At 71.9% G+C, this 56,541-nt stretch carries 53 protein-coding genes (1 of these 53 only partly in view); 19 read left to right on the forward strand and 34 right to left on the reverse strand.

The window, feature by feature from the left end; all coding sequences use genetic code 11:
• Positions 1–95: 95 nt before the first annotated feature.
• A complete protein-coding gene (locus VGX25_RS31285; RefSeq protein ID WP_326921556.1) occupies positions 96–674 on the reverse strand; it encodes an XRE family transcriptional regulator in 579 nt (192 codons plus the stop codon).
• A gap of 81 nt (positions 675–755) precedes the next feature.
• Here VGX25_RS31285 and VGX25_RS31290 point away from each other — a divergent pair, with 81 nt between their 5' ends.
• The gene (locus VGX25_RS31290; RefSeq protein WP_326921557.1) at positions 756–1,670 is read left to right on the forward strand and encodes an NAD(P)/FAD-dependent oxidoreductase; all 915 of its coding nucleotides are present in this window, start codon (positions 756–758) and stop codon (positions 1,668–1,670) included.
• Here VGX25_RS31290 and VGX25_RS31295 read toward each other — a convergent pair.
• Genes VGX25_RS31295 through VGX25_RS31325 form a run of 7 tightly spaced genes read right to left on the reverse strand, consistent with a single transcriptional unit; the run spans position 1,648 to position 9,768 of the window.
• The gene (locus VGX25_RS31295; RefSeq protein WP_326921558.1) at positions 1,648–2,877 is read right to left on the reverse strand and encodes an ATP-grasp domain-containing protein; all 1,230 of its coding nucleotides are present in this window, start codon (positions 2,875–2,877) and stop codon (positions 1,648–1,650) included. The two genes, VGX25_RS31290 and VGX25_RS31295, sit on opposite strands and share 23 nt — an antisense overlap.
• Complete coding sequence (locus tag VGX25_RS31300; protein ID WP_326921559.1) at positions 2,877–3,209, reverse strand: cupin domain-containing protein; 333 nt, start codon at positions 3,207–3,209, stop codon at positions 2,877–2,879. The genes VGX25_RS31295 and VGX25_RS31300 overlap by 1 nt, the downstream gene beginning before the upstream one ends.
• Positions 3,210–3,214: 5 nt before the next feature.
• Positions 3,215–4,819 carry a class I tRNA ligase family protein gene (locus VGX25_RS31305; RefSeq protein ID WP_326921560.1) on the reverse strand — a complete coding sequence of 535 codons (1,605 nt, stop codon included), beginning with the start codon at positions 4,817–4,819 and terminating at the stop codon, positions 3,215–3,217.
• Between the two features lie 21 nt (positions 4,820–4,840).
• Complete coding sequence (locus VGX25_RS31310) at positions 4,841–6,085, reverse strand: ATP-grasp domain-containing protein (protein WP_326921561.1); 1,245 nt, start codon at positions 6,083–6,085, stop codon at positions 4,841–4,843.
• Positions 6,085–7,335, reverse strand: coding sequence for an MFS transporter (locus tag VGX25_RS31315; RefSeq protein ID WP_326921562.1), 1,251 nt, complete (start codon positions 7,333–7,335; stop codon positions 6,085–6,087). Before VGX25_RS31315 ends, VGX25_RS31310 begins: the two co-directional genes overlap by 1 nt.
• Positions 7,335–8,426, reverse strand: a complete 1,092-nt coding sequence (locus tag VGX25_RS31320; protein WP_326921563.1) for an FAD-binding oxidoreductase — start codon at positions 8,424–8,426, stop codon at positions 7,335–7,337. Before VGX25_RS31320 ends, VGX25_RS31315 begins: the two co-directional genes overlap by 1 nt.
• Before the next feature lie 25 nt (positions 8,427–8,451).
• Complete coding sequence (locus VGX25_RS31325) at positions 8,452–9,768, reverse strand: SidA/IucD/PvdA family monooxygenase (protein ID WP_326921564.1); 1,317 nt, start codon at positions 9,766–9,768, stop codon at positions 8,452–8,454.
• 167 nt (positions 9,769–9,935) lie between these two features.
• Between VGX25_RS31325 and VGX25_RS31330 the strand changes: the two genes are divergently transcribed.
• The 3 genes from VGX25_RS31330 to VGX25_RS31340 all read left to right on the forward strand — a co-directional run bounded on the left by VGX25_RS31330 (position 9,936) and on the right by VGX25_RS31340 (position 11,386).
• Positions 9,936–10,553: a sulfatase/phosphatase domain-containing protein gene (locus tag VGX25_RS31330; protein WP_326921565.1), complete on the forward strand. Its 618-nt coding sequence runs from the start codon at positions 9,936–9,938 to the stop codon at positions 10,551–10,553.
• 142 nt (positions 10,554–10,695) lie between these two features.
• Positions 10,696–10,995 (forward strand): hypothetical protein, encoded by a 300-nt coding sequence (locus VGX25_RS31335; RefSeq protein ID WP_326921566.1) that lies wholly within the window; start codon positions 10,696–10,698, stop codon positions 10,993–10,995.
• 61 nt (positions 10,996–11,056) lie between these two features.
• Positions 11,057–11,386, forward strand: a complete 330-nt coding sequence (locus VGX25_RS31340) for a plasmid stabilization protein (protein WP_326921567.1) — start codon at positions 11,057–11,059, stop codon at positions 11,384–11,386.
• Between the two features lie 9 nt (positions 11,387–11,395).
• On the opposite strand, the gene VGX25_RS31345 is transcribed toward VGX25_RS31340, so the two are convergent.
• From VGX25_RS31345 to VGX25_RS31360, 4 genes are all read right to left on the reverse strand, one after another.
• Positions 11,396–11,860: a hypothetical protein gene (locus VGX25_RS31345; protein WP_326921568.1), complete on the reverse strand. Its 465-nt coding sequence runs from the start codon at positions 11,858–11,860 to the stop codon at positions 11,396–11,398.
• A gap of 110 nt (positions 11,861–11,970) precedes the next feature.
• Complete coding sequence (locus tag VGX25_RS31350) at positions 11,971–12,561, reverse strand: response regulator transcription factor (protein ID WP_326921569.1); 591 nt, start codon at positions 12,559–12,561, stop codon at positions 11,971–11,973.
• A gap of 304 nt (positions 12,562–12,865) precedes the next feature.
• On the reverse strand, positions 12,866–13,864 hold the full coding sequence (locus VGX25_RS35925) for a hypothetical protein (protein WP_326921570.1): 999 nt from the start codon (positions 13,862–13,864) through the stop codon (positions 12,866–12,868).
• Positions 13,789–14,427: a hypothetical protein gene (locus VGX25_RS31360; protein WP_326921571.1), complete on the reverse strand. Its 639-nt coding sequence runs from the start codon at positions 14,425–14,427 to the stop codon at positions 13,789–13,791. Before VGX25_RS31360 ends, VGX25_RS35925 begins: the two co-directional genes overlap by 76 nt.
• A gap of 20 nt (positions 14,428–14,447) precedes the next feature.
• Here VGX25_RS31360 and VGX25_RS31365 point away from each other — a divergent pair, with 20 nt between their 5' ends.
• Positions 14,448–16,010 (forward strand): acyl--CoA ligase family protein, encoded by a 1,563-nt coding sequence (locus VGX25_RS31365; RefSeq protein WP_326921572.1) that lies wholly within the window; start codon positions 14,448–14,450, stop codon positions 16,008–16,010.
• 7 nt (positions 16,011–16,017) lie between these two features.
• On the opposite strand, the gene VGX25_RS31370 is transcribed toward VGX25_RS31365, so the two are convergent.
• On the reverse strand, positions 16,018–17,013 hold the full coding sequence (locus VGX25_RS31370) for a nitrilase-related carbon-nitrogen hydrolase (protein WP_326921573.1): 996 nt from the start codon (positions 17,011–17,013) through the stop codon (positions 16,018–16,020).
• 573 nt (positions 17,014–17,586) lie between these two features.
• Here VGX25_RS31370 and VGX25_RS31375 point away from each other — a divergent pair.
• Positions 17,587–18,441, forward strand: coding sequence for a sugar phosphate isomerase/epimerase (locus VGX25_RS31375; RefSeq protein ID WP_326921574.1), 855 nt, complete (start codon positions 17,587–17,589; stop codon positions 18,439–18,441).
• Here the strand turns inward: VGX25_RS31375 and VGX25_RS31380 are convergent.
• From VGX25_RS31380 to VGX25_RS31405, 6 genes are all read right to left on the reverse strand, one after another.
• Positions 18,438–20,870, reverse strand: a complete 2,433-nt coding sequence (locus tag VGX25_RS31380; protein ID WP_326921575.1) for an alpha-mannosidase — start codon at positions 20,868–20,870, stop codon at positions 18,438–18,440. The two genes, VGX25_RS31375 and VGX25_RS31380, sit on opposite strands and share 4 nt — an antisense overlap.
• Positions 20,863–22,536 (reverse strand): hypothetical protein, encoded by a 1,674-nt coding sequence (locus VGX25_RS31385; RefSeq protein WP_326921576.1) that lies wholly within the window; start codon positions 22,534–22,536, stop codon positions 20,863–20,865. The genes VGX25_RS31380 and VGX25_RS31385 overlap by 8 nt, the downstream gene beginning before the upstream one ends.
• A 106-nt stretch (positions 22,537–22,642) precedes the next feature.
• Complete coding sequence (locus VGX25_RS31390) at positions 22,643–23,509, reverse strand: hypothetical protein (RefSeq protein WP_326921577.1); 867 nt, start codon at positions 23,507–23,509, stop codon at positions 22,643–22,645.
• Positions 23,506–24,879, reverse strand: a complete 1,374-nt coding sequence (locus tag VGX25_RS31395) for an FGGY-family carbohydrate kinase (RefSeq protein ID WP_326921578.1) — start codon at positions 24,877–24,879, stop codon at positions 23,506–23,508. The genes VGX25_RS31390 and VGX25_RS31395 overlap by 4 nt, the downstream gene beginning before the upstream one ends.
• Positions 24,880–24,913: 34 nt before the next feature.
• On the reverse strand, positions 24,914–26,143 hold the full coding sequence (locus tag VGX25_RS31400; RefSeq protein ID WP_326921579.1) for an MFS transporter: 1,230 nt from the start codon (positions 26,141–26,143) through the stop codon (positions 24,914–24,916).
• Positions 26,144–26,152: 9 nt separating this feature from the next.
• Positions 26,153–26,755, reverse strand: a complete 603-nt coding sequence (locus VGX25_RS31405; RefSeq protein WP_326921580.1) for a DsbA family protein — start codon at positions 26,753–26,755, stop codon at positions 26,153–26,155.
• Between the two features lie 81 nt (positions 26,756–26,836).
• Here VGX25_RS31405 and VGX25_RS31410 point away from each other — a divergent pair, with 81 nt between their 5' ends.
• The 3 genes from VGX25_RS31410 to VGX25_RS31420 are packed head-to-tail and all read left to right on the forward strand — an operon-like array spanning position 26,837 to position 29,138.
• A complete protein-coding gene (locus VGX25_RS31410; RefSeq protein ID WP_326921581.1) occupies positions 26,837–28,255 on the forward strand; it encodes a PLP-dependent aminotransferase family protein in 1,419 nt (472 codons plus the stop codon).
• The gene (locus VGX25_RS31415) at positions 28,252–28,554 is read left to right on the forward strand and encodes a hypothetical protein (RefSeq protein ID WP_326921582.1); all 303 of its coding nucleotides are present in this window, start codon (positions 28,252–28,254) and stop codon (positions 28,552–28,554) included. Before VGX25_RS31410 ends, VGX25_RS31415 begins: the two co-directional genes overlap by 4 nt.
• Entirely contained in the window at positions 28,551–29,138 is a 588-nt protein-coding gene (locus VGX25_RS31420) for a hypothetical protein (RefSeq protein ID WP_326921583.1), read from the forward strand. Before VGX25_RS31415 ends, VGX25_RS31420 begins: the two co-directional genes overlap by 4 nt.
• A gap of 1 nt (position 29,139) precedes the next feature.
• On the opposite strand, the gene VGX25_RS31425 is transcribed toward VGX25_RS31420, so the two are convergent.
• On the reverse strand, positions 29,140–29,850 hold the full coding sequence (locus tag VGX25_RS31425; RefSeq protein ID WP_326921584.1) for a maleylpyruvate isomerase N-terminal domain-containing protein: 711 nt from the start codon (positions 29,848–29,850) through the stop codon (positions 29,140–29,142).
• A 100-nt stretch (positions 29,851–29,950) separates the two neighbouring features.
• On the opposite strand from VGX25_RS31425, the gene VGX25_RS31430 reads away from it, so the two are divergent.
• Complete coding sequence (locus VGX25_RS31430; protein WP_326921585.1) at positions 29,951–30,271, forward strand: type VII secretion target; 321 nt, start codon at positions 29,951–29,953, stop codon at positions 30,269–30,271.
• Positions 30,268–32,169, forward strand: coding sequence for an alpha/beta hydrolase (locus tag VGX25_RS31435; RefSeq protein WP_326921586.1), 1,902 nt, complete (start codon positions 30,268–30,270; stop codon positions 32,167–32,169). Before VGX25_RS31430 ends, VGX25_RS31435 begins: the two co-directional genes overlap by 4 nt.
• 37 nt (positions 32,170–32,206) lie before the next feature.
• Here VGX25_RS31435 and VGX25_RS31440 read toward each other — a convergent pair whose 3' ends face one another.
• From VGX25_RS31440 to VGX25_RS31460, 5 genes are all read right to left on the reverse strand, one after another.
• Positions 32,207–36,064, reverse strand: a complete 3,858-nt coding sequence (locus VGX25_RS31440; protein WP_326921587.1) for a ThuA domain-containing protein — start codon at positions 36,062–36,064, stop codon at positions 32,207–32,209.
• A gap of 92 nt (positions 36,065–36,156) precedes the next feature.
• Positions 36,157–36,282, reverse strand: coding sequence for a hypothetical protein (locus tag VGX25_RS31445; protein ID WP_326921588.1), 126 nt, complete (start codon positions 36,280–36,282; stop codon positions 36,157–36,159).
• 68 nt (positions 36,283–36,350) lie between these two features.
• On the reverse strand, positions 36,351–37,034 hold the full coding sequence (locus VGX25_RS31450) for a DUF2461 domain-containing protein (protein WP_326921589.1): 684 nt from the start codon (positions 37,032–37,034) through the stop codon (positions 36,351–36,353).
• A 36-nt stretch (positions 37,035–37,070) separates the two neighbouring features.
• Complete coding sequence (locus VGX25_RS31455; RefSeq protein WP_326921590.1) at positions 37,071–38,003, reverse strand: superoxide dismutase; 933 nt, start codon at positions 38,001–38,003, stop codon at positions 37,071–37,073.
• A 240-nt stretch (positions 38,004–38,243) separates the two neighbouring features.
• Complete coding sequence (locus VGX25_RS31460; RefSeq protein WP_326921591.1) at positions 38,244–41,051, reverse strand: helix-turn-helix transcriptional regulator; 2,808 nt, start codon at positions 41,049–41,051, stop codon at positions 38,244–38,246.
• 296 nt (positions 41,052–41,347) lie between these two features.
• Here VGX25_RS31460 and VGX25_RS31465 point away from each other — a divergent pair, with 296 nt between their 5' ends.
• A complete protein-coding gene (locus VGX25_RS31465) occupies positions 41,348–41,473 on the forward strand; it encodes a hypothetical protein (protein WP_326921592.1) in 126 nt (41 codons plus the stop codon).
• A gap of 74 nt (positions 41,474–41,547) precedes the next feature.
• Here VGX25_RS31465 and VGX25_RS31470 read toward each other — a convergent pair whose 3' ends face one another.
• The 6 genes from VGX25_RS31470 to VGX25_RS31495 form a co-directional block, all read right to left on the reverse strand.
• Positions 41,548–41,889, reverse strand: coding sequence for a hypothetical protein (locus VGX25_RS31470; RefSeq protein ID WP_326921593.1), 342 nt, complete (start codon positions 41,887–41,889; stop codon positions 41,548–41,550).
• A gap of 94 nt (positions 41,890–41,983) precedes the next feature.
• Positions 41,984–42,667: a DUF899 domain-containing protein gene (locus tag VGX25_RS31475; RefSeq protein WP_326921594.1), complete on the reverse strand. Its 684-nt coding sequence runs from the start codon at positions 42,665–42,667 to the stop codon at positions 41,984–41,986.
• Positions 42,664–43,005, reverse strand: coding sequence for a metalloregulator ArsR/SmtB family transcription factor (locus VGX25_RS31480; protein WP_326921595.1), 342 nt, complete (start codon positions 43,003–43,005; stop codon positions 42,664–42,666). The genes VGX25_RS31475 and VGX25_RS31480 overlap by 4 nt, the downstream gene beginning before the upstream one ends.
• Positions 42,995–43,426 (reverse strand): SRPBCC domain-containing protein, encoded by a 432-nt coding sequence (locus tag VGX25_RS31485; RefSeq protein ID WP_326921596.1) that lies wholly within the window; start codon positions 43,424–43,426, stop codon positions 42,995–42,997. The genes VGX25_RS31480 and VGX25_RS31485 overlap by 11 nt, the downstream gene beginning before the upstream one ends.
• Positions 43,427–43,492: 66 nt before the next feature.
• Positions 43,493–45,991 (reverse strand): glycoside hydrolase family 31 protein, encoded by a 2,499-nt coding sequence (locus tag VGX25_RS31490; protein ID WP_326921597.1) that lies wholly within the window; start codon positions 45,989–45,991, stop codon positions 43,493–43,495.
• Positions 45,992–46,078: 87 nt separating this feature from the next.
• Entirely contained in the window at positions 46,079–46,456 is a 378-nt protein-coding gene (locus VGX25_RS31495; protein WP_326921598.1) for a YciI family protein, read from the reverse strand.
• A gap of 103 nt (positions 46,457–46,559) precedes the next feature.
• On the opposite strand from VGX25_RS31495, the gene VGX25_RS31500 reads away from it, so the two are divergent.
• Together VGX25_RS31500 and VGX25_RS31505 are read left to right on the forward strand one after the other, a co-directional pair.
• Positions 46,560–47,009 carry a YybH family protein gene (locus VGX25_RS31500; RefSeq protein ID WP_326921599.1) on the forward strand — a complete coding sequence of 150 codons (450 nt, stop codon included), beginning with the start codon at positions 46,560–46,562 and terminating at the stop codon, positions 47,007–47,009.
• A 17-nt stretch (positions 47,010–47,026) separates the two neighbouring features.
• On the forward strand, positions 47,027–47,392 hold the full coding sequence (locus tag VGX25_RS31505; protein ID WP_326921600.1) for a VOC family protein: 366 nt from the start codon (positions 47,027–47,029) through the stop codon (positions 47,390–47,392).
• Between the two features lie 7 nt (positions 47,393–47,399).
• Here VGX25_RS31505 and VGX25_RS31510 read toward each other — a convergent pair whose 3' ends face one another.
• From VGX25_RS31510 to VGX25_RS31520, 3 genes are all read right to left on the reverse strand, one after another.
• Positions 47,400–48,440 carry a polyprenyl synthetase family protein gene (locus VGX25_RS31510; RefSeq protein WP_326921601.1) on the reverse strand — a complete coding sequence of 347 codons (1,041 nt, stop codon included), beginning with the start codon at positions 48,438–48,440 and terminating at the stop codon, positions 47,400–47,402.
• A 91-nt stretch (positions 48,441–48,531) separates the two neighbouring features.
• Positions 48,532–49,542: a terpene synthase family protein gene (locus tag VGX25_RS31515; RefSeq protein ID WP_326921602.1), complete on the reverse strand. Its 1,011-nt coding sequence runs from the start codon at positions 49,540–49,542 to the stop codon at positions 48,532–48,534.
• On the reverse strand, positions 49,539–50,831 hold the full coding sequence (locus tag VGX25_RS31520) for a cytochrome P450 (RefSeq protein ID WP_326921603.1): 1,293 nt from the start codon (positions 50,829–50,831) through the stop codon (positions 49,539–49,541). Before VGX25_RS31520 ends, VGX25_RS31515 begins: the two co-directional genes overlap by 4 nt.
• Positions 50,832–51,121: 290 nt before the next feature.
• Between VGX25_RS31520 and VGX25_RS31525 the strand changes: the two genes are divergently transcribed.
• The 5 genes in view from VGX25_RS31525 to VGX25_RS31545 are tightly spaced (at most 40 nt apart) and all read left to right on the forward strand, a layout consistent with a single transcriptional unit that may run on beyond the window.
• Complete coding sequence (locus VGX25_RS31525) at positions 51,122–51,568, forward strand: ester cyclase (protein ID WP_326921604.1); 447 nt, start codon at positions 51,122–51,124, stop codon at positions 51,566–51,568.
• Positions 51,569–51,586: 18 nt separating this feature from the next.
• On the forward strand, positions 51,587–52,564 hold the full coding sequence (gene ispH / locus VGX25_RS31530; RefSeq protein ID WP_326921605.1) for a 4-hydroxy-3-methylbut-2-enyl diphosphate reductase: 978 nt from the start codon (positions 51,587–51,589) through the stop codon (positions 52,562–52,564).
• Entirely contained in the window at positions 52,561–54,345 is a 1,785-nt protein-coding gene (locus VGX25_RS31535; protein ID WP_326921606.1) for a 1-deoxy-D-xylulose-5-phosphate synthase, read from the forward strand. The genes ispH and VGX25_RS31535 overlap by 4 nt, the downstream gene beginning before the upstream one ends.
• Positions 54,346–54,385: 40 nt before the next feature.
• The gene (gene ispG / locus VGX25_RS31540) at positions 54,386–55,504 is read left to right on the forward strand and encodes a flavodoxin-dependent (E)-4-hydroxy-3-methylbut-2-enyl-diphosphate synthase (RefSeq protein WP_326921607.1); all 1,119 of its coding nucleotides are present in this window, start codon (positions 54,386–54,388) and stop codon (positions 55,502–55,504) included.
• A protein-coding gene (locus VGX25_RS31545) for a cytochrome P450 (RefSeq protein ID WP_326921608.1) crosses the window boundary here: on the forward strand, positions 55,504–56,541 show its 5' portion. 198 nt of this gene lie beyond the right edge of the window; 1,038 of the gene's 1,236 nt are visible here — the first part of the coding sequence; the start codon lies at positions 55,504–55,506; its stop codon lies off the right edge, out of view. The genes ispG and VGX25_RS31545 overlap by 1 nt, the downstream gene beginning before the upstream one ends.

The raw sequence follows: 56,541 nt of genomic DNA on the forward strand, positions 1-56,541 counted from the left end.
CTGGGCGCGCAGCGCGGCGCCGCCGGCGGTTCTCCCGTGGCGATCGTGGCGGCTGTGCCGGGCCTGCCGCGGCCAGGGTCGGCGTTCTTCCCGGGTCAGCGGCCGCGGGGCTTGGCGCGTAGGTGGATGCGTTCGCCCTGCTTGCCGAACAGGCTGAGGATCTCGACGGGGCCCTTGCCGGCGCTGCCGAACCAGTGGGGCAGGCGGGTGTCGAACTCGGCCGCCTCGCCGGGGCGCAGGGTGAGATCGTGGTCGGCCAGCAGCAGGCGCAGGCGTCCGGACAGGACGTACAGCCACTCGTAGCCCTCGTGCGTGCGCAGGTCGGGCTCGCTCCGGCCGGCCGGGATGGTGATCTTGAAGGCCTGCGGGGCGCCGGGCTGGCGGGTGAGCGGGACGATGGTGCGCCCGTCGACCTGGCGCGGCGGGATGTGCACGCGCGGGTCGACGACCCGGGGCGCGGCGACCAGCTCGTCGAGCGGAACCTGATGGGCAAGGGCGATCGGGAGCAGCAGCTCGAGGCTGGGCCGGCGCTGCCCGGATTCCAACCGGGACAGTGTGCTCTTGGAGATGCCGGTGGCCTCGGCCAGCGCGGCCAGTGTGACCCCGCGCTGCGTGCGCACGCGTTTGAGCCGGGGGCCGATCTGATCGAGGGTGCTGGCAATGAGCGGGTCCACGGCTCCCATCGTCCCAGATTCGGCAACAAATGTTGCCGAGCGTTCGCCAGCCGGGGCAGGCTCGACGGCGGAGGTGATCGTATGGACTACGACGTGGTGGTGATCGGGGGTGGCGCGGCCGGTCTGTCCGCGGCGCTGGTGCTGGCCAGGGCCCGCCGCAGGGTGGCGGTGATCGACGCCGGGGAGCCGCGCAACGCCCCGGCCGCGCAGATGCACGGTTTCCTGTCCCGGGACGGAATGCGGCCGGCCCACCTGCTCGCGGTGGGCCGCGGTGAGGTGATCGGCTACGGCGGCGACATCGTCCGCGGCCGGGTGCGCCGCATCGAGCCCGGTTTCGTCGTCCACTCCGGCGGCGCCCCGACGCTGACCGCACGCGCGGTGCTCGTCACCACCGGCCTGCGTGACGAGCTCCCCGACATCCCGGGGGTGCGCGAACGCTGGGGCACCGATGTCGTGCATTGCCCGTACTGCCACGGCTACGAGGTGCGCGACGCCCCGATCGGCGTGCTGGGCGGCGAGGAACGCGACGCGTCCATGCACCAGGTCCTGCTGGTACGGCAGTGGTCGGCCGACGTGATCTTCTTTCCCGGCCGGCTCACCCCGACCGCCGAGGACCGCGAACGCCTGACCGCACGCGGAATCCGGATCGTCGACGGCGACGTGGCCCGGCTCGTGGTCACCGACGACCGCCTGTCCGCGGTCGAGCTTTCCGACGGCCGGCTGGTGCCCCGCACGGCGGTGTTCGTCGCCCCCCGCTTCGTCCCCCACGACGACCTGCTGACCGACCTCGGCTGCGCGGTCGACGAGAACGGCTGGGTGTCAACCGACCCCGCCGGGGCCACCAGCGTCCCCGGCGTGTGGGCCGCCGGCAACGTCGTCAACCCGCGCGCCCAGGTGATCACCGCGGCCGGCGCCGGCTCCACCGCCGCCGCCGCGATCAACGGCTACCTGGTTGAGGACGACATCGCCCGGTCTAGGCGACTGGTTCGCACCTGAACTCCACGGCGGCGGCGAGGTCGGTGGCGAGCCGTTCGGCTTCGGGGACGGTGTCGGCGCCGACGACGAGGACGCCGGCGCGGTCGAAGGAGTCGCGGAGCGGGCCGATGTGGTGGCCGACGGCGACGTCGCAGGAGGCGCGCAGGACGGCGGGGTGGGCGGCTGCCTCGCCGAAGCCGGTGATCGAGGTGATCCGGCCGGGCGGCGGGGTGAGGAAGCGGACGGCGGCGGCGCGGGTGCAGGCGAGCGGGCCGGGCGGCGCGCCGAGCAGGTCGTCGTAGATCAGGCCGTAGAGCTCCAGCCCGGGAATGGCGTGGCCGAGCAGCAGGTGGATCCAGTCGCCGCCGGGGCGGCCGTGCACCTCGCCGAGCACCGGCCCGTCCGCGGTCCACCACAGCTCCACATGGAACAGACCGAACCGCAAACCCAACGCCCGCAGGGCAACGCGGACCTCGCGTTCGATCCGGGCGCGCCGCGGCTCGGGCAGCGGCGCCGGCAGGACGTGGCCGACCTCGACGAAGGCGCCGGGCCCGAGCACCTTCTTCTCCGTGATGGCCAGCACCACCGGCTGTCCACTGAGGAACACCCCCTCGACGCTGTACTCGGGTCCGTCCACATATTCCTCGATGAGGAACGGGCCCGGCCGCGGGAGAGCGGCGACCGCCGCGTCGAGCTCGGCGGGATCGCGCACCAGGCTCACCCCGAGGCTGCCCATGGCGTCGCGGGGCTTGACGATCCACGGGCCGCCGCCGCAGCCGTGGCCGATGAGCTCGGCGGCCTCGGCGGCGCTGCCGCACACGGCGAGGCGCGGTTGGGCGAATCCCGCCTCGCGCAGCCATTCGCGGCACGCGTCCTTGCTCCGGATCCGCCGGACAACCTCGCCGGAGTTGCCGGGCAGGCCGAGCTCGTCTACGACGTCGGCCACGGCGATCTGCGCGTATTCCCGGGGCGACACGACGATGTCCGGAACGTCGCCGGTGTCGCGCAGCTGCTTGGCCCACACCGCGCACCCCGCCGGGTCGGTGAAGTCCACGGCGCTCACCGTGTCGGCGAGGGCCACCATGCCGGGCGACGCGTCCAACGCCTCCTGCTGGTCGGTGAGGTGGACCCGCAGCCCCCTGGCGTGCGCCTGCCGGATCGCCTTGCGCGTCAGGTCGACGCCGTGCGGGACCGTTGGCGCGCCACCGAGAATCAGCACCGTGGCCATCACGGCCACCAGACCGAGAACACGGTCAGGTCGGTGGTGCCGTCGTTGATTGCCTCGTGGGAGGTGTGCGGGACGATGTAGACGGCCTGGCCGCCACGGATGTCCATGGCGCCCGAGCCGAGGTTCAGCCGCGCCTGCCCGCCGGCGACGAACCAGATCTCGTGCACGGCATGGCTCTCCTCTGGCGAGCGGCCGCCCGGCGGGACGCTCCAGTAGGACGCCTTGAACGGCACGCCCGGCAGCGGGTACTCGCGCAGCGTGCCACCCTCCGGGCCGAGCGCGCCGACGTCGCCGCCAAGCAATCCCCCGCGGGGCAACGGGTTCTCCGGCATGATGCTCAATCCTCCGTCTCCGGGATCAGATCCGACACGCGCGCGGTCGGCACGTCGGGAATCGGCTCGTACACGGTGGAATCGGGGACGCTGCCGTGCTCGAAGCCGTCCAGCACGGGATCGAAGCCGGCGCCGAGGCACTGCCACAGGTGCCGCGCCCAGCGCGGCATGAACGGGCAGGCCAGCAGGGCCATGGTCTTCAGCCACCAGAACGGATGGCTGCGCGCCAGCCCGGCCTCGCCTGCGGCCAGCCAGGTCTCGACGACGCGCTGGGCGAGGCCGAGATCGGTGTGCGGCGGCCGGAACGCGCTCGTCTGTCCGATGAGGACCTCGCTGATCCGCCGCGTCATCGTCGGCTCGAGCGAACCCGGCAGCCTGCCGTGGGCCCTTGCGAGGGCATCCCGGACGAGCGGGCACAGCCGGCCCCGCAGGGTCTCGGCGACGTACCGGGCGAACCGCTCGGGACGGAAGTCGGTCTCCCGGCGCGCCGGCGCGATCTTCGCCAGGTACATCCGCAGCGGATCGACGGGCAGGCCGGCGTCGAGGTAGTCGCCGCCCCAGATGACATGCCGCCGGCTCGTCGAGAACTTCGAGCCGTTGAGCCGAAGAAACTCGTTCACCACGTAGTAGTCGTACGGCCGCCAGTCGAGCTCGTCGTCGCAGTAGGCGAACTGGACACCCCAGGCGAGCACGTTGTCCAGCCCGCACGTCGCGACCGTCCTAACGGAACTGTCCCGGCCGAACGGACTGCCGATGCCGGCAGTGGTGCCGTAGACCTCGGCGACCAACGTCATGGCGGCGTACCAGACCGGGCCGTACGTGTTGTACACCACCTCCGGCTCGAGCCGGCGGACCCGGTACGGGATGCCCCAACCGTTCGGCTGGGTGAGCCGCACCTCCCGGCCGTTGAGCTCGCAGAAGCGGTCGAAGAGCTCCTGATACGGCGCGGGATAGCGGCGGGCGGCCTCGGCGCCGCCGAACTGCGGGGCGGCGCTGAGGAACGCGGTGGTGACCGGGGCCAGCTCGACGTCGTCGTCGGCGTCCAGCCGGGGCCGGATGCCCACGAGGTCGGCTGGGCCGAACCACACTCCGCAGGCCTCGCACGAGGATCCGCCCGCCGGAGCGTCGCAGGCGGGGCAGTGGCCGAGGCTGAACGGGCCGACGAGGAACCGGCCGGACCGGCGGGAGCGCGGCAGCTTCTCCTGCTCGTAGCGAACCCGGCCGGCCGCCTCAAGATGCGCGACGAGCTCGTGCGTGCGGCGGTGCACCTCGTCGCGCCACGGCTGCTCGTGCAGATCCAGCAGGATCTCCTGCCGGATGTCGAAGCCGGCCAGCGTGCGCACCGCGTCCCGGTGGAAGTGCTGGGCCAGCTCGACCGGATCGCGGCCGTCCCGGTCGGCGGCGAGCAGGACGTACGGTTCGTACGAGTCCACCGCCGACACCTGGCGCACGTCGTGGCCGGTGGCGGTGAGATGCCGGGCGAGCGCGTCGGCGCCGAGGAACGGGCCGGCCAGATGCCCGAGGTGCAGCGGGCCGTTGGGTGTCGGGTATCCGGCGGTGATCATCCACCGGTGTGCGGGGCCGGGCCGGACGATCTCTCGCAACGACATCGACTGTCCTTTCGCGATTGGTCAGCGAATGACCGGCGCCAGGGTCTTGGTGAGCGTGTCCAGCCGGTGCACCAGCTCGGCCCTGGTGGCGGCGCGGGCGATGACCGAACCGAGCACGCAGCCGGTGTAGTCCTCGGGCGGCGGGGCGACGTGCTCGCCGATGGCCCGCTCGAGGACGATGTGCTCGACGCCGGGTGTGGCGTTGGCCTCGGCCAGCCCGGCGAACCCCTCGAACACGCCCGCGTCCGGGGTGACGATCTTCTTGACGCCGGCGTGGAACACCGGCTCGCCGGCCGCGACCGGCGCCGCTCCGGTGGCCACCCGGATCGCGTTCTCGTGGAAGCTCTGGCCGGTCGCGAGCGGCACGAGGTGCGAGGTGATGTAGTCGCCGCCGCCGCGGGCCGCCGCCTCGATGAGCTTGGCCCGCCCTTTGTCCACTTTGCACTCGAGGTGGAAGACGCAGTCGTCGAGCCCGAAGACCTTGATCACCTGACTGGTCAGCGCGAGCACGGCTTCCCGCTCGGGTTCGCCGAGCGCCGTCGGGAAGACGTGGCCGACCTCGGTGTGGAACGGCGGCAGGGTCTCCTTGTCGGTGATGCCGGCGACGGTGACCTCCTCGTTCCGGACGTAACCCTCCACGCTGTGCTCGGTGCCGGTCAGGAACTCCTCGTAGATGAGCTGGCTGACGCCGCGGCCGAAGATCGGGTTGACGGTCGGCCGGATGTGCTGGGTCAGCGTGTCGAACGCGCGCAGCAGGTCGTCGGCGTTGTGCAGCTCGAAGATCGCGATGCTGCCGGCGGCCACGGTCGGCTTGAGGATGGCCGGATAGCCGATGTCCGCGGCCGCGGCCTCCGCCTCCACCCAGGTGCCCACGTGCCGGAAGCGCGGGACGAGCTCGGGGTGCGCGCTCATCGCCTGCCGCATGCGGTACTTGTTGCGGGCGATGCGCGCCGCTTCCGGCGGCGGTCCCGGCAGGCCGAGCTCCTCGGCGAGCAGCGCGACGGTGTTCACGTCGCGGTCGCTCCAGGTCAGCACGCCGTCGACGCGGTGGGCGCGGGCCAGCCGACGGCCGGCGGCCAGCGCCGCGCCGACGTCGTAGGTGTCCACGACCACCTGCTCGCGCACCACGTCCCTCGGCACGTCCAGCGCCGGCTGGTCGGTCACCAGCAGTACCCGGTAGCCGAGGCGGTGGGCCGCGAACAGCGTGGGTTGGTGCTCGACCCGGCTCGGCCGCAGGTTGTAGTAGATCAGGCTGGGCTGGGACATCAGGCCTCGTTTCTGACGGATGCGCGCAACGGCAAGGCAAGGAGGGCGACCGCGGCGAGACCGCACGCGGCCAGCGACAGCCAGTAGAGCCGGGCGCCGCCGTGGTTGAGCAGGACGAGGAAGATGCTGCCGCCGCAGAAGGATCCGGCCGCCTCCCCCACCGTCCAGCAGGCCTGCCGAAGGTTGAACGCCTCGATCGGTGAGCCGGTTGGCAGCTCGGCGAACGCCGTGCTGACCATCGGGGTGAAGATGGTCTCGGCCACCGAGAAGATTGCCACGGCCAGGAATGCGGCGCCCACCAAGGGAATGCCGGCGCCGAGCAGCACCATCGAGACCGAGAACAGGGCGATGCCGGCGTACAGCAGGCTCGCCGGTGTCACGCCCCGGTCCAGCAACCGCGCCACCACCGCGGAGACCGGGACCTGCAGCAGGACGATGATCACCGCGTTGGCGACGAAGTAGCTGCCCCGCAGCGGGGCCGACGACACCTCGTGGGAGATCAGCAGCGCGAACGCCGAGAAGAACTGGGCGTACAGCCCGCTGCCGGCCGCGCTGGCGATGAGCACGCGCCGGTGGTCGCGGTCCCGGAGGAGCCGGGCCACCGTCGAGCGGCCCACCGGCCACCGGCCCGGTCCGGGGGCCGGCCTGATCCGGCCGGGAAGCACCAGCCGGACGATCACCGCGGCGGCCGTGTAGAACGCGGCGACGATGCCGAACAGCAGGCGGCTGTGCCCGCCGGCGACCAGGGTGAGCGCGGCGAACGGGGCCAGCGCCGCCGCGATGTTGACCGCGATCTGCTGCGCGGAGAAGACCCGGTTGCGGTCCGCGCTGCTGGGGATCAGGTGCGCGGTGATGGCCCGGCACAGCAGCACGTTGACGCTCGTGCCGAGGCCGGCGAGCAGCAGCAGCGCGATCAGCAGCGGCGCCGAGGCGACGTACGGCAGCACCGCGAACATCGCGGCGGCCAGCAGCAGCCCGGTCACCATCGCGTGCACGTAGCTGATCCGGGACAGCCAGCGGGAGACCAACAGGCAGGAGACGCCCACCGCGCCGACGTAGCCGAACAGGGCCGTCCCGACCACGGCCGGCGACGCCCCGGGCACCTGGGCGACCAGCACCACCGCGAGCACCGGCAGGACACCGAAGTGACCGAGGTGCTGCAGCAGGTATCCGGCCGCCACCCGAGCCGGGAAGGTGCGCAGGGTCGCCCGCGGCACCGCCGGTTCGCCGCGCTCGGAGACGGTGACCATCAGGCCGCGACCTCCGCATCGGTCAGCAGCCGCACCGCCTCGGTGGCCAGCGCCGGCCCTAGCCGCAGGCCGCTGCCGGAGCCGCCGGCGACGACGACCAGCGGGCCGCCCCGCTCGCGGCGCACGATCGGCACCCGGTTCGGCGCGTACCCGTCATAGGCCACCCGCCCGCCGACCACGTGCTCGGCGAGCCCCCGGCAGCGCCGCTCGAGCGACTCCCGGCCGAGGTCGATGTCCTTCTGGCTCGGGATGACCGGCGCCGGGCCGGCGCCGGGTGACAGCCACTCGTCGCGGTAGAAGCTGACGAAGATCGAGTTGTTCGCCGGGTCGGGCGTCATGAACAGGTCGTCGTCGACGAACTCGACCATCGGTGAGCCGGGCGGGGCCGGCACCGAGCAGTGCAGCCCGACCACCCGCTTGGCCCGGATGTCCAGCTCCGGCGACACCACGCCGAGCGGCGCCGCCGCGTCGGCGAACCAGGCGCCGATCGCCAGCACGACCCGCGCCGCGGTGGTCACCACGCCCGCCGCGGTCAGCAGCTCGTACCCGTCGCGGACCCGGCGCACCGAGACCACCTCCGTGCCGATCCAGGCGCGCACCGCGGGCTGGGCCATCAGGCACCCCCACATCGCGCTGACGAACGGCTCGGCGTGGATCCGGTAGGTGCCCGTGCAGCGCAGCACGACCTCGCCCGGCTGGACCCGGATGTCCGGGCACACCCGCTCGAGCTCGGAGACGTCCACCCGGGTCAGGGATCCGGGCAGCGCGCGGTCGCCGAGGCGGCCGACGCTCTCCTCGCCGGCGACGACGAACGAGGACATCTTCTCGATCACCCGACCCGATTCCGCCTGCACGAGGCCGAACCATCGCCGCAGCACCGCGGTCGCCTGCCTGATCATGGCCGGGTGCCCGGGGGTCGGGCCGAACGGAACGGCCATGCCGGCCGACCACCGGGTGGCGCCGCCACCCGGAAGATCCCGGTCAACGACCAGGATCGACCAGTCCGGCCGGGATTCCACGGCGGCGAGCGCGGTGCACAGTCCCAGCGCGCCGGCGCCGACCACGACCAAGTCGAATTCTGACGTCCTCATCTGGCCTTCTTCGTCCGATCGGGAACTATGACGCGCGTGATCGGGTGCCGACGGCGCCGATCATGGTGCAGTACTCCGCCAGCACGCGATCGCTCAACGCACCGAGGCAGGACAGATTGGCAAAGCCCGGCCCCTGCGCCAGCGCGGACAATGCGGGCACGTGAAGGTTCGGCCGCACGCGGGGTAGGGAAAGGCTGGAATCTATCAACCTGGCGATTGCGGTCTGGTCATCGAGAAGCGCACCCACTTGTTTCTCCACATATCGCACGGAGCGTGCGGAAAGTAGGGACCGAATCTGTGTCAGCGGGCAGAATCCGGTACAGTTGACGATCAGGTCGAACTCGTCTTTCGTGATCCGGCCGTGCTGCTCGATGTCGATGCGCAGCCGGTTGCCGGCAGCGTTGACCGAAACGACCCGGCCGAGCCGGAACGACACGTTCTGATACTCGACGAGCCGGCTGACCGCCGCGGGTGACATGACCCCACGGTCCGTCCGCCGAATGAACTCGTACCTGATCTCCTCGGGAAGCTCGGCCCAACTGGCGGCCTGCGGCTGAGAATAGACCACGTTCTCCAGGTACGATTCCAGCCGCGAATAGGGCAGTGACGAGGAGACGAACGTCACCGATATCGACTCACCGTGCCTGGCGAGCAGGAACAGGGCCATGGCGACGGCGCTCTCGCCGGCCCCGACGATGCAGACACGCGCGCAGGGCGGAAGGGGAATCGATCCGAGGCGCGCCCGGCTGATGTCGGCGCTGACCAACCGGCCGTCGCCGTTGGCGGATCCGGGCAGGCGCCTCGGCAACCCCGGTCCGGTGACGATGAGACCGAGCCGGGCGCACACGGTGTCCGGCTCGCCGCTGTCGGCCGCGCACCGCACCATCCAGCCCGCGCCGCCGTGGTCGACGCTGATCACCTTGGCCCGCTTGAGCCGGATGCTCGCCCCGGCCTTGGCGAAGACCCACTTCAGGTAATAGGCGAACTCCGTGTGCGTCGTGCCCGGCAGGCCGGAGTCGATCCACCGCGAATAGGCGCCCGTGCTCACCAGATAGCTCTGCCAGGAAAACCGGGTCATGGCGGCGTCCACCAGTCCCCCGGCCCGACCGAACGACTCCGCGCTCTGATAAGGGAATCCGATATCCTTTTCCGGCCGCGTTCCGAGCAGCTCCGCCCCGGCCGAGAACCCGAACTTCCCGGTCCACGTCGACGCCGGCTCATGATGCTCCACGATGAGAACGTCCAACGACGCCAGCCCGAGCTCATTGAGCACATGCGCCTTGGCGGCAATCGCGGCCGCCTTCGCCCCAGCGCCGACAACGACGATATCGTGATCGCTCAAAGGCCGATCCCCTCGCACCTATTGGGCGGTGTCGTGCAGCGGCACCCGTTTGCCGACGCCTGAAAACAAGGCTAACGACCCTGAGCTGATCTTGATCTTACTTGCCCTATAGGCAGGCGGGCGTCGCACCGGTTCGGGTGGGGCGTGCAACCTTCCGGGGGTGTCGGGTGGCTGCCCGACTGGATCGTCGGGGTCGGGTACGAGGTGGGGCTCAACGGGCCGCACGGGGACCACGCAAGGGCGCGGGGAGCGGGCCCGCAGGCTCCGATCATCGTGCTCGCCGCGTCCGAGACCGCGCCGCCAGTCGTGGCTCCCGCGACCCGGCGGGTCACCGTGAGGAGTCGATCCGGGTACCGCTGATCATCCGCGGCCCCGGCGTCCCGGCCGGCAAGCGGGTCACCACGATCGCGGCCAACATCGACCTCGCCCCGACGATCCTGGACGTCGCCGGCGCCACCGCCGGAGTGACCCTCGACGGCCGCTCGCTGATCCCGATCGCCAACGACCCCGCGCCGTTCGCCCGCGGCATCGTGGTCGAGACCGGGCCACGGCAGAGCGACGCCTGGTACGCCGGCATCCGCTCACCCAGGTGGAGCTACATCGAGCACTCGACCGGCGAGCTCGAGCTGTGCGACCTGCGGGTCGATCCCTTCCAGCTCACCAGCGTGCACGACGACCCCCGCTACGCGGCCACCCGGGCGGCCCTCGCCAGCCGGCTCACCACCCTGCGCACCTGCGCCGGCGACGTCTGTCGACAGTGGACACCCGTGCCCGGTCCGGAATGACGGTCGCGCCGGCGCCGCTTCCATTTCCGTTTCGGTTCGGCTCGGTTCCGCCGAATACATGTATCTGGCGTGCCGGTGCCGACACCGAGTAATGGAAGCGGCCCGCGGGACCGGCCGCACGGTATGCGAGTGGAGGCCACCCATGGCCGAGACGGCGCAGGCTGCGCCCATTTCCAGAGCCACGATCATCGCCAGGGCGCCGGGGCGGGGCGCCGACAACGTCCGCCTGGCGGCGTTGCGCGCCCTGCGAACCCTCCTCCAGGGGATCGGCGGCGCCGTTCCGTCCGCCGGCGTCGGCACGGTCATGCTCACCACCGACTACTGGACCGCGCTCGGCTACTCCTGCCTGGCCGCGATCATCGCCGCCGCGGTCTCCTTCGTGCACAACATGGCGAGCTTCCTGCCGGAGGACCCCACCCGCGGACCTCACCGGGACGGGTGACCGGCGATCGGGCATGGACGGCCACCGGGTGGGTACCCGACGCATCGGGAGGTGTCTTGTCATGCCGCAGCAGGCGTGGAGCAACAAACGCGAACGTCAGTACCAGCACATCAAGTCCTCGGCCAAGAAGCGCGGGGAGTCCACCGACCGGGCCGAGGAGATCGCGGCCCGAACCGTCAACAAGAACCGGGCCCAGTCCGGCGAGTCCAAACGGGCCAGCCGAACCTCCACACGGGACAAGTCCCCGCAGAGCCGGGGCGGGCAGCGCTCCGGCACCAAGGGACCCAAGGGCCCGACCCGCGACCAGCTCTACAACGAGGCCAAGAAGCGCAACATCAAGGGCCGGTCCAAGATGACCAAGAACGAGCTGGCCAAGGCCCTCGGCCGCTGACGTGGCGGGTCAGCCGGTGTAGATCCCCCAGAGGTAGTACCAGCCGGGCGAGCCGGTTCCCGTTTCCGGATTGCGCTCGGCGAAGGCACAGTCCCAGGCGATGAACATCTGCCCGGCGTTGACCTCCTGCTCGATGTGGGCCTGCCGTTCGGCCTCGCACCCGGACCCGGAGTCGAACGGGCCGGCGTAGTGGTCGATCCAGCTCGCCGGCCCTGGCAGGCTAGCGGTCGTCGCCGTCGCACCGCGGGCGGCGAGCGCGTAGGAGCCCACGATCTGGTTGCGGTCTTTGCCGCCGAGGAGCACGGCGTTCGTCGTGCCGGGCGCGTCGATGGTGGTCACGGTTCCGCCGCTGAGCAGGAACCCGTGCGGGGTCGGGTCGGCCGCGGTGGCGCCCGCGGTAGCCGGTGTCAGCACGCCGGCCGCCAGCATGGCCAACGCCATGCCGACCGCCCGGAACAGACGTCTCGATCTCATCGGCCGATGCTGTCAGCGGCCCGCGGCCGATGTCTTCGTCATTCTCCGCAAGGTCCGCCCCGGAAGCGGGGCCGGGTTTGTCCCGGCCGGTGACCGGATGGCGCCAGGTTCTAGATCCAGTCCGCCTCGCTGGCGATGCGCACGGCCTCGAACCGGGTCCGGGCCCGGGTCTTGTCGATCGCCCGGGACAGGTAGTTGCGCACGGTCCCCGGTGACAGGTGGAGCCGGGAGGCGATCTCGGACCCGGAGGCGCCGTCGGCCACCAGCCGCAGCACGTCCTTCTCCCGCGGGGTGAGCGGGTTGGTCCCGACCGCGAGCGCGGTGACGGCCAGGTTGACGTCGATCACCGGCTCCCCCCGCGCCGCGCCCCGGATCGCCTCGAGCAGCCGCGCGGCCGGCGCGGAGATCTCCACCGCGCCGAGCACATCGGTCAGCAGCAGCCGCCGGACCATGCCCGCGGGCTGCGCCGGGACCAGCGCCACGATCCGGCTGCCGGCGGAGTTGGCCAGCAGCTCCTCGATCATCGCCAGCCCACGCTCGCCGGACGCCCCCACGTCCACCACGATCACATCCGGCCGTAGCCGGGTCGCGGTCGGCACGACCTGCTCGTCGCCGCATCTCAGCGCCGCGACCACCGCCAGGTCGTCTTCATCCGATAACAGGCTGACCAGAGCGGTGCGCAACAGATCCAGATCCTCCACCACCAGTACCCTGATCGGCCGAACGCCGACGGCCGCCCCACTCACTGCTCCATAAGGACCAAGGGCCGTCATCTGATTCATGGTCAACCTCCCGACATCCCGATAAGCGCCTGGCGCGCAGTACCCCGATCCAAAAGTGCCTAAACCTCAACGGTTTCGAGAACACGGAGCGTTGCGCCCTAAAGGGAGCCAGGTGTGCGTTTGTCACAGATATCGCGTACTTCTCCGGTAAATCGGCTGTCGGAACGCATCACACGGCCGCACCAATACGGAACACGGCTGCCGGAAGGCGAGACACGCCGGGCTACTCGCCGCGGGCGGCGGCGAGGCTGGCCCGGCAGGTGCGGACGATCTGCCGGGTGGCGGCGGAGTCGGGGGGCCGGCGGCAGCGGGGGCAGGTGACGGTGACGGCCCAGGTGAGCTCGTCGACCGAGACCGTGGCGGCGCACTCGCAGGTTCGGCACCAGCGGTGGCCGGTGACCACGAAGACGTGGGACGCGGAGGAGATGCACTGGTGGACCCAGCGGCGGTGGGTTCGGCACGTGAGGCGCTCGAGGGGGTCGGCGCCGGCGTGCTCGGCGTGATCCTCGGCGGTGAGCGCGGCCGCGAGCCGGGGGTCGCGCAGCGTGGCGTAGCGGGGGTCGACGGCCGCGGCGGCGTCGTGCGGCGCGGGAGCGAACGGCTCGGTGGTTGCCGGTGCGGACATCGTCGTCACCCTTCGCGGCCCGGCGCCCCCGGTAGGCGCCTTCTGCTTGGACGTCGAAGCCGCCGGCGCCATATCGACACCGGAGTGGACATTCCGGCGGTATGTTCCCGGACGACACGACGTCAGAGCAGCTGGGCGGCCAGCTCGGCGCGGGAGCGGATACCGAGCTTGGGATAGACCTTGCGCAGGTGGTACTCGACGGTCTTGGGGCTGGAGGAACAGGGCGGCGGCGACCTCGCGCGTGGTCCGGCCCTCGGCGAGCAGAAGGGACACCTGAAGCTCTTGCGGGGTCAGGGTTTGCACGCTGTTCGGCGCGCTTCGCCTGATCGCCTCGCCGGTCGCCGCCAGCTCGCTCGCGGCGCGGTCGGCCCACGGCGCGGCGCGCAGCCGTTCGAACGTGGTGAGCGCGGCGCGCAGCTGCGGCCGGGCCGCCACCCGCCGCCGGGCGCGGCGGAGCCGGGCGCCGTAGGCCAGCTGGGTGCGGGCGGTCTCGAAGCCGTCCAGGGTGTGCGCGTGGAACCCTAGGGCGGCCTCGAAATGCGCGTCGAACTCGGCCTCGGCGCCGAGGACGCCGAGCGTCCGCTCGGCGCTCGCCATGGCCCACGGTTGCCCCTTCGTCGTCGCCGCGGACCGGTAACGGCGCGCGACGTGCCAGGCGTCGTCGCGCCGGCCGAGGCGGGCGAGGGCGTCGGCGAGCTCGGCAGCGGGCGACAGGTCCGGATCGGACAGTCCGAGGGTGTCGAGCAGGCCGACTCCCCGGCGGCCACGGACATCCTGGCCTGCGCCTCGACGTCCGGGCTCAGCCGCGCGGCCCGCTCGAACGCCGCCGCCGCGACGTCGTGCGCGCCGCGGTCGTGGGCCCCCGCCGCCGCCTCGGCCAGCAGCTCGGCGATCCTGGCGTCGGGACCGAGGGTGGCCTGGGCCAGGTGCCACGCCCGCCGGTCCGGCTCGTGCGGACCGAGCGCGTCGGCCACGGCACGGTGCACCGACCGGCGGTGCTCCGGCGCGGCGTCACCGTAGACGGCCGCACGGACCACCGGGTGGCGGAACTCGACGCGGCCGTCGGCGACCCGGATCAGCCCGGCGGCCTCGGCCTCGGCCAGCGCGTCGACACCGACGCCGAGGCCGCGCTCACGACCGCCCGGGTTGTGTCCTGGCAACGACGTGCGACGCTGACCGTATGGCCGATACCTGGTACACCCCGCTGACGCCGCTGGCCTTTCTGGAACGGTCGGCGGCGGTGTTTCCGGACAAGGTGGCGATCGCCTACGGGGACCGCCGGATCTCCTACCGGGAGTTCGCGGCACAGGCCAACCGGCTGGCGAACGCGTTGCGGGCCAGCGGGATCGGGCCCGGCGACCGGGTGGCGTACCTGATGCCGAACATTCCCGAGCTGCTCGTCGCACACTTCGGGGTGCCGCTGGCCGGGGCCGTGCTGGTGGCGATCAACACCCGGCTGGCGCCGGCCGAGGTGCGGTACATCTGCGCGCACTCGGGCGCGAAGCTGCTCGTGGTCGACGCCGCCCTGCAGCCGAGCGCGGCGCAGGTGGACTCGGTCGGCGAGATCGTCACCGTCGTCGACCCGGCCTCCGGCGCGACGCCCACGGCTGCCGGGCCGGGCTACGCCGAGCTGCTCGACCGGGGGTCCGACGATCCGCTGCCGTGGACCGTGGCCGACGAGCGCGCCACCATCTCGATCAACTACACCTCCGGCACCACCGGCAAGCCCAAGGGGGTCATGTACCACCACCGCGGTGCCTACCTCAACGCGCTGGCCGAGGTCGTGCACTCGCGGCACACCCCGGACTCGGTGTACCTGTGGACGCTGCCGATGTTCCACTGCAACGGCTGGTGCACCACGTGGGGCGTCACCGCGATCGGCGGCACCCACGTGTGCCTGCGCGCCGTGGATCCCGCCGAGATCTGGCGCCTGCTCGACGCCGAGGGCATCACCCACCTCAACGGCGCCCCCACCGTGCTGGTCAGCATCGCCAACGCGGAGGCGGCGCACGCGCTCGACCGCGAGCTGGTGATCACCACCGCCGGCGCGCCGCCCAGCCCCACGGTCATCGCCACCATGGAGAAGCTCGGCGCGACGATCATCCACGTCTACGGCCTCACCGAGACCTACGGCCCGTACACCGTCTGCGAATGGCAACCCGGATGGTCCACTATGGACGGTGAGCGGCGGACCCGGCTGCTGGCCCGGCAGGGCGTCGGCAACATCGTCACCGACGGCGTCCGGGTCGTCGACGAGTCGCTGCGTGACGTGCCCCGCGACGGCGCCACCCTCGGCGAGGTCGTCATGCGCGGCAACAACGTGATGTCCGGCTACTTCGACGATCCCGAGGCCACCGCGCGGGCCTTCCGCGGCGGCTGGTTCCACTCCGGCGACCTCGCGGTGTGGCACCCCGACGGCTACATCGAGCTGCGCGACCGGGCCAAGGACATCGTCATCTCCGGCGGCGAGAACATCTCCACGATCGAGGTGGAGGCCGCCCTCGACTCCCACCCGGCCGTCCTCGAGGTGGCCGTGGTCGGCGTGCCCGACGAGAAGTGGGGCGAGCGCCCCAAGGCCTACGTCGTCCTCCGCCCCGGCGCCGAGGCCACCCCCGACGAGCTGCGCGACCACGCCCGCGCCCATATCGCCCGGTACAAGGTCCCCGACCAGGTCGAGTTCCTCCCCGAGCTACCCAAGACCTCCACCGGCAAGATCCAGAAGTTCCAGCTCCGCAACCGCTGAGCCGGCGTCAGCGGTCGGGCTTGGCCCAGATGCCGCGGTCGTGCATGAGCTTGATCTGGGGCTCGATCACCTTCTCGCGGTACTCGGCGTGCTTCATCGGGGCGCGGTCCAGGTAGAGGTTCTTCGGGTAGATCGGCTGCTCGTACAGCATCTGGTACAGCTCGGTGCGCACGTCCTTGAGCCAGTTGTCCCACTGCGCCCGCGCCCGGTGGTCGCGCAGCGCCTCGATGTCGATCACACCGGCGACGTAGGTGGAGCCGGCGCCGTAGTCCTGGCGCCCGACGATAGCGCCCTTGTAGTTGATGACGTAGGACCGGCCGCCGAACGTGTCGATCGGGGTGTCGTCCTCGGCGTGCAGGTAGTAGGTGCCCATGTTCGGGGCGATCAGGTACATGTTGTTGTCCAGCGCGCGGGCCCGGCTCTGGATCTCGAACATGTCGTTGCCGGTGGCCGGGTGCGGGTAGGAGGCCCGGTACACCACCTCGGCGCCGTTGAGCGCCAGCGCCCGTGCGTTCTCCGGATAGGAGCCCTCGTTGGCCATCATGATGCCGAGCCGGCCGATCTCGGTGTCGACGACCGGCCAGAACGCGTCGAGGGTGCGGCCGTACTTCTCCACCCACCAGTCGTAGATGTCATGTGGACAGACCGAGTGCTCAACCGGGAACAGCGGGGACACCTTGTAGTGCTGCAGGATCACCTCGCCGGCCGGGCTGATGATGAAGCCGACGTTGAAGAACCGGTCGGGCCAGTCCGGATGCCTGGCCTTGGCCTGCGCCATCACGAACGCGTTGTTGTCCTGGGCCAGCTTGCCCAGCTCGTCGGTCTCCTCCCCCGGAATGTCGATCGCACACTCGCGGGCGAACGTGGCATGGTCGACGTCGAGCACCTCGTCGTTGAACCCCTGCAACCCACCCTCCGGGATCGCGATCAGCCGCACCGGCAGGTCCAGGCTCGACAGCCAGGACGCCGCCTTCGTCAGGCTCCGCAAATGCTCCAGGTTCACCCGAATATCCGCCCGCGCCCGAATCCCCCGCACCGTCGGAATCAAGCCGACCGCCGTGTACGCCTTGACCAACGCCCTCGCCCCACTTTCCCGTGTCGACTTCGCCGCGCCTACTACCCAGTCAGCCCCCACCCATCAAAAGGGTGGGGGGTGGGTTCGTGGGCAGTTTACCCACACCCGCCAACGGATGATCTTGACCGGCGCGAGCTGTCCACAGCTCTTCAGTGGCGGGGTCGTGCGAGGGTGGCAGGGCTTCGCCTTCGGGTAGGCGTGTTCGGCATTGGCGCAGCCGTGTGTCGTGTTGCGGTAGCCCGGCTGTGCCGCGGCCCTGCGTCTGCCCGGCAGGGCCCGCGGCACAGTGCCGGGAGACCGGGCGTGATCATCGAGCGGCCCGGTCGGGTCGCCCGAGTCGGGTGTGGAAAACGACGGCTGCGCGTGCGGCGCGCGGCGCAGCTTTCGTTTCACAGGGCGATCTTGGCGACCTTTGCCGGAGCCCTGCCCACCAAGGAGGGCGAGTTGTCCACAGGCCCCCGGGCTAGCCGGCAAGCGCTTTCCTGAGTAGGTTCGGATGGTATGGACCACGTGGGGCAGCTGGGGCGCAGGGCGGTTCTGGGGATGCTGGGCGCGGTGGCTGCCGCCGGGGTGGGTGGCGGGGCGGCCGCCGAGGCGGACGCGCGCCGGCGCAGGATACCGCCGAACGGCATCGGGATGCACCTGTACACGGTGCGCGACATGCTGGCGGCCGACCCGCAGGCCACATTGAACGCGATGGCCGGCATCGGCTACGCCTGCGTGGGGGTGAGCGCGTTCCCCAGGCCCGCCACGGAGATCCGCGACATGTGCGCGGCGGCCGGGGTGCGGCCGGTCATCCTGCACGTGGGCCACGGCGACCTGGTCGGCAACTGGGCGGCCAAGCTCGAGGACGCGCGGACGATCGGCGTGCGGTGGGTGGTGCTGTCGTCGTTCCCCGGGTCGATGTACACCCTCGAGGGGATGCGGCTGGGCGCGCGGCAGCTCAACGAGGCCGGCGCCGCGGCCCGCGAGCTGGGCATGGGCCTGCTGCACCACAACCATGACACCGAGTTCCGGGTGATCGACGGCCAGCGGCTGTACGAGATCCTGCTCAGCGAGACCGATCCGCACCTGGTCGACTTCGAGCTGGACATCGGCTGGGCCGACAGCGCCGGCGCCGACTGCCGGGCGTTGTTCGCCGACAACCCGCGCCGATTCCCGGTGCTGCACGTCAAGGACCATGACGGCCAGGGGCACTGGACCGACGTCGGCGCCGGGGTCGTCGACTGGGCGCGCATCTTCGGGCTGGCCAGCCACGCCGGCGTCCGGTTCTGGCTGGTCGAGCGCGACGACCAGCCGGCGCCGCTGGACACCGCCCGCAACAGCTACGACTACCTGCGCGCGCTGCGGTTCTAGCCGGGCCACTCCAGCAGGTTCACCTCGGTCACCGGCGCGTCGGCATCGGACGGCACGAGGAACGTCCGCACCTCGTGCGGTGCGAACCGGACCGGGATCGTGCGCCCGCACATCGGCAGGGCGATCTCGCAGTCGACGTGCCGGCCGGTGATCTCCACCGCCCGCACGACGAGCGCGCCGCCGTCCTCCGCGCCCTTGAGCACGCCGACCAGCACCGCGTCCGACGAAACGTCCGCATAGGACGACAGCAGAGGCAGCGGGCCGGGGTGGTAGGTCTCCAGCAGGGTGGTCGGGGGCGCGTTCAGCTCGGCGGCCAGCTGCGGCACCCGGGCGGCGCGCCAGTCCCCGGCGTGCGGCACCAGCCGGTAGGCGAACCGTTGCACACCCTGGTCGAGGTAGGTGTAGACGCCGTCGTCGGTCAGCACCTCCGGGTCGTGCCAGGCGTACACCGGGCTGCGCGCCACGGTCATGCCGATCTCCCCGCCGAGCACATCGAACCCGCTCTTGGCGTCGTTGAGCAGCGCAAGGCCCGCGGGGCCGCCGCCGAGCAGCCCGGACACGTCCACCCAGGTGTGCCCGGGCTCCTCGGCGCCGTCGGTCGGCCGGACCAGGTAGCCGTACGGGATCTCGTAGCTGGCCGACGGATCCCGCAACGCCGTGGGGAAGCGGAGCTTGAGCAGCTTCAACCGCTCCTGCCAGTCAAGCCACACCCGCACCTCGAGGTGCCGGGCGCCGGCCATGAGTACCAGCTCCTCGGCCAGAACCGAGCCACCGTAACGGGATTCGACGCGCAGCACCGCCCGCACCGGCCCGTGCTCGGCCAGCCGCACGGACTCGCAGCGGAACTCCCCCACCGGGCGGTCGTACCGCTCGACGCCGTGGCTCCAGGTGTCGGACAGGTCCTCGAGCACCACCGCGTGCGGGCCGGGTGACTCCGGCACGAGATCGGCGCCGGTCGCCTTGTCCACCAGGCTGGACAGCCAGCCGGTGGCCGGGTCCACCACCACCCGCAGGTGCTCGTTCTCCAGGCCTGCGCCGTCGGCGACCAGCTCCGGCGCGTCGGCGGCGGCGCCCTCGAGCACGTGGTAGGTGCGGTAACCCAGCGGCGGCAGCTGCGCCCGGAACGCCAGCCGGCGGCGCCCGGCGACCACGGCCTGCGAGCGGATCCGTTGCACCGCAACCGGTTGACCCCGCTCGTCGGTGAGCCGCTCGCCCAGCGGGGCCGGGTGCCCGCCGAACTCCAGCTCGACCACGGAGTCCACCGGCCAGGCGTGCGGGTTGAACACCACCACCGGCGTGCTGCCCGGGGCGTGCGGGATGTCGATCTGCCGGCTGAGCACCTGGCGGGACCGGTTGGCCACCCGGTCGGCCCGCGCGCACGCCTCGCCGAGCTGGTCGCGCGCGTCGTCGTAGGCCGCGTCGATCGAGGTACCGGCCAGGATGTCGTGGAACTGGTTGAACAGCACCAGCTTCCACGCCGCGGTCAGCTCGGCCAGCGGGTAGGCCAGCCCGGTGACCGCCTGCGCCACCGCGGCCCACCGCTCGGCCACCTGCAGGGCGTTCTCCGCCCGCCGGTTCCAGCGCTTGATTCCGGAGTGCGCCGAGTAGCAGCCGACCGCGTGGTGCTGCAGCTCGCCGGCGTGCACCGGGTACGCCGCGGCGCCGTTGCCGAGCACCGCGTCGAAGTAGCCGCGGGGGCTGCCGCACCGCGCCCGGATGCCCGGCCGGGTGGCGTCCAGCTCCCGGATACTGTCCAGGTTCGCCCTCGTCGGCCCGCCGCCGTGGTTGCCCACGCCGTAGAACACCATGGCCTGGGTGTCCTCTTCGGACAGCACGGCCACCGCGCGGTCCACGTGCGCGCCGAGGTCCTGGCCGGGGCTGCAGTACTCGTGCGGGATCCGGTAGGCCAGCACCCGCGACCCGTCCGGCGACTGCCACCAGAACGTCTGCCGGTGCAGGGCCAGCTCGTGCGGCTGCGGGCGCAGGAACACGTAGCTGTCCATGCCGCTGCGGCGCAGCAGTTGCGGCAGCATCGCGTTGTGCCCGAACGGGTCGACGTTGCAGCCGACGGTGGACGTGACGCCGAACCGGTCGTGCAGGTAGCGCTGGGCGTAGAGCGCCTGGCGGACGAAGGACTCGCCGGCCGGCAGGTTGCAGTCGGGCTCGACCCACCAGCCGCCGACCACGTGCCAGCGCCCCTCGGCGATGTGCCGCCGGATCCGCTCGAACAGCTCGGGATCGCTCTCCTCGACCCACTCCAGGTAACCCACCGAGGTGGCGGTGAAGACGAACTCCGGGTACTCGGCGAGCCGGTGCACCGCCGACCAGAACGTCGCCCTGATCTCCTGGTAGCCCTCCTGCCACTGCCACAACCACACCGGGTCGATGTGCGCGTTGCCGATCAGGTGCAGCACCCGGCCGTCACTCATCCCTGTCCTCCCGCGGGCCACGGTAACCCGGGCCGGCCCGGTACTCGGCCCAGATCCGGCCAACCTCGACCAGGTCTTCATCGCTGATCGACTCGCCGGTGTAATCAAGGTGCGTGGTGTAGTAGAGGGCCGGGACGCCGAGGGTGGGCTTGACGTCGCGGTATGCCCGCCAACCGGCCAGGTCGGGGGCGCACCAGTCGTCGGTGTCGATGAGCACCTCGGGGCAGGCGGCACGGACGATGGCCGCGCGGTGGGTCATCGCCTCGACGACCGGCGACCGCGGATGCGGGTCGTCGAGGCGCAGGATGTCGTTGAGCCGCACCATGTCCGTGACGTCCAGGAACGCCGGGTGCGGGGTCTGGGTGACGACGAGCGCGTCGGGCTTGGCCGCCTTGGCCGCGCGGTAGATCACCGCCAGCAGCTCGTGCAGCAGGGCGAGGCCCCAGCGCGGGCCGCGGTGGGACAGGGCGGTCCCGGTCGGGGTGGCGGCCGTGAAGTCGATCTTCAGGCCGTCGGCGTCGAGACCGTCTGCGGACAGCATTGCCCGGATGGAGCCGGTCAGCAGCTCGACCGCGCCGGGGTGGTCGGGGTCGAGCGCGACCGGATTGCCGGCGGGGTCGCGCACGCACACCTCCGGTGGGGCGCCGGTGGGATCCCACGCCTTCCACCACAGCAGCACCCTCTGGCCGGCCCGGTGCCGGTCGGCGATCCAGCCGCGCAGGTCCGGCCAGCGCGCGGGGTCCGGGTCCGGACGGCAATACCATCGCTGCCAGTTGTCGTCCACCACAACGGTTCCCGGCCGCACCCCGTGGCGGGCCAGGTGGTCGAGGAAGGCGTCGTAGTTGCGCCGGGTGCTCTGCTCGGCGGCCCGTCCGCCGTGGACGGTGGCCAGGTGGCACTGGGCGCCCCAGCCGCAGAACATCGGCTCACGCCACCAGTCCGGACCCGGACGCGGAACGCCATGGCGGCGCAACCCCGCGTACGGATCCGCAAGACCCGGCCTGAGCACCAGCGTCGGGCTGCGCCACTGACCGTCCACTTCGGTCTGGCCCTCGTAGTCGAGGCGGAAGGCGAACCCGCCGTCGGCGGCCAGGTAGTGCCAGCCGGTGAACGTGGCCTCCTCGACCGGAACGGTCAGCCCGAGACCGAGCCACGGTCCGCCGGCCGGGCGGCGCACCGCGTAGTACAGCGGGGCCGGGGTGAAGAACCAGTGCCCGCGGCCGGGCTGCCCGTCGCCGCACACCCCGATCACGGCGGACTCCGTGGCCGGTATGAGGATCCGTGCGGGATCGGCCGGGTTGGCCGAGAACAGCGTGGTGAAGTGCGCGGCGCTGGGCAGCCAGCCGAGCGGGTGGCCGGCGGCGACCCCGCGGCCGGACAGCAGAAACACGTCGGTGATCCGCCCCCGCCCGGACACCTCCACCCAGGTCTCCACCCGGTCGTCGTACCGGTCCAGCACGACCGTGCAGGTGCCCCACCGGGAGCTGCCGTGGGTCAGCCGGATCCGGCGTCCGTCCACTTCGGGCGCACCGATCCAGGTGGTCTCGTCCCGGCCGGCCACCGTGTCCACCGCGGCAAGCAGCCGGAGCCCGGCCCACGTCCCGTGCCGGTCGGCCAGCCGGGCCACCGTGGAGCCCGGCGACACGTCGAGGGTGTAGCCGGTCACGCCGGCGGGCTCAGATCCGCCACCTCGCAAGCTCGGTGACGGCGACCCTGCCACCTCGTTGCTCGGTGGCAGGGCAGCGTTGGATCGTTCGCTCCGCAAGCTCCGCTCACCGGACGTCGCGCCATGGCCGGGCGTACCGGTCGACCAGCTCGGCCAGCGACCGCAGCCGGTCGACCGAGCGCTCGCGCAGCAGCGGCACCGGGTCGGGTGCCGAGACCGTGTCGCTCCAGATCGCCCGCCCGGCAAGGAAACCGGATGCGCCGCCGCGGCAGGCCGCCTCGACGGCCCGCGGGAATTCCGGAATGGACACTCCCTGGGAAAGCACCACCCACGGCACCGGCAGCACCTCGGTCAGGCGCGCGCACACCCGGGTGATCTCGGCCGGCTCGCCCTGCCCGGCCCGGGGAACCTGGGCCTTGTACAGCTCGGGCCGCAACGCGCCCAGCTCCCGCGCGGCCTCCACCTGCAACCGGTCCTGGTCCTCGCCGGGCGCCGGCCGGGCGACGCCCTCGAGCACCGAGACAAGACCGGCCTCGGCGCAGGTGCGCACGAACTCGGCGGCCATGGCCAGCCGCCGGTCGGCGTTGCCGTCGCTGCGCCACACCACGAGCAGCTTCAGCGCGTCGGCCCCGCGCCGGCGGACGTCGGCGGGATCGATCGCGGAATCGACGACGGTGTCGGACACCCGACCGTCGTCCTGATAGGACAGTGCGTCGGCGGCGAGGATCAGCCCGGTGTCCGGCGGCAGCAGGTGCTGCTCGGTCACGGTGTGGAAGCCGTACTCCCGGTCGATGAGGAACCCCGACGCGTGCGGTCCCAGCTCGCGGGCGACGGCGAGCTTGAACGCCGTCAGCTCGTTGTCACCCACCGGACCGGTGCGATGCTTGGCGAGCATGGCCCGCAGGCTCTCCCGCTGATCCATCGCAACCATCGCCAGGCCCCCGGACTTGCGGGCGAGGGCGTCCAAGCTCATCGTGTGGCCTCCCGCAGGAACTCATCGGTGTAGATCTTCTGATAGCGCGCCGCCCGCGCGCCGTCGCGCGGCAGCCGCTCCGACGGCAGCACCGGCGGCTCGAACCCGATCGCCCGCCCGGCCAGCAGGGCCGCCCCGACCCCGGCCGCGTCCACGGCCGCGCACCGCCGGACCGGCCATGGCATGACCTCGGCCTTGATCGCCATCCAGGTCTGGTTGCGCGCCGGCCCGCCGAGCACCACGCACTCCCCGAGCGGCCCGTGCGCCTCGGCCATCCAGCGCACGTGCAGGCAGGCGCCCTCCAGCACCGCGACCGCCAGCTCGGCCGCCCCGTGCGCCGCCGTCACCCCGCGCATCGTCAGGCGCCGCCCGGGATCCGGCGCCGGCGCGCCCCGCCCGGACAGGTACGGCTCGACGACGATCCCGGTCGGCCGCCGCACGTCGCGCACCAGCTCCCGGAACGCCTCCGGCCGGGCCGCCCCGAGCAGCCGCTCGGCCGCCCACTCCAGCAGCCGGCCGCTGCCAGGAAACCCCGACACCAGCGCCCAGTGCCGCCCGTCCGCATGCCGGTTCCAGGACAGCCCGCCGTCGACCGTCCCGGCGTCCGGCGGCCGCGCGCTGACCGTCACCACGGCCTCGGCCGTCCCCAGCGAGTCCACCGTGGCGCCCGGCGCCCGCGCCCCCGCCGCGTAGGCCGCCACCAGATGGTCGTGCCCCGCGATCACCACCGGCGTGCCGCCGCGCAGCCCGCCATGCGCACCCGACACCCGCCCGGCGATCCCGTCGGCGATCCGCGGCAGCTGCCCTGGCCGCACCCCGCTCGCCGCCAGCAGCTCGGGGTCGTACTCCCCCGCGCGCTGATCCAGCGCGCCGGTCCGCCCGGCCAGCGTCCGATCGGTGACCGGCGCCCCGAGAAGCGCGGTCGCGACCAGATCCGCCGCATTCACCCACACCCGCATGGACCCCAGAACCTCCGGCCGATGACGCCGGAGCCACGACCAACGCGCCAGCGGCGTCTTCGCGCCCAGATGCACCCCGGTCCTGGCGAACAGCGCGGCCCGCCCGACCTCCGCCTCGATCAGCCGCGCCTCCTCCGCGCCGCGCGGATCGTCCCAGCGCAGCAACGGATGCATCGGCCGCAGCCGGTCGTCGAGCGCCACCCCGCTCTCGGCCATGCTGGTGATCCCGACCGCGGCCGGCGCCGCCCCGGCCCGCTCGACGCACTCCTCCAGATCCGCCAGCACCCCCGCGACGAGCGCGTCGCAGTCATCGCCCGTCGGCCGCCGCGCCTGCGCCACCGGGTTGCCGGCCGCCGTGTAGATCCCGACTTTGCAGCTGGTGCTCCCCACGTCGATGCCGGCAACGATCACCAAGCCAATCTAGATCGTCTCCATCGAACCGCGGTCAGGTCGCGGCCGTCACGGGCTGGGCGGTGGCACGTGTGCGCTCGGCGTAACGGGTGACGGGGCCGACGGCCAGGCCGGCGCCGAGGAACAGGCCGCCGAGGACGAACCAGCCGGGGGTGCCCCAGCTGATCAACAGCGTGGTCAGCACGGCCGGGCCGAGCATGCGGGCGATCTGCGGGGCCATGCCGAAGAACCCCTGATACTGGCCCTGCTTGTCGGCCGGGGCCAGGGTGAAGCCGAGCTCCCAGGCGGCGGCGCCCTGCATCATCTCGCCGGCGACCTGGATCGCGGCGGCGAGCAGCAGCACCGCGACGGCGGCCCACGGACCGAGGTGGCCGCTCGACCCGGCGTAGACCGCGCACGCGGCGAGCATCAGGGCGCCGGCGCGGGCGGACACCCGCGCGGCGGTGCGCAGGTCGGTGACCCGGCGCGCCAGCCGGACCTGGAAGAGCACCACGGACAGCATGTTGACCAGCAGCAGCGCGGCGGCCATCGGCTTGGGCGCGTCGGTGTGCGTCACGATCCACAGCGGCAGGACCAGGCTGAGCAGCGGCATGTTCAGGTACATGATCGCGTTGAGCAGCGTGAGCAGCGCGAACGGGCGGTCGCGCAGCACGGCCAGCCGGGGCTCGCCGGCGCGCCCGACCGGCGCGGGCGGCACCTCGGGCAGCCGGCGCAGCACGGCGGCGGCGACCAGGAAGCTGGCCGCGTCCATGGCGAACACCGCGAGGTAGGCCGGCGGGCTGTCGACGTACAGCGCCAGCCCGCCCAGCCCGGCGCCGACCGCCAGGCCGGCGTTGAGCGTCGACTGCAGGTACGCCCGGACCCGGGTCCGCTCCCCCGGCGCCACCAGCCCGGCCAGCAGCGCCTGCCGGGCCGAGGTCAGCCCGCCCTGGCAGCCGGCGTACCCGCACACGACGAGCAGGAACAGCGGAAACGACCGCACCACGAGGAAAGCGCCGAGCGTCGCGGCGGTCGTGCCGGCCAGCAGGACCGCGACACGCCGCGGGCCGAACCGGTCGGCGAGGTGGCCGAGCGGCACCCCGGCGAGCATGCCGATCGCCCAACCCACGGTCAGCGCGATCCCGACCCGGGTCGCCGAAAGCCCGACGATCCGAGTGAAGAACAACGCCGAGCACGCGTAGAACGCACCATCACCCAGCGAGTTGATCAGCTGGGCCAGCGCCAGCGCCCGCGGCGGCCCGGCGGGCGGAGCAAAGCGAGACACGGCCGCTCCTCAGTCGACTCGGGGGGACTCGGTGCGGCCGCGCTTGAGCTCGAAGAACCCCGGCGTGCCGGAGACCAGCAGCACGCCGTCCCAGAGCCGGCCGGCCGCCTCGCCGCGCGGCACGGGCGTCACCACAGGTCCGAAGAAGGCGTTGCGTCCGACGTGGATGGTCGGCGTGCCGAGGTCCTCGCTGACCGGGTCGAGCCCGGCGTGGTGACTGCGGCGCAGGGCCTCGTCATGGGCGGGGTCGTCGGCGGCATCGGCCAGGTCGGTGGACAGGCCCAGCTCGGCCAGCGCAGCAACGTACAGCTCCCGGCCGATCCGCGCCTTGTCGTGGTGGATCCGGTTGCCGAGCGCGGTGTAGAGGTCCCGCAGGATCGGGGTGCCGTACTTGTGCTCGGCGGCGATCAGCACGCGGACCGGGCCCAGCGTGTCGGCCAACCAGTTCCGGTACCACTCCGCCAGCCCGTCCCGGCCCTTGTTGAGCAGCCACAGGCTCATCACGTGGAAGCGCACCTCCACGTCGCGGACCCGCTCCACCTCCAGCAGCCAGCGGGAGGCGTTCCAGGCCCAGGGGCACTTCGGGTCGAACCACATGTCAGCGACGGTCACGGAGATCATTCAAGGGGTCCGTATTGGCTCATGGAAGTGCCAATCCTGGGCATTTCGATTGAGCCAATGTAGGGTCCGGGCGTGGAGCTCCACGTGAGCCTGACCGGCCCCGGCGACCGGGCCGCCCGGATCTACCGGCAGCTGCTCGACGCGATCCTGGACGGCCGGCTGCGCCCAGGCGAACGGCTGCCGCCCACCCGGGAGCTGGCCCGGCGCCTGAACGTCGCCCGCAACACCGTGTCGGTCGCCTACGACCGGCTGACCGCCGAGGGGTTCCTCACCGCCAGGGTCGGCGCCGGGACGTTCGTCGGCAGCCAGCCGGTCGCCATGGCCCGGCGCCGGACCGCGCCGGCGGGCAGCGGCCTGCGGCCCCGGCCGGTCTGGAGCACCATCGCTCCCCTTGCGCCCCCCGGCCCGCCGCCCGCGTACGACTTCCGGGTCGGCACGCCCGACGGCTCGCTGTTCCCGCTCACCGCGTGGCGCCGGCTGGTCTCCGCCGAACTGCGCACCGCGACGGTCCGCGACGCCGGCTACCGCGACCCGGCCGGGCACGCCGGCCTGCGTGAGGCGATCGCCCGGTACGCCGGCATCTCCCGCTCGGTACGCGCCCACCCGGAGGACGTGTTGATCACGCAGGGCGCTCAGCAGGCCATCGACCTCGTCGGCCGGGTGCTGATCGAGCCGGGCGATCGGGTGGCGGTCGAGGAGCCCGGCTACCCGCCGGTGCGGCACCTGTTCCGCAGCCTCGGCGCCCGTGTCGCCGGGGTGCCGGTGGACGGCGAGGGGCTCGACGTGCGCGCGCTGCCGGCCGACGCCCGGCTGGTCTACGTCACGCCGTCGCATCAGTTCCCGCTGGGCACGCCGATGTCGCTGGCCCGGCGGACCGCGCTGCTCGAGTGGGCGCAGCGGCGCGGCGCGGTGATCGTCGAGGACGACTACGACACCGAGTTCCGCTTCTCCGACCGCCCGCTCGAGCCGCTGCAGAGCCTGGACCGCACCGGCAGGGTGGTCTACGTCGGCACGTTCTCCAAGACGCTGCTTCCCTTGCTGCGCCTGGGTTTCCTGGTCGCCCCGGCCGCCCTGCGCCCGGCGCTGCGGGCGGCCAGGCAGCTCACCGACTGGCACGGCGACCACGCCGGTCAGGCGGCCCTCGCCCGGCTCATCGACTCCGGCGAGCTGGCCCGGCACATCCGCAAGGCCAGCCGGGTCTACGCCGCCCGGCACGAACGCATCCGGTCCGCGCTGCACGCCGACTTCGCCGCCTGGCTCGACCCGGTCCCGTCCGCCGCCGGCCTGCACCTGTGCGCCCGCCTGCGGCCCGGCGCCCCCGACATCGGCGAGCGGGCCCTGGACCACGGCGTCGCGGTCGAGAGCCTGGCCAAGTACTGCGCCACCGACCGCGTCCAACCGGGCCTCGTGCTCGGCTACGGCAGCATCCCCACCGAGCACATCGCCGACGGCCTGCGCCTGCTCGCCCGGTGCTTCATACTCCACCGGTGAGTCCACTTGACAGACACGCCGAGCGGCTGGACGCCATCCGCCGGGCGGTGCTCGACGGAGACGGCGTGACCGACCGGAAGCTGCGTGCCGCGGCGGCGGGCGGCGGCCCGGCGCCCGAACCGCTGAGCACCTACGTCACCAAGGTCCGCGACGCGTCGTACCGGATCGGCGACGGGGACATCGCATTGCTCAAGGCGGCCGGCCTTGGCGATGAGGAGATCTTCGAGCTCACCGTCGCCGCGGCCCTCGGCGCCGCGCTGCACCGGTTCGAGGCCGGCCTGCGGGCGGTGGCGCCGTGAGGCTGGACGTGTTGGAGCACGGCCACAAGTGGCCCGCGCGGATGTTCCGGCGGATCGTCGCCCTCGTGCTGCGCGACGAGCTGGACGACGTCGCCAAGACCGCCATGCACCGCCCGGAGTTCTTCGGCCGGTGGTTCTTCGACTACGGCCACGAGGTCCTTCGTGGACAGTCGTTCTGGACGGCCGGCGAGCGCGAGTACCTGGCCATGGCCACCTCCCGGCTCAACGAGTGCACGTTCTGCGCCCGGGTGCACACCGAGACCACCCGCCTTGAGTCGCGCGGTGAGGTCGCCGTGGACGACCCGTCGGTGCTGCGCCCCGAGCTGGCCGCGACCCTGGTCCTGCTCGAGAAGCTGACCACCGACCCGGACGGGGTCACCACCGCGGACGTCGACGCCGTGCGCGCGGCGGGCGTGCCCGATGTCGCGATCGTCGACGCGCTGCACGTCAACCTGATCTTCAACCTGGTCAACCGACTGGCCAACGCGTTCGGCTGGTCCTGGGACTCCGAGGCGCACACCCGCAAGGGCGCCAAGGTGATTCACTTCGTCCGGTACAAGCTCCCCGGCTTCGTGCTGCGATAGCTCACGGCAGGCGGATCCCCCGCAGCACCTCTGGGTCGCCAGAGCCGGTGAGGCGCATCCGGCCGCGCAGCTGGTACACCAGGTTGGTCGCCGTGCCGCGCAGGGTGGCGTCGGCCTCCTCGCCGTCGGCGGCCGGGCGGACCAGCGGCGCCTCACCCGGGGTGAGCGCGACGAACCACGACTCCGGGCCGTCGGTGCAGGACACCACGGCGGTGCCCTTCACCTCGGGCGGGGAGTCGACGGCGAGCTGTGCGGCCAGCAGCGTGCCGAGCTGCTCGTCGATGGCGTCCACCGCCTGCTCGCGGTCCGTCGGCTCGAGGGCGCGCAGCGCGGCCTGGGCGTCCCACCGGCGCAGGTTCAGCTCGTGCGCCGCCCGGCGGCGCCACACCCAGGCCAGGGCCGGCGCGGCGGGCGAGAATGTCCACACGGGACGGTTGGCCGGCGTGCCGGACAGCGCGGCGGCGGCAGGGCCGAGCCGATCGTCCAGGTAGGCCAGCGGATCGGTGACCTCGTCGGCAGGGCGCGGCGGCAGCCGCGTCATGCTGCCGCTGGTCAGGTATCTGGTGACCTGGTCGAGGAAGCGCCCGACGTGCACCACCAGGTCGGTGAACGTCCAATGAGGACAGGACGGCACGGCCGCGCCGAGCTCCGCGCGGCCGACCGCGGCGCGGAACTTCGCGGCCTGCTCGCCGAACACCTCCAGCCAGTCCATGGCACACATAGTGCAGCACGAGCTGACGCCGCGTCGGCGGAACCACACACATCGTCATCGCGTCGGACCGGCCGGGGGGATCGACACCAGGGAGCCACCGTTGAGCAACGGATACGACGTCGACCCGGACGCCCTGCAGTCCGCATCCAGCCGGTTCTACAACTCCTCGGACGCGGTCGGCGACGCCGCCGCGCTGCTGGCGCTGACCCAGCTCGTTCCGCAGGCGCTCGGCGAGGTGCCCGCCGCCGACGAGCTCAGCGCCGCGGTGTCGCGTTTCGTCGGCGCGCACGGCGACGACCTGCGGCACGGCTCGATCTGGATCAACGACGCCGCCGACGGGTTGGTGCAGAGCGCCGACTCCTACCGCCGGCACGACGACGGCGCGGCCGAGCGCCTGCGGACCCTGCGGGAGCCCCGATGACCTACACCGACCCGGAGATCCTGTACGGCAAGCTGACCGCAGGCGACGTCGGCCGGATCAACGCCGCCGCCGACCCGATCACCGCCGCGATCAGCGCGCTGGAGCGGGCGAAGACCGACCTCACCAGGGGCACCTCGACGGCCACCGCGTCGTGGCGGGGAACCGCGGCCGACGCGTTCGGCGCTCGGGCGGAGCTCAGCGGCACCGCGGCCGACCGCTCGCGGGGCCGGCTGGAGGCGGCCGTCGGCGTCGTGCGGGCCGCCGCCAACGCGTACGGCGCCATGCGCACCGCGGCCGACGAGGCCATCCGGCCGTGGCGTGCGCGGCCGGCGAACCTGGACGAGGCCGGCCTGCGCGACCTGGCCGAGCGGGTCAACACCGCGCTGGGCGGGGTGCGCGACGGCTACGAGAGCACGCTGCGCGGGCATGCCAGGTCGCTCGGCGAGCTGGCCCCGGGGTTCGCCGAGGCCGCTGGCGACACCGCGGCCTGGGGACAGACGGCGCCGCAGGCCGGGTTGACCGTGCCGCCGCCGGGATCGGATCCGCGGGCGGTGGCGCAGTGGTGGGCCGGGCTCACCGAGACCCAGCGCGATCAGCTGCTGGCCACCGAGTTCGACCGGCTCGGCCAGCTGCGCGGGCTGCCGGCCGAGGTCCTTGACGACGCCAACCGCCGCCGCATCGAGGTCGACCGGACCCGGTTCGAGGCCGAGCGGGCCGACCTGGACGCGCGGATCGCGGCCAGGGCCGAGGAGCTGGGCATCGACCCGGACGACGAGGGCGTGCTGCGGGTGGCCGACGACGAGCTGGCCGACCTGCTCGACCAGCGCCAGGACGTCGACCGCCGGCTGGAGAACGCAAACGGCGCGCAGTCCGTCCTCGACCGGGCCTCGCGCGAGGACATTCCCGGCGGCGTGTACGTGCTGTCCTACGACCCGGTCGGCCCCAACTCCGACGGCGCGCTGGCCGTGGCGTTCGGCAACCCGGACACCGCCGACCACCTCGGCGTCGTGGTTCCCGGCACGGGAACCTCGGTCACCAGCGGCTTCCCCGTCTCCGACGCCGCCAACCTGCGCCGGCAGATGGACGAGCTCGGCGGCGGGCAGAACGCCACCATCGCCTGGCTCGGCTACGACGCTCCGGACAGCCTGCTCGACCTGGACGTGGCCCGCGCGGACAACGCGCGGGACGGCGGCGAGACCCTGGTGTCCGATGTGGACGGTTATCGGGCGGCGGCCGAGGCGGCCGGGAACCACCAGCACGTCACGGTGATCGGGCACAGCTACGGCAGCACCACGGTCGGCTACGCGGGCCTGAACGGCCTGGCCGCCGACGACGTCGCGTTCATCGGCTCCCCCGGCGTCGGCGCCTCCGAGGCGGGACAACTGTCGCCCGGCGAGGACCACGTGTGGGCCGGCGCGGCCGAGCACGACCCGGTGGTCCAGGCCACCCAGGGCGACCACTTCACCGCCGGCCCGTCGTCCACCGGGGTCTACGACGACGGCTTCGGCGCAAGGATCTTCGGCACCCCGGACGGCGGCGGCCACCTCGGCGCGCACTCCAACTACTACGACTCCGGCTCGGAGTCGCTGCGCAACCTCGGCAACATCGCCACCGGCCACTACGACGACGTGACCGACCAGCGCTGGCAGGACGACCCGCTGCCGGCCCACCCGGTGCTCGAGGGCGCCGACGCCGTCACCGAGGTGCTCGGCGGCGTCTGGGACGCCGGCGGCGAGATCCTGCACGGTGACTTCGGCGACGCCTGGGACACCGCTCGGGACACCGCGGGCGAGGTCGCCAGCGACGGCGTCGACGTGGTCGTCGGCACCCTCGGCGACGTCGGCGAGGCCGGCCGCGACGCATACGACAACACGATCGGCCGCATCCCCGGCCTGTGACCACAGTGTCGTGAATCTTTTGCGGCGCTATAACCACTCACGACAGCTGCTGCACGACGATCGCGTTGACCCGCCACCACTCCACGATGTCGATCGAGAGCTGGAGGTCGATCACGCGGCCGGCGGCGCCTCCGTCCACTGTGAGCTGATCCCAGCCCCACTGGTTGGGCGCCAGGGGCAGGCCGCCGTCGATCACCCGCTGGCCGTCCAGGGTGACGATCAGGCGGCGGGCGTCGAACTGCGCGTCGCCGCGGAGGAACGAGACCGCGTGCCGGCCCGGTGGGATGCGCAGGCGCAGGGTGGCGGGTTGCTGCGAGGTGACCATGTCGCGGCGCAGGACGTCCGGGCCGCCGCGGTCGCGGGACTGCAGGCCGGTGTTGGCCACCCAGCCGAAGCCGCGGGCGTCGGAGTAGGTCGTGGCGGGCTCGAGCTGCCGGTACGCGGCCAGCACCCCGCTGGTCGCGGACCCGGCGTCCAGCGCGTAGACCGAGCGCTCGCCGCCCGGCACCAGCAGGGTGCGGGCGTGCGGCACGCCGCCGGCCTGCTGCCCCGGCACGGTGGCCCGCGCGGATATGTCTACTTCGGACACCCGGCCGGTGGTGGGCGCCTGGGCGGGCGGGGTGAGCGGAACCTGCACGGTGGCGGTGGCGCCCGCGCCGACCGGGGCGGTGACCGGGGAGGTCTGCCAGCCGGTGGGCACGGTCAGGGCGACCGTGGCGTTCACCGCGGCGCCGGTCCGGTTGGTCACGGTGACCGCGGCGACCGACGACCGGCCGGCCGGCACCGGGGACGGCACCGACAGGGTGGCCACCTCGATCAGCGGCACGAACTCCAACCAGTCCACATTGAACAGATCGGCCGTGCTGGACGTGTTGCGGGCGACCAGGAACAGCTCATAGCTGCCACCGGGGTCGGTGATGTCCGCGGTGACCGTGGTCCAGGTGCGCCAGCCGCCGGTCACCGGCACGGCCACGCTGCCGAGCACCGGACCGGTCGGGCCGCCCCGGCGGACGTCGATGAAGCCGCCTGCGCCGGCGCTGGCCACGCGGAACCGTAGAGCGTCCACTCCGGACAGGTTGACCGGCTCGAAGCTGACCCAGTCGCCGTGGGAGATGTTCCCAACGAGCTTGCCGGCCGTGCCGTCCTGCAGGTCGAACAGGTTGGTGCCGCTCTGCCGGGTGTAGTGGTCGGACTCCTTGTGCCGCGGCTGCAGGATCGCCGAGTCGCCGCCGGTGAGCCGGGAGACGCCGGTGGCGCCCCGGTCGGTGTACTTGGTGTCGACGACGTAGAAGATGTTGTCGTTGGACGTATGTCCGTCGTCGACGATGGTCTGGATCGTGCCGGCGCAGCCCCGGTACTGGTCGAGCGGGTGCGCGTGCTGGGCGTGGCCGAGCGCCGGCTGGGTGATCACCTGCTGGCAGTCGATGGCGCCGTCCTCCGGGTCGGTCACCGTGGCCGAGAAGCTCACCTGGCTGCCGAAGTCGAAGATCTGGCCGTCGGCCGGGGCCGTGAGGGTGACGGTCGGCGCGGTGTTGCCGACCGTGATCGGCACATTGGCCACGGTGGACCGGTTGGTCGGGTCGGTGACGGTCAGCCGCGCGGTGTAGTCACCGTTAGCGGTATAGGTGTGGCCGGGGTTGGCCGCGGTGGAGTCGGTCGTGCCGTTGCCGTCGAAGTCCCAGGCGAACCGGATCGTCTGGCCGGCGTCCGGGTCGGACGAGCCGGCGCTGGAGAACGCCACGGCCAGCGGGGCCCGGCCGGAGGTCGGGGTGGCGGTCGCGCGGGCCAGCGGCGAGCGCTCCCCCGGGCGGACATAGTTGATCTTGTAGACACCCGAGTCGAAGTTCGGGTCGCCGCGCCCGGAGCCGCCGTAGTTGCTGCCCCACTCGATGACGTACAGCGAGCCGTCCGGACCGAACTCCAGGTCGATCGGGCGCAGGAACGTCATGTTCGGCAGGAACCGGTTGATCGAGAACGCCTGGCCCGCGGCGTCCTGCTTCACCTCGAAGATGGCGTTGCGGGTCCAGTCGGCGATCAGCATCGCGTCGTCGTAGTAGGCCGGGAACTTGCTCTCCGAGGCCAGGTTCGCGTCGAAGTGGTAGACCGGGCCGCCGATCGCCAGCCGCCCGCCGGTGCCCAGCTCCGGCCAGGTCGGTGACACCGCGTAGGGATACGACATCCATGCCCCGCGGGCGGGCGGCAGGACCTGCCGTCCGGTGTTGTTCGGCGAGTTGTTGACCGGCCCGTTGGCACAGTCGAACGGGGCGCCGGACACGCCGGTGGCGAAGTCGAAGTCCACATAGGGCAGATTCGGGCCGATGCAGTGCGGCCAGCCGTAGTTGCCGGCCGAGCGGGCCTGGTTGAACTCGTCGTAGCCACGCGGACCGCGGGTGGCCGAGTCGGTCTGCGCGTCCGGGCCGACCTCGCCCCAGTAGAGCCAGTTGGTCTCGGAGTCGATGTGGATCCGGTACGGGTTGCGCAGGCCCATCACGTAGATCTCCGGCCGGGTCTGCGCGGTGCCGGGCGGGAACAGGTTGCCGGCCGGGATCGTGTACGTCCCGTTGGCCTCGGGGTGGATGCGCAGGATCTTGCCGCGCAGGTCGTTGGTGTTGGCCGAGGACCGCTGCGCGTCGTTGTTCTCCTGGCCGGCCCGCTCGTCGAACGGACCGAACCCGCCGCAGCACGGGGCGGAGTTGTCGCCGGTGGCCACGTAGAGGTTGCCGGCGGCGTCGAACGTCATGCCGCCGCCCTCGTGCGCGTTGACCTGGCGCTGCGAGTTGATCGTGAGCAGCACCTTCTCGCTTGCCAGGTCCACGGTGTCGGTGGCCTCGTCGAAGGTGAACCGGGAGACCCGGCTCACCGTGCCGGTGAGCGGCGTGTAGTAGAGGTACAGGAAGTGGTTGGTGGCGAAGTCGGGGTCCAGCGTGATGCCGTGCATGCCGTGCGTGTGCACCACGAGCACCTCGAGCCGGGCGGCCAGCTTGGTGAGCCGCAGCGCGGGGTCGTACACCTTGACCGCGCCGCCGCGCTCGACGAAGAACACCCGCCCGGTCGAGTCGATCTCCATGTCCAGCGGGTCGTCGGTGTTGCCGTCGAGCTGGATCTTCTCGTACCGCTCGTTCTCGGTCGGCCCGCAGTCCCCCGCCACCGCGCCGGCCGCCCACTCGATGCCGCCGAGCAGGTGCGCGCGGAACAGCGGCTCGGAGTAGGCCTCGATGGCGTGGCCGAGGCCGGTGTACCAGGAGCGGCCGCCCTCGAAGTCCTGGCACCAGGCGATCGGATGGTCGGCGCCCATGCCGTGGCCGGTGTAGCTGCGCGTGTCGAAGCTGGCCAGCACGTGCACGCCGCCGCGCGGGTTGACGTTGAAGTCGTACGGCTCCTCGGTGCGCACCCAGTTCTGCGGCAGGTTCCTCGTCGACGGGTGCACGCGGTCGTCGACCTGGATGCTCACCTGCTGGATCGCCGGGTGGGTGGTGAACTTCGCGCCGAGCATGGCGTCGTACCACGGCCAGTCGCGGTCGCTGCCGCTGGCCGAGTGGATCCCGACGAACCCGTTGCCGGCCCGGACGTACCGTTGCAGCGCCGCCCGCTGGTTGGCGTCCAGCACGGCCCCGTCCCGACCGTTGGTGTTGTTGAAGATCACCGCGTCGAACGGCGCCAGCCCGGCGTCGGTGAACAGCCCGGCGTCGTCGGACACGGTCACCGCGAAGTTGTGCTGCGCGCCCAGCTCGGTGATCGCGGCCTTCCCGGCCGGGATCGAGTCGTGGAAGAACCCGTTCACCCTGGAGAAGACCAGCACGCTGAACCGCGGCGCCGCCTGCGCCGCCGGCGGCGCGGCCACCACCCCCGCCAGCACCAGCAAGGAGACGACCAGCACCCACACCGATCTCGACATCGCACGCCTCCGCAGGTCAGGCAAGCGCTTTCCTGACACCTTAGGGGCCTGATCCCGCCAAGGGAAGGGCTTTCCTTTGGCTATGAGGTGAACTAATTGCCCTGCAGATGGGTGACCAGCCACCGGTGCAGCGGCGCGATCACCGTCCAGTGCTTGCCCAGCATGCCAACGAGGTTGCCGGCGTCGGTGGCGAGCGCGGGCGGCTCGTCATGGTGCACGAACAGGGCGCTGTGCCGCAGCAGCCGGCCGGTGCCGGGCGAGACGTCGAAGCCGCGCGGGGGGTGAACTAATTGCCCTGCAGATGGGTGACCAGCCACCGGTGCAGCGGCACGATCGTCGTCCAGTGCTTGCCCAGCACGCCAACGAGGTTACCGGCGTCGGTGGCGAGCGCGGGCGGCTCGTCATGGTGCACGAACAGGGCGCTGTGCCGCAGCAGCCGGGCGGTGTCGGGCGAGACGTCGAAGCCGCGCGGGGTCCGCGCGTAGGTCTCGCCGCCGAGGTCGTAGCCGGCGGCGTCGAGCGTCTTGACGATGTCGAGCAGCTCGGGACCGGCGTCCGGATCGGCCACCTTCTCCCGGTACCGCGCGAGGGTGGGCTTGTCGAAGCCGTGCGCGCCGGCGCCGATGCCGACCAGATCCGGTGAGACCCGCACGAACAGCCCGGACACCGCGCCCTTGCGGTCACCCTCCCAGAACCAGAGGTCGAGATGATCCTTGTACGGCCGCTTGTCCGCGCTGAACCGGGTGTCCCGGTTGATCCGGAAGATCGAGCCGAGCACCCGCGGCTCGGCTCGGATGCCGGGCACGATGGCGCGCAGCAGCGGGCTCACCGCCTCGACGAACGCCTTGCCGGCGGCCACGTAGGCCGACTGGTAGCGGTCCCGGTTGGCCTCGAACCAGGCGCGGTCGTTGTGCTCGCGCAGGTCGGCGAGGAAGGCCTGGGTGTCGGCCGGGAACGCGAAGCCGGGCATGGGCGCACAGCGTACGCCCATGCCCGGACGGACGGGCTACCTCGGGATGGCCACGACGTTGTACGGGGTGTCCGGGGTCGGCGTCGTGGTGAACCGGGCGTTGGGCAGGTAGAGCCGGTCGCCGAAGGCCGCGACCGTGGTCGGGACGTCGAACCGCGGGTCGGTGCGGGTCTCCACGAGCCGGCCGCGCGTGCCGGAGGAGTTGAGGCGCAGCACGGCCACCTGGTTGAGCCGGTTCTGCACGACGAACAGCGTGCGGCCGTCGAGCAGCAGGCCGTCGCCGTTGGTCAGCACGACGTCGCCGAGGTCGACCCGGCTGGTCACTCCGGTTCCGGTGTCGACCCGGTGCAGCAGGCCCACGTTGGACTGCACGACGAGCAGCGCGCGCCCGTCCGGGGTCCGGGCGATCCCGTTGGCGTTGTTGCCCTCCCCCTGCATCCAGTCGCCGGACAGCGGCAGCGCGGTGAAGTCGTCCGGGAGCCGTCCGTGCCGCAGCGACACCTTGTACAGCGCGGGGTTGCGCGAGTCGGTGAACCAGGCGGCGTCCGGGGTGAGCACCACGTCGTTGACGAACGTGGTGCCGGTGGCGAACGGGTAGGTGACGAGCACGGCGCCGGTCCGCGTGTCGATCACGCGGCCGTTGCCGCCGGTGCCGCCGGCGGCGAACAGCCGGTTGTGCCGGTCGGTCTTGAGGCCCAGCGTCGGGTGGCCGACCGCGGGGCTGAAGTCGGCGCCCTCCCCGGTGCGCAGGTCGACGCGGAACACCCGCCCGTCGACCCGGGAGCCGAAGTACGCCACGGCGCCCGGCCCGGTGGCGATCCCCTCCGGCTGGAAACCGTTGGGCAGTGGGAACTCGGTCGGGAACCGGCCCGCGGCGCCGGCCGGTGCGGCGGCGGCTCGCGTCCCGGTCACCAGCGCGGCGGTCGGCACCGCGACGGCGGCGGTCAGGAGGGTACGGCGACGAAACATGGTCGAGAATCCTCCACTTCCGAGCGGGGACAATGTCCACCCAGACCTTACGTCGCCGGCGCTGAAACGGTTCACTTGTCCACTATGGACGAAAGTCCGACGGACGTCTTGGCCGCCTCCCGGGCGATGTCGGTGCGGGAGCGCACGCCCAGCTTGCCCAGGATGTCAGCGACGCAGCCAAACTCGCCATGCAGCGTCAAAGTGGTCGCAGGTCACGGCCCGGCAGAGCCTGCCTCAAGCTCAGTCGGACGCCCGAGCGGCCTCGCGGGCGATGTCGATGCGGGAGCGCACACCCAGCTTGGCCAGGATGTGCGAGACGTGCGTGCCGACCGTCCGCGGCGAGAGCACCAGCTGCTCGGCGATCTCCCGGTTGGGCAGGCCCTCGGCGACCATCGCGGCGATCTTCGTCTCGGTCGGGGTCAGGCTGTTCCACCCGGCCCGCTCCTGCCGGTGCTTGGCCCGCGGCCCGCGCCGGATCCCCAGCGGGCGCAGCCGGGCACGCAGCAGGGCGAGGTCCCAGTTCGCGCCGAGCTCGTCGTACAGGTCGTCGGCGCGGGTGAACGCGGTCCGCGCGGAGCCGCGGTCGCCGCGGTTGGCGAACCCGACGGCCGCCGCCTCAAGGGCCTTGGCCCGCAGCAGCGGCCGGTCTGCCTCGTCGTACCGGTCAGCCGCGTGCAGCAGCAGCGACGGATCGTCGTTCAGCAGCCCGCGGCAGTACGCCGCGGCGGCCAACCGGTGCGGCACCTGCGATCGCTGCGCCAGGCTCGCGGCCTGCTCGGCGATCTCCGTCGCGGCGTGGACGGTGTCGGTGTGCACCGCCAGCCGCGCGGCCTCGGGTAAGAGATCCTCGATCTCCTCGAGCTCCTCGGCGTCGTTGGCGACCCCCTCGGTGAGCACGGCCAGCGCCTCCTCCGGATCGCCGGAGATCTCATGATCCAGGCTTCTGGCCAGGGCCAGCGAGGCCACCACCCGGTTGCCCAGCTTCTCGGCGCTCGGCTCGGCCGCGCTCAGGTGCTGCCGGGCCGTCGCCGGATCGCCGCGGTGGAAGGCGATCACGGCCGCGACCCCGCGGTCGCAGCACGTCGCGCCGGGATCCTTGAACTCGTCGGGGAGGATCTCGACCTCGGCCTGCGCGTCGTCCCAGCGGCCGACCTCGAACAGCAGCTCACCGAGCGTGGTCTGCGCCTGAGCCAGGCGGACCAGGCTGCCGGCATGGTCGGCGAGCTGGCGCACCCGCTCGGCCGCGGCGATGGCCTCCGCATACCGGTCCATGTCCCCCAGCGCCACCGCCTTGTTGATCTGCAGCAGCAGACCGAGATCGGTCAGACCGGGATTGTCGCCGACCACCCGAAGGCCGCGCTCGAACATCGGCAGCGCGGCCGCGACGTCGCCGCGCATGATCGACACGATTGTCAGCACGTGCAACGACCAACCGATCGCCCACTGGTCGCCGGCCTCCTCGGCGGTACGCAACGCGTCGGCTGCGACCTGCCCCGCGACGGTGACCTCACCGAGGTCGCGATGCGCCCGCGCGGTCAGGACGAGCAACCGGGCCCGCTGCCGGGTGGAGATCGTCGGCACGGCCAGGGCCCGGTTCAGCGTCTTGAGCGACTCGTCCGACTTGCCAAGCATCGTCCGGCACTGCGTGACCGTCCAATGTAGATCGACGAGCAGGTCGGGATCCGTGATCACGGTCATGGCTTGGGACGCGGCCCGTTCGGCGCCCACACAATCACCGCTGCGGTACAGCGCATCGGCCAACCGGCAGGCGAGCACCGCGCCGCGCTTCGTCGTCGCCGGTGACCGGCGCGACGCCTGCCGCAGCAGGTCGATCGCGGCCCGCGGCGCCTGCGCCACGAGCGTCGGAGAGGCGTCGACCAACCAGTTCAGCAGCGGGTCGTCCAGCGGTCCGGCGCTCGGCGAGCTGATCGCGCGCAGCAACTGCCGGGCGACCCGGGGAACCGGCACGCCGGCCGACGCGAGCGCCTTGGCCGCGTCGCGATGCCAGGCCGCACGGACGGAGGCGGCGATGTCGTCGTAGAGCGCGTCGCGGATGAGCGGGTGGCGGAAGGCGAGCTTGTCTTCGGTTTCCTTGAGCACGCCGGCGGCGCGGGCCTCGTCGATGGCGGGGACCAGCTCGGCGATCCGCCGGTCGAGCACGATCGCCAGGTCGGAGACGAGGAACTCCACTCCGAGCAGGGCGGCGCCCTGCAGCACCGCGCGGACCTCCCGGGGCAGAAAGTCCAGGCGGTGCGTGATGGCGGCGACGAGGGAGCCGGGTACGGAACCACCGGTGGTCTCCACGACACCCTTGTCCGTGACGGTCACGCGGGTGGCGCGGACCAGGGCGCCCATCAACTCGGTCAGGTACAGCGGGTTTCCCGCGGCCCCCTCGGCCAGCTTGCGCAGCTTCCGGCCGGGCTTGCCGTCGACGATGCTGGTGATCAGCTCGACGACCGCCGCGTCCGGCAGCCGGCCGAGGCGAATGATTCCGTCCTCGCCGACCACGCGGCGCACGGGCAGCAGCTCGTCGCGCTGAGGCACCGGGCGCATGGTGCCGATCAACAGCAGCGGCGCGCGGTCGGCCGACCGGGCCAACCATTTCCACACGGTGATCGTCGCCAGGTCGGCCCATTGCAGATCATCAATGATCAGGACGGTGGGCGCCGCGGAGCACAACTCGGTCATCAGGGTGAGCATTTGCTCCGACGCCGCGACGGTCGGATCGGCGGCGCCGCCGAGCTCGCCGTGCAGCAACCGCAGAATGGTCGCCAGCCGCGGCTCGTCGGCGGATTCCCGGACTCGCAACGCATCCAGCAACGGCTGAAGAGGCAGTGCCTGACCGAGCTCGTCGGCCGCGGCCCGGTACACCCGGCAGCCATGCCGCTCTGCGGCCGCGGCGGTTTCCCGCGCAAGGGAGGACTTGCCGATCCCGGGTTCACCTTCGATCAGGACGGCCCGCCCGGTCCCCGAGACGAGATCCTCAACCCAATCCACGAGTCGCGCCAGCTCGACATCCCTGCCGACAAGCGCGGTCGCACTCGGCATCCCTCGACAGTACGACTTGGCGCGGTACCGTACATCGGCCATATGGGCGGTTCCCAGGGGAGCGGTCACCCCCGGGAACCGTCCCGTCGCGGGAGGCGAACTCGTTACCATCCGTTCAACTGCTGTTTACCGTGCGTTATTCTTCTATTAAATAAGGCATGCGACATTAATTGACGATCAGAGTAATTTACGTCACATGTATGCCAAGCGCGGGTAGAAATGGGTTTGCGGGGCGCGCGGCAATTCGATTCCAGTCCCTTTTGGCCCACATTGTGGCCTACGTCGGGGAGGCCGACATGCGCATAGAGAAGGTGATTATTGCTGTCGTAGTATCGGTGTTGGCAATGTTTGCGGTGCAAGGTACCGCGGTCGCCGACGACCCCGGTATGACTCACAACGGCACGGAGATGACTCACAATTGACGAATTGGCCTGACACCCAATCCGTCTCGATGGCCGGTGGCGCACCGGAACAGCTCTCCTGCCCCGAGAGTCACTCATGGTTTGTCACCGGCCGTCGTGAATTGTCGGCCTGGCCCGAGCTGGCGCGGCACTGAGCCGTGCACCTCGCCGGCCGCATTCCCGTCGAGCACCCGCGCCCGATGAACGGCGCGGTCCTGCAGCGCGTAGCCGAGATCGACGAGCCGCACGCCCAGGTTGCCCTCCTCGGCCACGCTCACCTGCTCCCGGCGCCCAGCATCCGCGTCGAGCAACCTGAGCACGAACCGCGCGATCTGGTTGTTGACCCTCGATAGCTCGGCCATGAGCACCAGCTCGTCGTGCCAGTCCGGCGCAGTCACCACGTTCACCCCACGGATCTCCTCAGGCGCCCTGAGCATGGAGCAAACCTTCTCCCCTCCCCACCGCGAGACATCGGTCAAGTGACGGATATCTACCCGGCGCCGCCCCTGACCTCCCCGGTGACCGGGGCGGTTACCCCCGCGCCGGCTTGGTGGTGGGGTACTCGTCGTGCCAGTTCCACCATTCGTAGGGTGGGGTTTGGGGGTAGCCGTCGGGGGAGTCTTCCCACTGCTCTTGGCGGCCGAGGGCGGTGATGTCGAGGTAGCTCCAGGTGCCGCCCATGGTCTCGTCGCCGCGGTTGTTGATGAAGTAGGTGCGGTACACGCGGTTGCCGTCCCGGAAGTATGCGTTGGTGCCGTGCCATTCGTCCACGCCGAAGTCGGCGTCGAACTCGTCGAGCATGGTGTACCAGGGCATGGTCCAGCCCATCCGCGCCTTCATGCGCTCGATGTCGGGCTGCGGCGCGCGGGAGGCGAAGGCGAGGGTGGTGTCGCGGGCGTTGAGGTGGGCGACGTGGGCGACCTGATCGGCCACCAGGGAGCAGCCGACGCAGGCGTGGTCGGGCCAGCCGGACACGCCGGGCTCGAAGAAGGCGCGGTAGACGATCAGCTGGCGGCGGCCCTCGAACAGGTCGAGCAGGCTGGCCCGACCCCGAGGGCCGTCGAACGCGTACTCCTTTTCCACCGCCAGCCACGGCATCCGCCGGCGCTCCGCGGCCAACGCGTCGCGGGCGCGGGTCAGCTCCTTCTCCTTGACGAGCAGCCGCTGGCGCGCCGCCTCCCACTCCTGCGGGCCGACGATCGGGGGTGTCTTCATCGTGAGGTCCTTCGGTCGAGGTGATCCTTCAACTTGTCGAGCGAGCCGTCCCAGTCGCGGGCCAGCGCGGCCAGGAACTGCTGGGCCACCCGCATCGGCGCGGAGCGCAGCCGGTACCGCACCCGGCGCCGCTCCCCCGGTTCGGCCGTCACCAGGCCGGCCTCGGCCAGCAGCGCCAGGTGTTTGGCGATCGCCTGCCGGGTGATCGGCAGCCGCCCGGCGAGGTCCGTGGCCGTGGCCGGACCCCGTGCCGCCAGCGCCGCCAGGATCGCGCGCCGGGTGGGGTCGGCCAGGGCGACGAAGACCTGCTCGGCGATCGCCTCGGTGTCAGGCGGCATCGAGGTAGGCGACCAGCTCGCCCAGCTCGCGCGCCCAACCCTCGGTGTTGCCGCCGTACGCCTTGCCGTGGGCGTCCTCGGGCAGCTGGGCGAAGCCGGATTCGACCACGGTCAGCCGGGTGCCGGTGCCGACCGGTTCGAGCGTGAACTCGACGTAGGTGCGGCGCGGATCGTCCTCGGGCAACCCGTAGATGTGCCAGGTGAAGCCGAACACTCTCGGCTCCTCGACCCGTTCCACCCGCAGGTCGGCGGTCGACCCGTCGGTCCACGTCATGCGCGCGGACCCTCCCGGCCGCAGGTCGATCGTCGCCTCGTTGCCGAACCAGGCGCCCAGCCCCTCGGCGGTGGTCAGCGCCGCCCACACCGTGCCCGGCGGGTGCGCGACCTCCACGGTCCGCTCGATGCGATCGGGAAAACCCATGACAGCCTCCCAAGTGTGGCAACCCATCGGTTGCAACTATATAGCAACCGATGGGTTGCGTCAACGTCAGCCAAGGGTGAGGGTGACCGTGCTGAGGCCGGAGCGGGGGGCGAGCTTGACGAGGATGCCGCCGAACGGGGCGGGGCGGGTGGTCCAGCCGGTGCGGGCATTCGTGAGCGGACCGGTGGTTTCGGGGGTGGGATGGCCGTCGATGAGGACATGGCGGGGGCGGGTGGGGGTGGCGATGGTGAGCTGGGTTTCGGTGGGGGCGTTGGCGACGAGCAGGGTGGTGGTGCCGTTCGCCGTATGGGCAAAGAAAGTGCCGCCGGTGGGGCTGGTGGCGGTGGTGAGGCCGGGGGCCGGGGCGTAGAGCCAGCCGGAGCGGTCGCGGCGGTCGAGGTCGTTGAGGTTCCACGGGGTGGGCCAGACGCCGTCGATGCGGTGGTTGAAGCCGATGGCGGCGCCGCCGCGGAGGTACAGCGGGAAGTCGTCCAGTGTGGACGGTCGGACGAGGTGGCGGGGGCCGGACAGCACCTCGCCGGTGTAGAGGTCGGTCCAGGTGCCGGCGGGGAGGTAGACGTCGACCGGGGTGGGTTGGCCGGCAGCGGCGTCGGACTCGTTGCGATCTGCGGTGGCGGGGACGGCCAGCAGGTCGGAGCCGATGAGCATGTGCTGGTCCGCGGTCCAGGCGGACTCGTCGGCGGGGTGGTCGAAGGCGAGCGGACGGACGATGGGGTCGCCGAGCCGGGCGGCGCGCTGGGCGAGGCCGTACAGGTAGGGGAACAACGCGTAGTGCAGCAGGACGTTGGCGCGGAAACGGGCGACGGTGGCCTCGTCGTAGAGCCATGGCGTGGCGTTGCGGCCGGCGCCGCCGACCTCGAAGACCGGTGACACGACGGAGAACTGGGACCAGCGGGTGAGCAGGGCGGCGCTTGGGGCGCCGGGGCCGCCGCCGTTGAAGCCGCCGGTGTCGGTGCCCCACACGGGATGGCCGGACAGCCAGGAGTTGAGGCCGCGGCGGACGGACAGCCGCAGGCCCTCGAACGTCGCGCGCGGGTCGCCGCCCCAGACGCCGTTGACGATCGCGGGCTGGCCGGTGTAACCGCCGCGCCACAGGGTGGTGTACGAGTCGCCGTACAGCTTGCGCAGCACCTCGACGGTGGCCTGGGCGTAGCGGACCGGGTTGGTGTTCATCAGGTCGACCCCGGTGCCGCCGAAGAACGTGGCGTCCTCGAGCTCGAACTCCTCACCCCGGTCCCCCTTGACCATCGTGATGCCCAAGGAGAACAGACGCTCCAGTTTGGACTGGAAGTGCGCGCGGGCAGCCGGGTTGGTGAGGTCGAGCTGCAGCGGGTCGGTCCGGCTGGTCCGGATGAACGAGCCGGGCGGGTAGTCGTGGGCCGGGCAGGGCCGCTCGGCGGCGATCGTGCGGACGTGCGGGGAGATCCAGATTCCCAACGCCACCCCGCGGGCGCGCAGATCGGCCACCAGCTTGGCCGGATCCGGGAACTGGACCGGGTCGAACGTCAGCGTGCCGTTGCAGGCGAACCGGCTGTTCTGGCTCTCCTCGGGCAGCTTGGTGGACGTCTCCCACGGGTTGTCGATCCACTCGGTGGCCAGCGGGATCCCCCGGCGCAGCAACTGGTCCACGTCGTCGACGACGGTGGCCTGCCCGTCGACGGTGTCGCGCCAGTGGGTGAGCGCGAACTGGCGCACCGGGGGCAGCGTCGGCAGCCCGGCGCGGGTGCTGTAGGCGCGGACCACCGTGGCCGGCGAGCCGGCGTAGATCTCGTAGTCGAGCCGGGAGGCCTTGAAGCACAGCTGGGTGCGGTCGGGCCGGCCGAGCAGCACCGGGCACGGCGGCGGCTCGGTCGAGCAGTGCGGCGGGTCGTCCACGGCGTTCGGGAACGCGATCCGGCCGATCACCGCGGTGTCCGGGAAGACCGCGTAGCCGTGCGAGCTGAGGAAGAACGGGCTGGGCATGCCGCTCTTGTTGCACGACGGCAGCGGCCCGGCGCCGGTGAAGTGCGCCTTGTTGAGCAGCACCCGGTGCCGCAGGTCGGTGTAGATGAAGTTGGCGCCGCCGCCGAGGAAGTGCTCGGTGTCGTCGCCGGTGAGCGCCTCGTACACCTGGGTCACGCCGGCGGCCGGCGCCAACCGCCACTCCACCCGCAACCCGCGGGCGGTCCGGGCCACCCGCACGAGCGCGGTTCGGTCCGGCTCGGAGGTGGCCACGACGTAGGTGGTGCCGTCCCGGCCGGGCTCGGTGCGCCGCAGGTCGGTCAGCCGGTGGGTGGTGCCGTCGGCCAGCGCGTACGCCATCCGGCCGCCCGGCCCGGCGAAGTCCCCGGCGGCCTGGCCGACCAGCGGGCGGTCGCCGGCGTGGAAGGTGAGCCGGAACGGAGCGGGTTCGGCGGTCCAGCGCAGTGCCCCGGGCCGGGCCGGCGCGACGTCCTGCCCCGCCGCCGCGGGCGGCACGCCGGCGACCAGCACGGCGACCACGGCCGCGATCACCTGCCAGCGCCGGACTCGACGGGCCAGGGCGGGACGCGGGGCAGGACTCATGGCCGCAGCCTACTCATCGGATGTATCCGCCGTGAAGTCCCTGAAACCGCCCGAGCGGACCCGTGCGACCGTTAATTCATCCCATGACTAGGCGCGGTGGGCCACCTCGTCGAGGTTCAGGACGGGGCGCACCTCGACCAGGCCCAGCTCGGCCTCCGGGACCCGGGCGGCGATCTCGACGGCCCGCTCGAGGCTCTCGCAGTCGAGCAGGAAGAAGCCGGCGAGGTGCTCCTTGACCTCGGCGAACGGCCCGTCGGTCGTGATCGTGCGGCCCTCGGTGACCGCCACCCGCTTGGCCTTGGACACGTCGTCGAGCGCCTCGGAGAACAGCCGCTCCCCCGACGCGTCGAGATCGGCGTCGAGCGCGGCGTACGCCTTCAGGCCCTCGGTGCGCTGCTCGACGGTCAGCCGCCCCCAGATCTCCCGGGACTCCGGGTTGCTGTAGATCAAGATCACGTACTTCACGCCCCACCTCCGTCAAGATTTTCTGCTCGCGATGTCGAGATCGGCCGGTCGGCATCTACGTCCCCCACGAAGGCACCCATTCGACCAGGAAGGACGATCCGGAATGACCAGCACCGTACCGGCGACCATCGACGAGGCGCACATCCGTGAGCTCGTGACCGGGCAGGAGGCCGCGATGCGCGCCCGGGACGCGGAGTGGCTCGCGTCCCGCTACGCTCCCGAGGCAGTGACGTTCACGCTCGCACCGCCGCTGCGCAACGCCGACGTGCTCGACGCCGACTGGCTGCGCACGTGGTTCTCCGGTTTCGCCGGGCCGATCGACTTCGAGGTCCGCGACCTGACCGTGACCGCGGGCGAGGACGTCGCGTTCTGCCACAGCCTCAACCGCCTTTCCGCGACCCCGCAGGGCTCCCCGGAGGGGTTCGAGCTGTGGTTCCGGGCCACCGTGGGCCTGCGCAAGGTGGACGGCGCCTGGCGGATCACCCACGAGCACACGTCCACACCGTTCTACATGGACGGCAGCTTCGCGTCGGCCGTCGACCTCACGCCGTGACAAGGGAAAGGAGCACGATGTTTGCGAGCACCAAGGCGTTCAGCGGGTTCTCCGTGGACGACATCCCGAAGGCCAAGCAGTTCTACGGTGAGACGCTGGGCCTGAAGGTGACCGAGGAGAACGGGATGCTGACCCTGCACATCGCCGGCGACCGGCCCATCCTGGTCTACCCCAAGGACAGCCACGAGCCGGCGACGTTCACGATCCTCAACTTCCCGGTCGGCGATATCGAGTCCGCGGTGGCCGAGCTCACCGCGCGCGGGGTCACCTTCGAGAAGTACGACAACACCGACGGCAAGGGCATCGCCCGCGGGCAGGGCCCGCCCATCGCCTGGTTCCGCGACCCGGCCGGCAACATCCTGTCGGTGCTGCAGCTCGACTGATCCGCGTTCAGTGGTCGCGGGTCATCAGCTGGGTGGTGAGGGTGGCCAGGCTGGACCGGGCCTGGTCGTCGAGGTCGAGACCCTCAAGGAGGTCCCACGCCGCGGACACCTGGCGGTCGGCCTCGGCGAGGGTCCAGGCCCGGCCGCCGGCCTCCTCCACCCACTCGGTCAGCCGCGCCACCTCGGCATCGGTCAGCTCGCCGGGACATGCGTACCGGTCGGCGAGCCGGGCCGAGGCCGGGGTGCCGGCGGCGAGAGCGGCCACCACCGGCGCGCTCTTCTTGCGGGCCCGCAGGTCGGCGCCCACCGGCTTGCCGGTCACCGCGGGATCGCCCCAGATGCCGAGGATGTCGTCGACGAGCTGGAAGGCGACGCCGAGATGCACGCCGAACCGCTCGAACCGTTCGGCAAGGTCCGGCGGGCCCGGCGAGTAGGCGGCACCCAGCCGGCAGGCGCAGCCGAGCAGCACGCCGGTCTTGCCGGCCATCATCGCGAGGCACTCGTCGGGATCCACAGTGGACTCGGTTTCGAACCGCAGGTCGCTCTCCTGGCCGCGGGCCAGCAGCCGCAGGGTCCTTGCCAGCACGGCGGTCGAGTGGGCGGTGGCCGGGTGCCGGTGGCTGGCCAGCACCTCGAAGCCCAGCGCGATGAGCGCGTCACCGGCCAGGATCGCCGACGCCACCCCGTACCGTGCCCACACCGTTGGGCGGTGCCGGCGCTCCCGGTCGCCGTCCATGATGTCGTCGTGGATCAGCGAGGCGTTGTGCAGCAGCTCGATCGCCGCGGCCGCCGGCACCACGTCCTCGGACCGGCCACCGGTGGCTGCCGAGCACAGCAGCGCGAACGCCGGGCGCAGCAGCTTGCCGCTCACCGTACCGGTCGGCCGACCGTCCACATCGTACATACCGAGCTGGTAGCCGCAGATCTGGCTCAGCTCACCGCCGAGCCGCTCGATCCACGACCGCAGCACCGGCGGCAGCAGCGCCCTTGCCCGCAGCACGCCGAGGTTCGCGTCCGGCCGGCCGGCGAGTGCGGTGGCGGTACTCATGCCAGCACCTCGCAAGCTCGGTGCTGGTGACCCTGCCGCCTCGTCCCTCGGCGGCAGGGCAGTATCTGCCGATTCGCTCCGCAAGCTCCGCTCATGCCGCCTCCCGGCTAACCAGCACGGCTTCCAGGTACTCGGCGGGATTGCCGTTGTCCCGCAACGCGTCGCGGTACCGGCGGGTGGTCGCCGACCAGTCCAGGTTGCCGCGCATCCAGGACCGCATCCCGGCCAGGTACGGCGCCACGACCGGCGCCGGGCCGGCAGCCAGCGCCGCCGGCTCCCAGGCGAGGTACTCGCGCAGCCGGTGCGCGATCCGGCCGACCACCACGTCGATCGCCTCGGCCTGGCTCAGCCGGTGGGCATGCTGGGTGACCGTGACCAGGTTGTGGTACTCCCCCAGCGAGGTCTCCTTGTCCAACGAGTACAGGTCGTTGACCCAGCAGACCACGTCGCAGGCGGCGTCGAGCGCCTCGGCGAACGGCTCGCCGCCGTACACCTCTGGCGGCACGTCGATGTGCTCGACGATCTCGATCAGGTCCATGCACACGTAGATCGCGCCGGTGTGCCGCCGGTTCTCCACATAGGACGGGACGTCGGGAACCACACCCCGGACCCGGTTCTCGGCCTCCCAGCAGGCCGCCATCCCACCGGCGACGACGTGCTCGACGAACCGGCGGCGCCAGCCAGGGCTTGCCGTGGCCACCGTCCGCGCCCACAGGTCGTCCAGCGAGGTCACGATCGACGGGGCACCCGGCCGGGCGCCCAACCCGTTGAGCACGTTGAAGATCGCGCCCATCAGCTCCCCCGCGCGGTCCGGGTCCCGGCCGAGCAGGCCGTCGTCGAGCTGGTCGTCGAGCAGGAACAGCCAGGCGAACCAGTCGGCGACCAGACCGAGGTCGGCCTCGTCGGCGGTCGGGTACGTCACCGCGGCGAACCAGCCGAAGTTGGCCCGGTCGAACCGTTCCCTTGCGACGGCCCGGCCGATCAGGCGGTGCTCGACCACCCACCGGTTCAGGTGCCGCGTCGCGGCCTCGGCGTGCGGGTTGAGCTCGGGTGGGATGGCCTCGAACGCCTCCCACACCGCGGCGTCCCGGTCGCCGATCATCGCCGGACCATCCGGACGTGCACGCCACCCTTGGGGTGCAACGTGATCAGCGGCTCCGGCTCGACGTTGCGGTACCCGTCGGGGATGACCACGTGGTACGCCTGCGCGATCATGGCCAGGATGATCGTCAGCTCGGTGAGCGCGAAGTGCTTGCCGATGCAGATCCGCGGACCGCTGCCGAACGGGATGTACACGTGCCGGGGGCGCTTGGCCACCTCCTTGGGGGCGAACCGGTCCGGGTCGAAGGCGTCCGGGTTGTGCCAGAACTCCGGGTGCCGGTGCAGCGCGTAGATGTTGAGGTACAGGTCGGACTTGGGCGGGATCCGGTAGCCGCCGATCTCGTCCTCGTCGATGGACGAGCGCATGGTCTGCCAGGCGGGCGTGTACAGCCGCAGCGTCTCGTCGACGATCATCCTGGTGTACTTGAGCTTGAGCACGTCGTCGAAGGTCGGGACGCGTCCATTCAGGACGGTGTCGACCTCGGCCTGCAGCCGCTCCTGCACCTCCGGGTGCTGGCCGATGGTGTACATGAGCCAGGAGACCGAGTTGCTCGTGGTCTCGTACCCGCCGATGATCAGGTTGAGCACCTCGCGGTGCAGCTGCTCGTTGGACAGTCCGGTGCCGGTCACGTCGTCGACGGCGTAGATCATCGCGTCGAGCAGGTCGTCGTGCTTCTCGCCGCTTTCCACGCGGTGGCGGATGATGTCGGCGACGAAGCCGTCCATCGTCCGGATGATCTCCGCAAGGCGGCGGTGCGACGGCGTCGGCCAGCTCAGCGGGATCAGCGGGAACCGGAAGAACGCGCAGGCGATCTGGTTGGCCTCGAAGAACATGTCCTCGATCGCCTTGCCCCGCTCCCCCACCTTGGCGCCGAACAGCGAGCGGAACACGATCCGCATGGCCAGCTGGCCCAGCTCGGTGCTGACGTTCACGATGTCGTCCGGCCCGTACTGCTTGTCCCACCGGCGAAGCATCTGCGACGTCTCGTCGGTCATGTTCTCGGCGAACCCGGCCACCTGCGGCCGGTGGAACGACGGCTGCATCGTGCGCCGCTGGTGGCGCCACGGCTCGCCGCCGACGTTGCCGATCAGCCCGCCGCGCAGGATCGGCGCGATCGCCCGGAACAGGAAGGTGTTCTTGTTGTAGTTCTCGTGGTTGCGGACCAGCACGTGCTCGAAATAGTCGGGATGGTTGAGCATGGCCATTTTGATCCCGAGCACGCGAATCCAGACGATGTCGCCGTAGTCTTTGATCATCTGGTTCAGGAAGCCGACCTGATCCCGCCGCATGGCGAACGTGCTGCGAATCTCATCCCACAGTCGCGGGCTGGGCACGGGTTTGGCCGATCGAATTGTGTCGCGCTCGATAGTGCTGTTCCTCATTATTCGCCGCCGAGTCCTCCGGTCCGTTTTCAACGTCCATTTGATGGTCGGGTCACGCCGCGGAGGCCCGCATCTCCTAGATTGCGCCTCAACTCCCGATAGACCTTCGATTGTGCGCTGGTCGCGCGGCGCTGTTGTCTTTTCTGGATGCTCCCCTTCATCGTGGCTAGAACCGAGCGAACGACCAGGAGCCCGTCATGACGACCCCGCAGTCCGGCGACCGGCAGGTCGCCACCGCCCTCGTCGACCGTTGGCTGGACGCCTTCAACAGCTACGACGCCACCGCCTTCGCGGCGTGCTACACCGAGGACGCGGTCCTCGAGGACGCCGCGCTCAAGCGGTTCTTCCGCGGCCGCACGGAGTTGGCCGAGTTCATCACGGTCTGGGTGCAGGCCTGCCCCGACACCTACCTGAAGCTGGAGAAGGTGGTCATCGGCGACGGCGGCGCGGCCGTGGCGTGGACCGGGGTGGGAACGCTGTCCGGCACCTTCCCGCACCTCCCGCCGACCGCCGTGCGCGGCAGCCGCATCGAGCAGCGTGGGCTGAGCCTGATGGAGTTCTCCGAAACCGGCCTCATCAAGGCCCAGACGGATTACTGGGACAGCTTCACCGTGCTGCGGCAAATTGGAGTGATACCCGAGTAGGGAAAGAACGAATTACTGATGTCACACATCGTCGATACCAATGACGCCGCCTGGCGGCGGGTGCTGGGCCCCCGGTCCATTCTGCTCGCCGCCCCGCGGTCGTTCTGTGCGGGCGTGGTTCGGGCGATCGATATCGTCGAGCGGCTGCTCGAACGCGGCGCACCCGTCTATGTGCGCAAGCAGATCGTGCACAACGGTCACGTGGTCGCCGACCTGGAGTCCCGCGGCGCGGTGTTCGTCGACGAGCTGGCCGACGTTCCGGCCGGGGCCACCGTGGTGTTCTCCGCGCACGGGGTCTCCCCCGCGGTGCGCGCCGAGGCGGACGCCCGCGGCCTCGACGTCGTCGACGCCACCTGCCCGCTGGTCACCAAGGTGCACGCGCAGGCCCGCCGGTTCGCCGGCCGCGGCGACACGGTCGTGATGATCGGGCACGCCGGGCACGAGGAGGTGGAGGGCGTCATGGGCGAGGCGCCGGACCGGACCGTGCTGGTGGAGACGGTCGCCGACGTGGACCGCCTCGACGTCGCCGACCCGGCACGGGTGTCGTACCTGACCCAGACCACCCTTGCCGTCGACGAGACCGCCGAGGTCATCGAGGCGCTGCGGGCCCGGTTCCCCGAGCTGCGTGGGCCCGGCTCGGAGGACATCTGCTACGCCACCACCAACCGCCAGGACGCGCTGGCCGTCGTCGCCGAGCGCTCCGACCTGGTGCTGGTGCTCGGCTCGGACAACTCGTCCAACTCGGTGCGGCTGGTGGAGCTGGCCAGGCGCAACGCGACGCCGGCCTACCTGATCGAGGACGCGACCGCCATCGAGCCGCACTGGCTGGCCGGCGTCCGCACCGTCGGGCTGACCGCGGGCGCGTCGGCGCCGCCCGGCCTCGTCGACGACGTCGTCGCGCTGCTCGGCGAGCTCGGGCCGGTGACCGTCACCGAGCACGAGACCGCACGGGAGACCGTCCACTTCGCACTGCCGGTGGCGGTGAGGGCGGCATGACCGGCGTGCTGAGCCAGTTGCACGGTCCGGCGGATCTGCGCCGGGTGCCGAGGGCGATGCTGCCCGTGCTGGCCGGGGAGATCCGCGCCCTGCTCATCGAGAAGGTGTGCCGCACCGGCGGGCACCTCGGCGCGAACCTCGGCGTGGTGGAGCTGACCATCGGCCTGCACCGCGTGTTCGAGTCGCCGCGCGACGTGCTGCTGTTCGACACCGGCCACCAGGCGTACGTCCACAAGCTACTCACCGGCCGGACCGACTTCGACGGGCTGCGCCAGACCGGCGGCCTGTCCGGCTACCCGTCCCGCTCCGAGTCGGTGCACGACGTCATCGAGAACTCGCATGCGTCCACCGCGCTGTCCTATTCGGACGGAATGGCGCGGGCGTTCCGGCTGGCCGGCCAGGAGGACCGCCGGGTGGTCGCCGTCGTCGGCGACGGGGCGCTGACCGGCGGCATGTGCTGGGAGGCGCTGAACAACCTCGGCGCGGCCCCGGACCGGCCGGTGATCGTGGTGCTCAACGACAACGGGCGGTCCTACGCGCCGACCGTCGGCGGCCTCGCGGCGCACCTCGGTGCGCTGCGCGCGGGAACCGCGGACGGCAACCTGTTCCGCTCGCTGGGGTTCGCCTACCTTGGGCCGATCGACGGGCACGACGTGCACGCGGTGGAGGCGGTGCTGCGGCAGGCGGCCGCGCTGAACCGCCCGGTCGTCGTGCATGCCGTGACCGCCAAGGGATCCGGCTACCGGCCGGCGGAGGCCGACGAGGCCGACCGCATGCACGCGGTGGGGGTCATCGACCCGGCAACCGGCCGGGCGCCCGCGGCCGGCGCGCCGTCCTGGACGTCGGTGTTCGGCGACGAGATCGCCGCGATCGGGGCGGACCGGCCGGACGTGGTGTGCCTGACCGCGGCGATGCTGCTGCCCACCGGTCTCGGCGAGTTCGCAAGGCGCTTCCCCGACCGGGTCATCGACGTCGGGATCGCCGAGCAGCACGCGGTCACCTGCGCGGCCGGCCTGGCGATGGGCGGCCGGCACCCGGTCGTCGCCGTCTACTCCACGTTCCTCAACCGGGCCTTCGACCAGGTGCTGATGGACGTGGCGCTGCACCGCCAGCCGGTGACGATCGTGCTGGACCGGGCCGGGATCACCGGCCCGGACGGCGCCAGCCACCACGGCATGTGGGACGCGTCGATCCTCCCGGTCGTGCCGGGGCTGCGGCTGGCCGCCCCGCGCGACCCGGCCGGGCTGCGCCTGCTGCTGCGGGAGGCGGTCGCGATCGACGACGGGCCGACGGTCATTCGCTATCCGAAGTCGACGGTCGGCCCGGACATCCCCGCACTGCGCCGGATCGGTGAGGTGGACGTGCTGCACGAGGACCCGGGCGCCACGGTGCTGCTGGTCCCGGTCGGACCGCTGGCCGGCGCGTGCCTCGCGGCCGCGGCCGAGCTCGCCGGCTACGGCGTGCCGGTGACCATCGCCGACCCGCGGTGGATCGCGCCGGTCGACCCGGCCCTTGTGCAGCTGGCCGAGCGGCACCGGTTGGTGCTCGCCGTCGAGGACACGGTCACCACCGGCGCGCTCGGCACCCGGCTGGCCCAGGCGCTGGCCGCGGCCGGCAGCGACACCGTCGCGGCGGCATTCGCGCTGCCGCAACGGTTCCTCCCGCACGCGTCGCGCGGCGAGCTGCTGCACAGCTGCGGCCTCGACGGCCACGGGATCGCCGCGACCGTGCTCAAACGACTGGCAAGGACCGGGCAGCTACAGGAGGTGGCGGCGGCATGAAGATTGCGGAATGCCGGGCGAGGGAGTTGGAGGCCACCGTATGACCACTGTGGACATCGGGCTGCCAAGGCCGCGCCCCGCCCGCCGGGCCAGCCGCCGGCTCATGGTCGGCGACGTCCCGGTCGGCGGCGACGCGCCGGTGTCGGTCCAGTCGATGACCACCACGCCCACCACCGACGTGAACCAGACCCTGCAGCAGATCGCCCAGCTCACCGCGGCCGGCTGCCAGATCGTGCGGGTCGCGGTGCCGTCCCAGGACGACGCCGACGCGTTGCCGGCCATCGCCAGGAAATCGCCGATCCCGGTGATCGCCGACATTCACTTCCAGCCGCGGTACGTGTTCGCCGCGATCGACGCCGGCTGCGCGGGCGTGCGCGTCAACCCGGGCAACATCAAGCAGTTCGACGACCGGGTCGGCGAGATCGCCAGGGCGGCGGGCGCGGCCGGCGTGCCGATCCGCATCGGCGTCAACGCCGGCTCGCTGGATCCGCGGCTGCTGGCCAAGTACGGCAAGGCGACCCCGGAGGCGCTGGTCGAGTCGGCGCTGTGGGAGTGCTCGCTGTTCGAGGAGCACGGGTTCACCGATCTGAAGATCTCGGTCAAGCACCACGACCCGATGGTGATGGTGGCGGCGTACCGGCTGCTGGCCCGGCGCTGTGACTACCCGCTGCACCTCGGTGTCACCGAGGCCGGGCCGGCGATGCAGGGCACCATCAAGTCCGCCGTGGCCTTCGGGATCCTGCTGGCCGACGGCATCGGCGACACGATCAGGGTCTCGCTGTCCGCGCCGCCGGTCGAGGAGGTCAAGGTCGGCATCGGCATCCTCGAGTCGCTCGGCCTGCGGGAGCGCCGCCTGGAGATCGTGTCCTGCCCGTCCTGCGGCCGGGCCCAGGTCGACGTGTACCAGCTGGCCGAGCGGGTGTCCGCGGCGCTGGACGGGTTCCCGCTGCCGCTGCGGGTGGCCGTGATGGGCTGCGTGGTCAACGGTCCGGGCGAGGCGCGGGAGGCCGACCTCGGCGTGGCATCGGGCAACGGCAAGGGACAGATCTTCGTGCGCGGCCGGGTGATCAAGACCGTCCCGGAGAGCCAGATCGTGGAAACCCTTGTCGAGGAAGCGGTTCGGTTGGCCGACGAGGCCGAGGCAGCGGAGGTGTTGTGATGGCGGTCGACGCCAACCCACGAGCGGACTACCTGGATCTGACCGAGCTGGGTCAGGAGTTCGTCGACGATCCGTACCCGTTCCTTGCCGAGCTGCGGGAGGGCGAGGCGATCCGGCGGGTGGTGTACCACGGCGTTCCCGCCTGGCTGGTGACCCGGTTCGAGCACGCCCGCGAGGTGTTCTCCGACATGCGCCTGTCGTCGGACCTGGCCAACGCCAGCGACGAGGTGCGCGCCGTGCCGTGGATCAGCGGCCCGGAGTCGCTCGGCCTCACCAAGGGAATGATCAACCTCGACCCGCCGGCGCACACCCGGCTGCGCCGCCCGGTGGCCAAGGCGTTCACGTCCCGCCGGGTCGGCGGCCTGCGCCAGCTGACCAAGCGGATCGGCGAGGAGCTGCTCGATGCCGCGCTCGCCCGCGGGCGGGTCGACTTCCTGCAGGAGTACGCCATGCCCCTGGCGTGCCGGGGAATCATGGGCCTGCTCGGCGTGCCGGCCGGCGACACCCGGCCCTTCCAGGAGCGGTGCTACATCCTGCTGTCCACCGACCCGGCCGACCTGCCCAAGCTGCCGGACGCGCTGGTGTGGCTCAGCGAGTACCTCGGCGGCCTGGTGGCCGCCAAACGCGCCGAGCCGGGCGAGGACCTGCTCAGCGAGCTGGTGGCGATGGCCGACGAGGGCGACCGGCTCAGCGACGCCGAGCTGCGGTCGACCATGTTCCTGTTGCTGGTGGCGGGTTTTGCGACCACATCGAGCCTGATCACCAACGGGCTGCTGGCCTTGCTCACCTATCCCGACCAGTTCGCGGCGCTACGAGCGGACCCCGGACTCATCCCGAGCGCGATCGAGGAGATGCTGCGCTTCGACCCGTCTGCCGGGGCGGCGTTGCCCCAGTTCGCCACCGAGGACCTCACCCTCGGCGGCGTCCGGATCCGCAAGGGCGAGGCCGTGATCGTCTCGCTGGCGGCGGCCAACCGCGACCCGCGCCGGTTCACCGATCCGGACACGTTCGACATTCGCCGTGACGAAGGGCACATC

Source organism: Actinophytocola sp. (assembly GCF_035942955.1).
Classification (GTDB): domain Bacteria; phylum Actinomycetota; class Actinomycetes; order Mycobacteriales; family Pseudonocardiaceae; genus DASYTH01.

Bases quoted from the DNA above. Each gene is read 5' to 3' on its own strand.
- VGX25_RS31475 (WP_326921594.1), bottom strand. From the start codon at position 42,667: ATGAAGACACCCCCGATCGTCGGCCCGCAGGAGTGGGAGGCGGCGCGC.
- VGX25_RS31440 (WP_326921587.1), bottom strand. From the start codon at position 36,064: ATGTCGAGATCGGTGTGGGTGCTGGTCGTCTCCTTGCTGGTGCTGGCG.
- VGX25_RS31510 (WP_326921601.1), bottom strand. From the start codon at position 48,440: ATGAGTACCGCCACCGCACTCGCCGGCCGGCCGGACGCGAACCTCGGC.
- VGX25_RS31450 (WP_326921589.1), bottom strand. From the start codon at position 37,034: ATGCCCGGCTTCGCGTTCCCGGCCGACACCCAGGCCTTCCTCGCCGAC.
- VGX25_RS31535 (WP_326921606.1), top strand. From the start codon at position 52,561: ATGACCGGCGTGCTGAGCCAGTTGCACGGTCCGGCGGATCTGCGCCGG.
- ispG (WP_326921607.1), top strand. From the start codon at position 54,386: ATGACCACTGTGGACATCGGGCTGCCAAGGCCGCGCCCCGCCCGCCGG.
- VGX25_RS31520 (WP_326921603.1), bottom strand. From the start codon at position 50,831: ATGCGGCGGGATCAGGTCGGCTTCCTGAACCAGATGATCAAAGACTAC.
- VGX25_RS31500 (WP_326921599.1), top strand. From the start codon at position 46,560: ATGACCAGCACCGTACCGGCGACCATCGACGAGGCGCACATCCGTGAG.
- VGX25_RS31320 (WP_326921563.1), bottom strand. From the start codon at position 8,426: ATGAGGACGTCAGAATTCGACTTGGTCGTGGTCGGCGCCGGCGCGCTG.
- VGX25_RS31460 (WP_326921591.1), bottom strand. From the start codon at position 41,051: ATGCCGAGTGCGACCGCGCTTGTCGGCAGGGATGTCGAGCTGGCGCGA.
- VGX25_RS35925 (WP_326921570.1), bottom strand. From the start codon at position 13,864: ATGGCGAGCGCCGAGCGGACGCTCGGCGTCCTCGGCGCCGAGGCCGAG.
- VGX25_RS31425 (WP_326921584.1), bottom strand. From the start codon at position 29,850: ATGGACTGGCTGGAGGTGTTCGGCGAGCAGGCCGCGAAGTTCCGCGCC.
- VGX25_RS31340 (WP_326921567.1), top strand. From the start codon at position 11,057: ATGCCGCAGCAGGCGTGGAGCAACAAACGCGAACGTCAGTACCAGCAC.
- VGX25_RS31365 (WP_326921572.1), top strand. From the start codon at position 14,448: ATGGCCGATACCTGGTACACCCCGCTGACGCCGCTGGCCTTTCTGGAA.
- VGX25_RS31505 (WP_326921600.1), top strand. From the start codon at position 47,027: ATGTTTGCGAGCACCAAGGCGTTCAGCGGGTTCTCCGTGGACGACATC.
- VGX25_RS31305 (WP_326921560.1), bottom strand. From the start codon at position 4,819: ATGTCGTTGCGAGAGATCGTCCGGCCCGGCCCCGCACACCGGTGGATG.
- VGX25_RS31310 (WP_326921561.1), bottom strand. From the start codon at position 6,085: ATGTCCCAGCCCAGCCTGATCTACTACAACCTGCGGCCGAGCCGGGTC.
- VGX25_RS31455 (WP_326921590.1), bottom strand. From the start codon at position 38,003: ATGTTTCGTCGCCGTACCCTCCTGACCGCCGCCGTCGCGGTGCCGACC.
- VGX25_RS31335 (WP_326921566.1), top strand. From the start codon at position 10,696: ATGGCCGAGACGGCGCAGGCTGCGCCCATTTCCAGAGCCACGATCATC.
- VGX25_RS31485 (WP_326921596.1), bottom strand. From the start codon at position 43,426: ATGGGTTTTCCCGATCGCATCGAGCGGACCGTGGAGGTCGCGCACCCG.
- VGX25_RS31490 (WP_326921597.1), bottom strand. From the start codon at position 45,991: ATGAGTCCTGCCCCGCGTCCCGCCCTGGCCCGTCGAGTCCGGCGCTGG.
- VGX25_RS31390 (WP_326921577.1), bottom strand. From the start codon at position 23,509: ATGAGCTTGGACGCCCTCGCCCGCAAGTCCGGGGGCCTGGCGATGGTT.
- VGX25_RS31300 (WP_326921559.1), bottom strand. From the start codon at position 3,209: ATGCCGGAGAACCCGTTGCCCCGCGGGGGATTGCTTGGCGGCGACGTC.
- VGX25_RS31380 (WP_326921575.1), bottom strand. From the start codon at position 20,870: ATGAGTGACGGCCGGGTGCTGCACCTGATCGGCAACGCGCACATCGAC.
- VGX25_RS31515 (WP_326921602.1), bottom strand. From the start codon at position 49,542: ATGATCGGCGACCGGGACGCCGCGGTGTGGGAGGCGTTCGAGGCCATC.
- VGX25_RS31465 (WP_326921592.1), top strand. From the start codon at position 41,348: ATGCGCATAGAGAAGGTGATTATTGCTGTCGTAGTATCGGTGTTGGCA.
- VGX25_RS31375 (WP_326921574.1), top strand. From the start codon at position 17,587: ATGGACCACGTGGGGCAGCTGGGGCGCAGGGCGGTTCTGGGGATGCTG.
- VGX25_RS31480 (WP_326921595.1), bottom strand. From the start codon at position 43,005: ATGCCGCCTGACACCGAGGCGATCGCCGAGCAGGTCTTCGTCGCCCTG.
- VGX25_RS31470 (WP_326921593.1), bottom strand. From the start codon at position 41,889: ATGCTCAGGGCGCCTGAGGAGATCCGTGGGGTGAACGTGGTGACTGCG.
- VGX25_RS31290 (WP_326921557.1), top strand. From the start codon at position 756: ATGGACTACGACGTGGTGGTGATCGGGGGTGGCGCGGCCGGTCTGTCC.
- VGX25_RS31435 (WP_326921586.1), top strand. From the start codon at position 30,268: ATGACCTACACCGACCCGGAGATCCTGTACGGCAAGCTGACCGCAGGC.
- VGX25_RS31295 (WP_326921558.1), bottom strand. From the start codon at position 2,877: ATGGCCACGGTGCTGATTCTCGGTGGCGCGCCAACGGTCCCGCACGGC.
- VGX25_RS31345 (WP_326921568.1), bottom strand. From the start codon at position 11,860: ATGAGATCGAGACGTCTGTTCCGGGCGGTCGGCATGGCGTTGGCCATG.
- ispH (WP_326921605.1), top strand. From the start codon at position 51,587: ATGTCACACATCGTCGATACCAATGACGCCGCCTGGCGGCGGGTGCTG.
- VGX25_RS31525 (WP_326921604.1), top strand. From the start codon at position 51,122: ATGACGACCCCGCAGTCCGGCGACCGGCAGGTCGCCACCGCCCTCGTC.
- VGX25_RS31315 (WP_326921562.1), bottom strand. From the start codon at position 7,335: ATGGTCACCGTCTCCGAGCGCGGCGAACCGGCGGTGCCGCGGGCGACC.